The 55,355-nt window shown below is 71.7% G+C and carries 43 protein-coding genes and 3 pseudogenes; 19 read left to right on the forward strand and 27 right to left on the reverse strand.

Going from position 1 to position 55,355, the window contains the following annotated elements:
- Positions 1 to 55: 55 nt before the first annotated feature.
- The 3 genes and pseudogenes from BFF77_RS36170 to BFF77_RS04730 form a co-directional block, all read left to right on the forward strand.
- Positions 56 to 256: pseudogene (locus tag BFF77_RS36170) on the forward strand (hypothetical protein); the annotation flags it as partial.
- 2 nt (positions 257 to 258) lie between these two features.
- Positions 259 to 926: pseudogene (locus BFF77_RS04725) on the forward strand (DUF1996 domain-containing protein); the annotation flags it as partial.
- Entirely contained in the window at positions 926 to 1,618 is a 693-nt protein-coding gene (locus BFF77_RS04730) for a DUF305 domain-containing protein (RefSeq protein ID WP_066944090.1), read from the forward strand. The pseudogene BFF77_RS04725 and the gene BFF77_RS04730, both read left to right, overlap by 1 nt.
- A gap of 132 nt (positions 1,619 to 1,750) precedes the next feature.
- Here BFF77_RS04730 and BFF77_RS04735 read toward each other — a convergent pair whose 3' ends face one another.
- On the reverse strand, positions 1,751 to 2,752 hold the full coding sequence (locus BFF77_RS04735) for an alpha/beta fold hydrolase (protein WP_245703235.1): 1,002 nt from the start codon (positions 2,750 to 2,752) through the stop codon (positions 1,751 to 1,753).
- Between the two features lie 222 nt (positions 2,753 to 2,974).
- On the opposite strand from BFF77_RS04735, the gene BFF77_RS04740 reads away from it, so the two are divergent.
- A complete protein-coding gene (locus tag BFF77_RS04740; protein ID WP_066944091.1) occupies positions 2,975 to 3,943 on the forward strand; it encodes an SDR family NAD(P)-dependent oxidoreductase in 969 nt (322 codons plus the stop codon).
- 145 nt (positions 3,944 to 4,088) lie between these two features.
- Here the strand turns inward: BFF77_RS04740 and BFF77_RS04745 are convergent, their stop codons facing one another.
- Positions 4,089 to 5,117, reverse strand: coding sequence for a LacI family DNA-binding transcriptional regulator (locus tag BFF77_RS04745; RefSeq protein WP_066944092.1), 1,029 nt, complete (start codon positions 5,115 to 5,117; stop codon positions 4,089 to 4,091).
- A 220-nt stretch (positions 5,118 to 5,337) separates the two neighbouring features.
- Between BFF77_RS04745 and BFF77_RS04750 the strand changes: the two genes are divergently transcribed.
- The gene (locus BFF77_RS04750) at positions 5,338 to 6,786 is read left to right on the forward strand and encodes a GH1 family beta-glucosidase (RefSeq protein ID WP_066944093.1); all 1,449 of its coding nucleotides are present in this window, start codon (positions 5,338 to 5,340) and stop codon (positions 6,784 to 6,786) included.
- 123 nt (positions 6,787 to 6,909) lie between these two features.
- Here the strand turns inward: BFF77_RS04750 and hypE are convergent, their stop codons facing one another.
- From hypE to BFF77_RS04780, 6 genes are all read right to left on the reverse strand, one after another.
- Positions 6,910 to 7,995 (reverse strand): hydrogenase expression/formation protein HypE, encoded by a 1,086-nt coding sequence (gene hypE / locus BFF77_RS04755; RefSeq protein WP_066944155.1) that lies wholly within the window; start codon positions 7,993 to 7,995, stop codon positions 6,910 to 6,912.
- A 25-nt stretch (positions 7,996 to 8,020) separates the two neighbouring features.
- Positions 8,021 to 9,163: a hydrogenase formation protein HypD gene (hypD, locus tag BFF77_RS04760; protein ID WP_066944095.1), complete on the reverse strand. Its 1,143-nt coding sequence runs from the start codon at positions 9,161 to 9,163 to the stop codon at positions 8,021 to 8,023.
- The gene (locus BFF77_RS04765) at positions 9,160 to 9,504 is read right to left on the reverse strand and encodes a HypC/HybG/HupF family hydrogenase formation chaperone (RefSeq protein WP_066944097.1); all 345 of its coding nucleotides are present in this window, start codon (positions 9,502 to 9,504) and stop codon (positions 9,160 to 9,162) included. Before BFF77_RS04765 ends, hypD begins: the two co-directional genes overlap by 4 nt.
- 81 nt (positions 9,505 to 9,585) lie before the next feature.
- Positions 9,586 to 11,964, reverse strand: a complete 2,379-nt coding sequence (gene hypF, locus BFF77_RS04770) for a carbamoyltransferase HypF (protein WP_066944099.1) — start codon at positions 11,962 to 11,964, stop codon at positions 9,586 to 9,588.
- Entirely contained in the window at positions 11,961 to 12,839 is an 879-nt protein-coding gene (hypB, locus tag BFF77_RS04775; RefSeq protein ID WP_066944101.1) for a hydrogenase nickel incorporation protein HypB, read from the reverse strand. Before hypB ends, hypF begins: the two co-directional genes overlap by 4 nt.
- A complete protein-coding gene (locus tag BFF77_RS04780; protein ID WP_066944103.1) occupies positions 12,823 to 13,245 on the reverse strand; it encodes a hydrogenase maturation nickel metallochaperone HypA/HybF in 423 nt (140 codons plus the stop codon). Before BFF77_RS04780 ends, hypB begins: the two co-directional genes overlap by 17 nt.
- A 197-nt stretch (positions 13,246 to 13,442) precedes the next feature.
- Between BFF77_RS04780 and BFF77_RS04785 the strand changes: the two genes are divergently transcribed.
- Positions 13,443 to 13,880, forward strand: a complete 438-nt coding sequence (locus BFF77_RS04785; RefSeq protein WP_066944105.1) for a helix-turn-helix transcriptional regulator — start codon at positions 13,443 to 13,445, stop codon at positions 13,878 to 13,880.
- Between the two features lie 91 nt (positions 13,881 to 13,971).
- Here BFF77_RS04785 and BFF77_RS38045 read toward each other — a convergent pair whose 3' ends face one another.
- The 8 genes and pseudogenes from BFF77_RS38045 to BFF77_RS04820 form a co-directional block, all read right to left on the reverse strand.
- On the reverse strand, positions 13,972 to 14,130 hold the full coding sequence (locus BFF77_RS38045) for a DUF6893 family small protein (RefSeq protein ID WP_425424339.1): 159 nt from the start codon (positions 14,128 to 14,130) through the stop codon (positions 13,972 to 13,974).
- A 160-nt stretch (positions 14,131 to 14,290) separates the two neighbouring features.
- A pseudogene (locus BFF77_RS38050) lies at positions 14,291 to 14,827 on the reverse strand (hydrogenase maturation protease); the annotation flags it as partial.
- 1 nt (position 14,828) lies between these two features.
- A complete protein-coding gene (locus BFF77_RS04795; protein WP_066944109.1) occupies positions 14,829 to 16,283 on the reverse strand; it encodes a hypothetical protein in 1,455 nt (484 codons plus the stop codon).
- Positions 16,280 to 16,957 (reverse strand): DUF6084 family protein, encoded by a 678-nt coding sequence (locus tag BFF77_RS04800; RefSeq protein ID WP_066944111.1) that lies wholly within the window; start codon positions 16,955 to 16,957, stop codon positions 16,280 to 16,282. The genes BFF77_RS04795 and BFF77_RS04800 overlap by 4 nt, the downstream gene beginning before the upstream one ends.
- Positions 16,954 to 17,718 (reverse strand): DUF5947 family protein, encoded by a 765-nt coding sequence (locus BFF77_RS04805; protein WP_245703236.1) that lies wholly within the window; start codon positions 17,716 to 17,718, stop codon positions 16,954 to 16,956. The genes BFF77_RS04800 and BFF77_RS04805 overlap by 4 nt, the downstream gene beginning before the upstream one ends.
- Positions 17,715 to 18,680 (reverse strand): NifU family protein, encoded by a 966-nt coding sequence (locus BFF77_RS04810; protein WP_066944113.1) that lies wholly within the window; start codon positions 18,678 to 18,680, stop codon positions 17,715 to 17,717. The genes BFF77_RS04805 and BFF77_RS04810 overlap by 4 nt, the downstream gene beginning before the upstream one ends.
- A 125-nt stretch (positions 18,681 to 18,805) precedes the next feature.
- Entirely contained in the window at positions 18,806 to 20,590 is a 1,785-nt protein-coding gene (locus BFF77_RS04815) for a nickel-dependent hydrogenase large subunit (RefSeq protein ID WP_066944115.1), read from the reverse strand.
- A gap of 73 nt (positions 20,591 to 20,663) precedes the next feature.
- Entirely contained in the window at positions 20,664 to 21,752 is a 1,089-nt protein-coding gene (locus BFF77_RS04820) for an NADH-quinone oxidoreductase subunit B family protein (RefSeq protein ID WP_066944117.1), read from the reverse strand.
- A gap of 224 nt (positions 21,753 to 21,976) precedes the next feature.
- Here BFF77_RS04820 and BFF77_RS04825 point away from each other — a divergent pair, with 224 nt between their 5' ends.
- Entirely contained in the window at positions 21,977 to 23,524 is a 1,548-nt protein-coding gene (locus BFF77_RS04825) for a substrate-binding domain-containing protein (RefSeq protein WP_066944120.1), read from the forward strand.
- Here BFF77_RS04825 and BFF77_RS04830 read toward each other — a convergent pair.
- Positions 23,518 to 23,823: a hypothetical protein gene (locus BFF77_RS04830; RefSeq protein ID WP_066944159.1), complete on the reverse strand. Its 306-nt coding sequence runs from the start codon at positions 23,821 to 23,823 to the stop codon at positions 23,518 to 23,520. The genes BFF77_RS04825 and BFF77_RS04830 overlap by 7 nt on opposite strands.
- A gap of 14 nt (positions 23,824 to 23,837) precedes the next feature.
- Entirely contained in the window at positions 23,838 to 24,983 is a 1,146-nt protein-coding gene (locus tag BFF77_RS04835) for an inorganic phosphate transporter (RefSeq protein ID WP_066944122.1), read from the reverse strand.
- Positions 24,984 to 25,457: 474 nt separating this feature from the next.
- On the opposite strand from BFF77_RS04835, the gene BFF77_RS04840 reads away from it, so the two are divergent.
- The 4 genes from BFF77_RS04840 (at position 25,458) to BFF77_RS04855 (ending at position 34,061) form a co-directional block, all read left to right on the forward strand.
- Complete coding sequence (locus BFF77_RS04840) at positions 25,458 to 28,328, forward strand: carbohydrate-binding protein (RefSeq protein WP_079124837.1); 2,871 nt, start codon at positions 25,458 to 25,460, stop codon at positions 28,326 to 28,328.
- Positions 28,329 to 28,348: 20 nt separating this feature from the next.
- Positions 28,349 to 31,066 carry a ThuA domain-containing protein gene (locus tag BFF77_RS04845; protein WP_066944124.1) on the forward strand — a complete coding sequence of 906 codons (2,718 nt, stop codon included), beginning with the start codon at positions 28,349 to 28,351 and terminating at the stop codon, positions 31,064 to 31,066.
- A 245-nt stretch (positions 31,067 to 31,311) separates the two neighbouring features.
- Positions 31,312 to 32,739 (forward strand): polyprenol phosphomannose-dependent alpha 1,6 mannosyltransferase MptB, encoded by a 1,428-nt coding sequence (gene mptB, locus BFF77_RS04850; RefSeq protein WP_066944126.1) that lies wholly within the window; start codon positions 31,312 to 31,314, stop codon positions 32,737 to 32,739.
- Complete coding sequence (locus tag BFF77_RS04855) at positions 32,736 to 34,061, forward strand: glycosyltransferase 87 family protein (protein WP_066944128.1); 1,326 nt, start codon at positions 32,736 to 32,738, stop codon at positions 34,059 to 34,061. The genes mptB and BFF77_RS04855 overlap by 4 nt, the downstream gene beginning before the upstream one ends.
- Before the next feature lie 43 nt (positions 34,062 to 34,104).
- Here the strand turns inward: BFF77_RS04855 and BFF77_RS04860 are convergent, their stop codons facing one another.
- Together BFF77_RS04860 and BFF77_RS04865 are read right to left on the reverse strand one after the other, a co-directional pair.
- The gene (locus tag BFF77_RS04860) at positions 34,105 to 35,454 is read right to left on the reverse strand and encodes a CAP domain-containing protein (protein ID WP_066944130.1); all 1,350 of its coding nucleotides are present in this window, start codon (positions 35,452 to 35,454) and stop codon (positions 34,105 to 34,107) included.
- A gap of 172 nt (positions 35,455 to 35,626) precedes the next feature.
- Positions 35,627 to 36,631, reverse strand: a complete 1,005-nt coding sequence (locus BFF77_RS04865; RefSeq protein WP_079124838.1) for a ferric reductase-like transmembrane domain-containing protein — start codon at positions 36,629 to 36,631, stop codon at positions 35,627 to 35,629.
- A 189-nt stretch (positions 36,632 to 36,820) separates the two neighbouring features.
- Between BFF77_RS04865 and BFF77_RS04870 the strand changes: the two genes are divergently transcribed.
- Both BFF77_RS04870 and BFF77_RS04875 read left to right on the forward strand, forming a co-directional pair.
- On the forward strand, positions 36,821 to 37,492 hold the full coding sequence (locus BFF77_RS04870; RefSeq protein WP_066944132.1) for a hypothetical protein: 672 nt from the start codon (positions 36,821 to 36,823) through the stop codon (positions 37,490 to 37,492).
- Positions 37,493 to 37,721: 229 nt separating this feature from the next.
- Positions 37,722 to 38,321: a sigma-70 family RNA polymerase sigma factor gene (locus BFF77_RS04875; RefSeq protein WP_066944134.1), complete on the forward strand. Its 600-nt coding sequence runs from the start codon at positions 37,722 to 37,724 to the stop codon at positions 38,319 to 38,321.
- A 51-nt stretch (positions 38,322 to 38,372) separates the two neighbouring features.
- On the opposite strand, the gene BFF77_RS04880 is transcribed toward BFF77_RS04875, so the two are convergent.
- The 4 genes from BFF77_RS04880 to BFF77_RS04895 are packed head-to-tail and all read right to left on the reverse strand — an operon-like array spanning position 38,373 to position 42,709.
- Complete coding sequence (locus BFF77_RS04880; protein ID WP_107422077.1) at positions 38,373 to 39,575, reverse strand: MFS transporter; 1,203 nt, start codon at positions 39,573 to 39,575, stop codon at positions 38,373 to 38,375.
- A gap of 46 nt (positions 39,576 to 39,621) precedes the next feature.
- Positions 39,622 to 40,881 (reverse strand): ATP-grasp domain-containing protein, encoded by a 1,260-nt coding sequence (locus BFF77_RS04885; protein WP_066944135.1) that lies wholly within the window; start codon positions 40,879 to 40,881, stop codon positions 39,622 to 39,624.
- Positions 40,878 to 41,972, reverse strand: a complete 1,095-nt coding sequence (locus BFF77_RS04890; RefSeq protein ID WP_079124839.1) for a pyridoxal-phosphate dependent enzyme — start codon at positions 41,970 to 41,972, stop codon at positions 40,878 to 40,880. Before BFF77_RS04890 ends, BFF77_RS04885 begins: the two co-directional genes overlap by 4 nt.
- A complete protein-coding gene (locus BFF77_RS04895; protein WP_066944137.1) occupies positions 41,969 to 42,709 on the reverse strand; it encodes a class I SAM-dependent methyltransferase in 741 nt (246 codons plus the stop codon). The genes BFF77_RS04890 and BFF77_RS04895 overlap by 4 nt, the downstream gene beginning before the upstream one ends.
- 148 nt (positions 42,710 to 42,857) lie before the next feature.
- On the opposite strand from BFF77_RS04895, the gene BFF77_RS04900 reads away from it, so the two are divergent.
- A complete protein-coding gene (locus BFF77_RS04900) occupies positions 42,858 to 43,181 on the forward strand; it encodes a DUF6191 domain-containing protein (protein ID WP_066944139.1) in 324 nt (107 codons plus the stop codon).
- 49 nt (positions 43,182 to 43,230) lie between these two features.
- On the opposite strand, the gene BFF77_RS04905 is transcribed toward BFF77_RS04900, so the two are convergent.
- The 3 genes from BFF77_RS04905 to BFF77_RS04915 all read right to left on the reverse strand — a co-directional run bounded on the left by BFF77_RS04905 (position 43,231) and on the right by BFF77_RS04915 (position 45,598).
- A complete protein-coding gene (locus tag BFF77_RS04905; RefSeq protein ID WP_066944141.1) occupies positions 43,231 to 43,926 on the reverse strand; it encodes an NADPH-dependent F420 reductase in 696 nt (231 codons plus the stop codon).
- Between the two features lie 118 nt (positions 43,927 to 44,044).
- Positions 44,045 to 44,500, reverse strand: a complete 456-nt coding sequence (locus BFF77_RS04910) for a lamin tail domain-containing protein (protein WP_066944143.1) — start codon at positions 44,498 to 44,500, stop codon at positions 44,045 to 44,047.
- Positions 44,501 to 44,800: 300 nt separating this feature from the next.
- Complete coding sequence (locus tag BFF77_RS04915) at positions 44,801 to 45,598, reverse strand: HpcH/HpaI aldolase family protein (protein ID WP_066944145.1); 798 nt, start codon at positions 45,596 to 45,598, stop codon at positions 44,801 to 44,803.
- Positions 45,599 to 46,374: 776 nt separating this feature from the next.
- Here BFF77_RS04915 and BFF77_RS04920 point away from each other — a divergent pair.
- The 5 genes from BFF77_RS04920 to BFF77_RS04940 all read left to right on the forward strand — a co-directional run.
- Entirely contained in the window at positions 46,375 to 48,186 is a 1,812-nt protein-coding gene (locus BFF77_RS04920) for an AfsR/SARP family transcriptional regulator (RefSeq protein WP_066944147.1), read from the forward strand.
- A gap of 68 nt (positions 48,187 to 48,254) precedes the next feature.
- Complete coding sequence (locus BFF77_RS04925) at positions 48,255 to 50,516, forward strand: TOMM precursor leader peptide-binding protein (protein ID WP_066944149.1); 2,262 nt, start codon at positions 48,255 to 48,257, stop codon at positions 50,514 to 50,516.
- A complete protein-coding gene (locus BFF77_RS04930) occupies positions 50,506 to 52,494 on the forward strand; it encodes a TOMM precursor leader peptide-binding protein (RefSeq protein ID WP_245703245.1) in 1,989 nt (662 codons plus the stop codon). The genes BFF77_RS04925 and BFF77_RS04930 overlap by 11 nt, the downstream gene beginning before the upstream one ends.
- Positions 52,495 to 52,530: 36 nt before the next feature.
- Positions 52,531 to 54,237, forward strand: coding sequence for a nitroreductase family protein (locus tag BFF77_RS04935; protein WP_066944151.1), 1,707 nt, complete (start codon positions 52,531 to 52,533; stop codon positions 54,235 to 54,237).
- Between the two features lie 149 nt (positions 54,238 to 54,386).
- Positions 54,387 to 55,355, forward strand: a 969-nt coding sequence (locus BFF77_RS04940; protein WP_211280156.1) for a lantibiotic dehydratase, incomplete at its 3' end; no start/stop codon positions are given.

Consider the following 55,355-nt stretch of genomic DNA (forward strand, 5'->3'; position numbering starts at 1 on the left):
GGCCCCCGGTCGGCGTGAACGAGATGCGGAATCCTCGACTCCGTTTGGAGTATCCATGAGAACACCGCGGTCCGAGAACGGCCGCCGCGTCAGCAGGGGACGCGTGCGGGCGCTTCTCGCCGGTCTGGTGGCGGTGTGTGCCGTCGCCGCTCAGCTCGTCTTCGGTTCCACCGGGGCGGTCGCCCAGGTGGAGAGCGCTTCCACCCGGCAAGCCGCTCCGGCCAAGGCCGCCGCGGCGCCCGAGGTCGTGCGTGTGNNACATGCACAGCTTCTTCGGCAGCCACGCGACCAACGCGTACACCAACCTCGGAGATCTGAAGGGCGCCGGCACGACCTGTGACCCGGTCGTCGACCTCTCCGCGTACTGGGTGCCGACCCTCTATGTGAACAACCAGCCCGTCGAACCGACCGGCACCACGTTCTACTACCTCGGTGAGGGCGTGTCGGACGACATCATCGCCCGTACCCAGCCCATACCCGAGGGCCTGAAGATCGTGGCGGGCAACGCCAAGGCGACAGGACCGAACGACGGCGACACCCGTGCGCGCTGGTCGTGCCTGCACGCCGGTCATGTCCCCCCGTCGAAGGACTTCGTCAACTGTCCGGCCGGCACCATGCTGGAGTCGTACCTCGACTTCCCGCAGTGCTGGAACGGCAGGGACCTCGACTCGGCGGACCACAAGAGCCACATGTCCTACCCGGTCAACAACGCGTGCCCGGCGAGCCACCCGGTCCCGGTGCCCAAGCTGCGCCAGGTCCTGCGGTACCCGGTGAACGGGAACCCCGCGGGATTCCGGCTCGCCTCGGGACCCGGATACACGATGCACGGTGACTTCTTCAACGCCTGGCCGGCGGGCGAGATGGAGCGGCGCGTCCGTAACTGCATCAACCCGATCATCAAATGCGGCGCCAACGGGAATCCGTGATGCCGTGGGGCGGCGGCCGGCCGCGCAAGGGCGGGCCGCCGCCCCGTCCGGTTCGCAGGACGCTGTCGGGCGCGTTCCCGGCCGCGTTGCTGGTACTGGCCCTGCTCGGCACCGCGGGCTGCGGCGCCGACGGCGGCGGTGGCGGAAACGGCGGTGACGGCGCCGGGCGCGGCAGCAGTGCCGGTGCCGGGCCCGCGGCGGGGAGCGGTACGCCGCCCCTCTCCACTGCCACCACCGAACCCGGCGGCTACAACGCCACCGACCGTGGCTGGGCCCAGCTCATGGCACCCATGAACGAACGGACCCTGCTCCTGCTCGATCTGGTCGCGGAGCGCGCGGCCGACCCCGCTCTGGCGGATCTCGCGCGGCGTACGGAAGTGACGCACCGGGACGAGCTGACCCGGCTGCGCGGGCTTCTGCGGACGACGGGAGCGGCGGGAACCAATCCGCACGAGGGTCACGACATGAAGGGAATGGTCACCGACGACGAACTGCGGAGTGTGGCCGAGAGCCGGGGCAAATCCTTCGACGCCCTTGCAATGACCTACCTCCGCGAGCATCTGGAACAGGGCGTCCTGGTCTCACGCGGTGAGGAGGATTCGGGCGCCGCGCCCGCCGCGACAGATCTCGCCAGGGAAGTGGGAGAGCGCCGCGCCGGGCAGCTGAAGGCGCTGCGTCTGCTGGGCGGCTGACACCGTCCGGAACCCGGTGTCCGCACCGGCCCCCGCACCGGCTCCGAGTCCGTCCCGCGGACCGCTGCTCCGGTGGCAGGGGGCCCGGCCACCGTGGTGGGACCGGGGCCGAGGTGGGACCGGGGTCCGTGGTCAGGCCGAGGCGGCGACGGCCGTTCCCAGCGTCTCGGGCCTGCTGCAGTAGGGCAGATCGTCCAGCGGACGGTCGGTGCAGAAGCGGGCCACGAGATCCGCGAAGTCCGCGATCCGCTCCACCGGCGCGAGATGGTCGGTCTCGTCGATGGTCATGAACCGGGCCCGCGGAAGCTGCGCGGCCACCTCGCGGCCCATCGTGGGCGTGCAGAGGGTGTCGTGCTCGCCGGTGACCACCAGGCTCGGCACCGCGGGCACCGGTTCGGGCCGGTACCACTCGTGCCGCATCAGCCGGGTGTTGTGCTCCGCGGACTTCCGGAGCTGCTCGGGATCCTGTCCGGCGATCTGCTGGTACACGAGCCGGGAGACGGCGGCGTGCTTGCGGACCCGGCCCGTGCCGGGCGGTGACATGAAGCGGTCGGCCAGCTCGCGGGCGATGGACTCCGTCTCGCCCCGGTCGATCATGACGGACCAGCGCTCCATCGCCGCCGCGTAGTCCGCCGGGATCCGGGTGGTCATACCGACCAGCAGAAGCCGCGCGAGCATCCCCGGGTAGTGCTGGGCGAAGCGCAGCCCGACGGCGCCGCCGTAACACGCCGCGACCAGGTTGACGCGCGGTACGGCGAGTTCGTCGAGCAGCTGCCGGACGGCGGCGGCGAGGAAGTCCACGCCGTACGACGCGGGCAGGAAGTCCGCGGTGCCGTACCCCGGCAGATCCACCGTGATGACCTGCCCCAACCGGCTGAGCCACTTCTCGTGCCGTACCCAGGAGTTGCGGTCCTGCGACGAGCCGCCCAGCACCAGCAGGGGTTCGGTCAGCTCCCGGCCGTGGCGCACGACCCGGCAGGTGTAGCGGAACCCGTTGAACATGAGGTCCCGTTCCTCCACCTGCCCTGCCGCCGTCCCTTCCGCGCCCGTTCCCTCGTCGGCCTCCTGCCCCGGGATCAGCGGGCGAGCACCGGGCGATTCCTGGTCCTGGGCGAGGACGGCGTCGATGGACATGGATGACTCCAGAGCTCCGGAAGGGACAACAACGTCCCTGCCTAGCAGTTGATCCGTCCGGACCCCGTATCGCTCACCTGATCGTGGGCGTTTCGCGCGCCATGGTCCGCCGATGGATTCGAACCTCGTTCACCAGTCGCCCCACGGACGGACACGGACCGCGGTGGCGGCCCCCTCGGCGCATTTGACTTCGAGCGTGCTCCAATCCGTAGCCTTCGGAGCATGACCACGCCTCAGCACAAGATCGGATCAGGGTTCGGAGCCCGGAGCACCGCGGCGGACGTCCTGCGCGGCATCGACCTCACCGGAAAGCTCGCCGTCGTCACCGGCGGTTACTCGGGCCTGGGCCTGGAGACCACCCGCGCGCTCGTCGGAGCCGGTGCCCAGGTCGTCGTGCCCGCACGGCGGCGGGCGACCGCCGAGGAGGCGCTCGCCGGCATACAGGGCGTCGAGATCGACGAACTCGACCTAGCCGATCTCGGCAGTGTCCGCGCGTTCGCCGAGCGCTTCCTCGCCTCGGACCGCACCATCGACATCGTCATCAACAACGCCGCCGTCATGGCCTGCCCGGAGACCCGGGTCGGCCCCGGCTGGGAGGCGCAGTTCGCGACCAACCACCTCGGCCACTTCGCACTCGTCAATCGGCTCTGGCCGGCGATCGAGCCAGGCGGGGCGCGGGTGATCTCCGTGTCCTCGTCAGGACACCGCAACTCGCCCATCCGCTGGGACGACATGTGGTTCGAGACCGGTTACGACAAGTGGAAGGCCTACGGCCAGGCGAAGACGGCCAACGCGCTGTTCGCCGTCCACCTCGACGCGCTCGGCCGCGACACCGGGGTACGGGCGTTCTCGCTCCACCCGGGCGGCATCCTCACGCCGCTCCAGCGCCATCTGCCCAAGGAGGAGATGGTCGCGGCGGGCTGGATCGACGAGGACGGCAACGCCGTGCATCCCTCCTTCAAGTCACCCGAGCAGGGTGCGGCCACACAGGTGTGGGCGGCGACATCGCCCCGGCTGGCGGACGCGGGCGGAGTCTTCTGCGAGGACTGCGACATCGCGGAGCCGGCGTCGGCCGACCCGTCGGTGCCCGGCGGTGTACGCGAGTGGGCGACCGACCCCGAGCAGGCGGCGCGGCTGTGGCGGCTGTCGGCCGAGCTGACCGGCGTCGACGCGTTCGCGCCCACCGCCTGACCGCCGGGTCTCCGCGCTTCCGCCGCACCGGTCCCCACCGGCCGGCGCGGCGGGCGGCCCGGCCACCGACGGAGCCGGTGGCCGGGCCACCGGGTCCGTGTCCGGCGCGCCGCCCGGCCGCCCGGCCGTCGGCACCCGACGCCGCTCAGGTGGTCCGGCGCTCGACGAGAGTCGTGGGCAGCGTGAGCTGCCGGCGCGGTCCCGCGGGATCGTTGATCTCGTCGAGCAGCAGCCGGGTGATGGCGCGCCCCATCTCCTCGGTCGGCTGGCTGACGCTGGTCAGCGGCGGCACCGTGTGGCGGGCGACGATCGAGTCGTCGAACCCGATGACCGCCACCTCCTCCGGGACCCGCAGCCCCCGCTCGCGCAGTTCGGTCAGCGCGCCCGCGGCCATGACGTCGGACGCGGCGAACACGGCGTCGATGTCCGGGCGCCGGTCGAGCAGCTCCCGCATGGCGGCGCGACCGCCCTCCTCGGTGAAGTCGGCCGGCGCGATCAGCGACCCGTCCGGCTCGACACCCCGCTCGGCATGGGCGTCGCGCCAGCCCTTCAGACGGCTGTGGCCGACATCCATGTCGAGCGGTCCCGCGATGGTGGCGACGGTGGTCCGTCCCCGTCCGAGGAGGTGCCGCACGGCCAGCGCCGCCCCGCCCACATTGTCGGAGTGGACATGGCTCAGCGGCTCGTCCGGCGAGCGCCGGCCCACCAGGACCGTCGGTATCCGCGTCTTCTCCAGGAACGCGGGCAGCGGATCGTCGCGATGGACCGACACCAGCAGCACCCCGTCGACCCGGCGCGCCTCCACGAACCGGATCAGCCGGTCCAGCTCGCGCTGATCGCGTACCAGGATCAGCAGCAACTGCATCTCGGTGTCGGCGAGTTCGGTACTCACCCCGCGGATGACGGCGGAGAAGTACGGCTCGGTGGCCAGCCGGCTCTCCGACTCGGGGATCACCAGCGCGATGCTGTCGGTCCTGCTGGTGACCAGACTGCGGGCGGCGGGGTTCGGCACGTAGTTGAGTTCCGCGATGGCCGCCTCGACGGCGGTACGGGCCTTCGCGCTGACGCCCGGGAGGCCGTTGACGACCCGGGAGACCGTACCCCTGCCGACCCCCGCGAGCCGGGCGACGGCTTCCAGGGTCGGCCTGCGGGCCGCCCGTTCGGCGCTGCTCATCAACGTCTCCTGACTGTGCTTTCCTGGTGCCGCACCACGGCGCCCACCAGCAAATTGTGCGGGGTCGCCGGAGAACCGGCGGCCCGGGGGCGGCGCCGGGCCCGTTCGGGCACCGGAACCGTATGCGGCTCTTGACAGAGCCGGGTGTCAGCGGAGAGTCTTCCACAATCCATGGGAGCGCTCCCAAGGGCGTTCGAACCCACTCTGCGGAAGGACCTCCGTGGCCACCTCAGCACCCACTCCCGGGCGCGCCCTGGACCCCGCGACACCTCTGGGCTTCCCGCCCGGGTTTCTGTGGGGCACCGCGACCGCCGCGTACCAGATCGAGGGCGCCGCCCAGGAGGACGGCCGTACGCCGTCCATCTGGGACACCTACTCCCGCACTCCGGGCCGGGTGCGCAACGGCGACACCGGTGATGTCGCCACCGATCACTACCACCGCTGGCCCGAGGACGTCGAGATCATGTCCGGCCTCGGTGTCGGCGCGTACCGCTTCTCGGTCTCCTGGCCGCGGGTCCAGCCCACCGGCAGCGGACCCGCGTCCGAGAAGGGTCTCGACTTCTACCGGCGGCTGACCGACGGACTGCTGGAGAAGGGCATCGAGCCGGTCGTCACCCTCTACCACTGGGATCTGCCCCAGCATCTCGAGGACGCCGGCGGCTGGCCCGAGCGCGACACCGCCCTCCGGTTCGCCGAGTACGCGGGGATCGTCGCCGACGCCCTGGGCGACCGGGTACGGACCTGGACCACCCTGAACGAGCCGTGGTGCAGCGCCTTCCTCGGCTACGGCTCCGGTGTCCACGCCCCGGGCCGTACCGACGCCGCCGACGCCCTGCGGGCGGCGCACCATCTCAATCTCGGCCACGGGCTCGCGGTCCTGGCGCTGCGCGAGCGGCTGCCGGCCGGCGCCCAGGTGTCCGTCACCCTCAACCTGCACCAGGTACGGCCGCTGACCGGCAGCGGGCCGGACAGGGACGCGGTCCGCCGGATCGACGGTGTCGCCAACCGCGTCTTCACCGGCCCCATGCTGACCGGGGCCTATCCGGCCGATGTCCTGGCGGACACCGCGGGGATCACCGACTGGTCGTACGTCCGGGACGGCGACACCGCGCTGATCCACCAGCCGCTCGACTTCCTCGGCGTCAACTACTACTCACCGACCCTGGTCTCCCACCACACAGGACCCGCCGCACATGGGTCCGACGGACATGGTGCGAGCGACCACAGCCCCTGGCCCGGCGCCGATCAGGTGGCCTTCCACCAGACACCCGGTGACCGCACCGCCATGGGCTGGACGATCGATCCGAGCGGCCTGTACGAACTGCTGATGCGGGTACGGCGGGACCATCCGGAGCTGCCCGTCATGATCACCGAGAACGGAGCGGCCTTCGACGACTACGCGGCTCCCGACGGCGAGGTCCGTGATCCGGAGCGGATCGCCTATCTCCGGGACCATCTCGCGGCCGTCCACCGGGCCATCGCCTCGGGCGCCGACATCCGGGGCTACTTCCTCTGGTCGCTGCTCGACAACTTCGAATGGTCGTACGGCTACGGCAAACGCTTCGGCACGGTCCATGTCGACTACCCGACCCAGCGCCGCACCCTCAAGTCCAGCGCGCACTGGTACGCCGGGGTGACCCGTACGAACACGGTGCCACCGCCGCGGTAGCCGCTGCCCGGGGGCGGCGGCCCCGGGCTCGACCCGGGGCCGCCTGCCTCGCCCTGGGGCGGCCCCGGGTTCTCGCCGCCGCCCGGCCGCGCCGCGTCAATCCGCCGACGTGTCCTTCACACCTCAGCAGATGCGCGGCAGCTGCTCGCCCAGTGGCATGTCCACCACCCGGGTCCCGCCCAGGCCGGTGGACGCCACCACCATGCCGGGATGGTCCGTCGTGCACGTACCGATCACCACCGCACCCGCGCCCCGCGGATGCGCGCGCATCGCCGCGAGCACCTTCTCGGCGTGCGCGGGCGGTACGAACGCGACGAGCTTGCCCTCGTTGGCCACATAGAGCGGATCGAGCCCCAGGAAGGCACACGCGTTCGCGACGGCGGCCGGTACCGGAAGCGCACGTTCCCTCAGTGTGATCCCCACCCCGGCCGCCGACGCGATCTCGTTCAGCGAGGTCGCCAGTCCGCCACGGGTCGGATCCCGCAGTACGTGCAGATCGGGGCAGACGTCCAGCATCGCCCGGACGAGCGAGGCCAGCGGCGCGGTGTCGCTCTCGATCTCCACGCCGAACTCCAGGCCCTCGCGGACACTCATGATGGCCACACCGTGCTCGCCGATCGCGCCGCTGACGATGACCACATCGCCCGGCGCGGCACGCCGCGGCCGGATGTCCACGCCGTCCGGGATCAGCCCGATCCCGGACGTGTTGATGAACACGCCGTCGCCGTGCCCGGCGTCCACCACCTTGGTGTCGCCGGTGACGACCGTCACCCCGGCCGCCCGGGCGGCGGCGCCCAGCGCCTCGGCCACCCTGCCCACCGTGGCGAGTTCGACGCCCTCCTCCAGAATGAAACCGCAGGACAGATGGGAGGGCAGGGCGCCCATCATGGCCAGGTCGTTGACCGTTCCGTTGACCGCGAGATCGCCGATGCTGCCGCCCGGGAAGAAGAGCGGGCGCACGACGTACGAGTCGGTGGAGAAGGCCAGCCGCGCTCCGCCCAGGGTGAGCGTCGCGGCGTCGCCCAGTTCCGCGAGGACCTCACCGCCGAAGGCCGGCGCGAAGAGATGCTCGACGAGTTCGGCGGAGAGCTGCCCGCCACCGCCGTGTCCCATCACGACCTTCCGGTGGTCACGGAGCGGAGCGGGACAGGTCCAGCCGGAGAAGTCCGGTGCGGCGGCGGACCGTACCCGGTGCCGGACGCCGTCCACCTCACGGATCCCGGCCGATGTCGGCTCAGCCAACGGAGGTCACCTCTTCCTGGGGACCGGCGGTGCCGGCCGGGTCCGGTGTCGCCAGCCTGCGGTACAGGTAGTAGGCGGCGCAGGCGCCCTCGCTGGAGACCATGGTGGCGCCGAGCGGATTGCGCGGCGTGCAGACCGTGCCGAACGCCTCGCACTGGTGCGGCTTGATCAGCCCCTGGAGGACCTCGCCGCTGCGGCAGTCCGCGGACTCCCGGGTCCGGATACCGGTCACCGAGAAGCGGTGCTCCGCGTCGTAGGCGCGGTAGGCGGGAGACAGCCGCCAGCCGCTGGCCGGGATCACGCCGATACCCCGCCAGGCCCGGTCGGTGACCTCGAAGACGTCCTCCAGCATGGCCCGTGCGGCCGGACTGCCCTCGGGCCGTACAGCCCGTGGATAGGCGTTCTCGACGGTGTGCTCACCGGCCTCCAACTGGCGTACGGCGCGCCGGATGCCCTCCAGGATGTCCAGCGGTTCGAAGCCGGTGACGACGATGGGCACCCGGTGCCGCGCGGCCAGTTCGGGATACTCGCCGGTCCCCATGACCGTACAGACATGGCCGGCGGCCAGGAACGCCTGGACCCGGCAGTCGGGCGCCTTCATGATGGCGTCGATCGCCGGAGGGACCCGGACATGGGAGACCAGCAGGCTGAAGTTCTCGATGCCGAGCTTCCTGGCCTGATGGACGGTCATCGCGTTCGGCGGGGCCGTCGTCTCGAACCCGATCCCGAAGAAGACCACTTGACGCTCCGGGTTCTCCCGGGCGGTCCTGAGCGCGTCGAGCGGCGAGTAGACCACCCGTACGTCCGCTCCCTCGCTCTTGACCTTGAACAGGTCCCGGCCGCTGCCCGGCACCCGGAGCATGTCGCCGAAGGAGCAGAAGATCACATCGGGACGGGAGGCGATCTCCAGCGCCTGGTCGATGGTCTCCAGCGGTGTCACACAGACCGGGCAGCCGGGTCCGTGGATGAGTTCGACCTCCTCCGGGAGGAGCTGGTCGATGCCGTGGCGGATGATCGAGTGGGTCTGGCCGCCGCAGACCTCCATCAGGGCCCAGGGCCGGGTGACGGTGGTCCGGATGTCGTCGAACAGCCGGGCGGCGAGATCGGGATCGCTGAACTCGTCGAGATACTTCATCGAAGGTCCTCCTGTGGGGGTTGTGGCGTACGGCGGCCGGGATCCCCCGCACCGCCGGGCCGTTCGGCTCCGGCCTCCTTCGCGGCCCGCCCCCACGCGTCCCCGAACTCCTCCTCCAGCACGCCGAGATTCTCGAACAGGCTCAGCGTCCGCTTCGCCGACTCCTCGTCGAGCCGCTGGAGCGCGAAGCCGACATGCACGATCGCGTAGTCGCCGACGTTCATCTCCGGCACGTACTCCAGACAGACGTCCTTGACCACTCCGCCGAAGTCGACGTGGGCCATCCGGGTTCCGTCGCGCTCCTCGATGTCCAGCACTCTGCCGGGCACAGCAAGGCACATTGCTTCCTCCTCACATATCGGTCGTTCCGCCGCCCGGCCCGTCCCCGCCGGCCGCCCGCCCCGGCCGGTTCCCGCGCAGACTCAGCCCGTCGTGACCCGGGCGGCGACCATCAGCTGGCCCAGTGCCAGCCCGCCGTCGTTCGGCGGCACCCCGCGGTGGCGCAGGACGGTGAAGCCGTCACGCTCCAGCCGCTTCGTGCACCCGGCGTTCAGCAGGGCGTTGCAGAACACGCCGCCGCTCAGCGCGACGGTGGTCAGGCCGGTACGGTCCCGGGCCGCGCGGCACAGATCCCGCACCAGGCCGATCACCGCGCCGTGGAAGCGCGCGGCCACCGTCGGCGCGTCCGCCCCGGCCCGTATGTCGTGTGCCGCCGCGGCCAGGACCGGAGCCGGATCGGCCACCACCTCGGCGCCGTCGGCCGGTCCGCCCGGGAGCAGCGCGAACCGGTATCCGTCGGCCGGTCCGCCGGCCGCCACCGCCGCGTTCTCCAGCTCCATCGCCGCCTGGGCCTCGTACTCCACGCGGTGGCAGAGTCCGGCGAGCGAGGCGACGGCGTCGAAGAGCCGTCCCATGCTGGACGTCGGCACACAGGCGACGCTCCGGTCGAGCAGCCGCTCCAGCAGCCGCCGTTCACCCGGAGCGCACGCGGCGACGCACGGCAGCGCCTCGGACCAGCGCAGTCCCGCCGCCCGCAGATGGGAGAGCGCCATGCGGTACGGATTGCGTACGGCGGCGTCGCCGCCCGGCAGCGGTACGTACGCCAGCCGGCCGAAGCGCCGGAAGCCGTCGTAGTCCGCGAGCAGCACCTCGCCGCCCCACACCGCGCCGTCGTCGCCGTACCCCGTGCCGTCGAAGGCCACCCCGATCACCGGTGCCGAGCCGTCCAGACCGTGCTCGGCCATCGTGGCGGCGACATGCGCGTGGTGGTGCTGTACGCGGTGGACCGGACGGCCCCGGGCGTGCCGCTCGGCCCACTGTCCCGAGCGGTAGCCCGGGTGCCGGTCCGCGACCAGGACCTCGGGTGCCACCGAGGTCAGCTCCGTCAGATGGGTGACGGCCGCTTCGAAGGCGGTGAGCGTGGCGAGGTCGTCCATGTCGCCGACATGGGCGGACAGCCAGGCGTAACCGCCCTCCGCGACACAGAACGCGTTCTTGAGATCCCCGCCGACGGCGAGTGCCGGCTCCACGGGCACGGGCAGCGCGATCGGCAGCGGCGCGTAGCCGCGCGAGCGGCGTACGGGCAGCTCCTGGCCCGCGCAGATCCGTACCACCGAGTCGTCGCACGGCACATGGACGGGCCGGTCGTGGGTGAGCCAGGCGTCCGCGAGGGCGCCGAGCCTGGTCAGCGCGTCCTTGTCGTCGGTCACGATGGGCTCGCCCGACCGGTTGCCACTGGTCATCACCAGGACGGGCGGGCCCGGCGGATCGCCCGGCAGGCCCAGCAGCAGATGGTGCAGCGGGGTGTACGGCAGCAGCACGCCGAGATCGGGGCTGCCGGGCGCCACGCCGTCCGCCACGAGGGAGCCACCGCCCTCACGGCGCCGCAGCAGGACGACGGGCCGGCGCCGCCCTGCCAGCAGCGCGCGCTCGGCGGGACCGACGCACGCGAGCCGCTCGGCCGTCTCCAGCGAACGGGCCATCACGGCGAACGGCTTGGCGCCCCGGTTCTTCCGGGCGCGCAGCAGCCGTACGGCGGTGGTGTCCGAGGCGTCACAGGCGAGGTGGTAGCCGCCGAGTCCCTTCACCGCGACGACCGCTCCCGCGGCCAGCAGCCGGCGGGCCCCGGCCAGCGCGTCCTCGCCGGACAGCCGGGGCCCGGCGGCCGACCCGGGCCCTCCCGTGATCAGCGAGAGCCGGGGGCCGCAGGCATGGCAGGCGACCGGCTGGGCGTGGAAGCGCCGGTCGGCCGGATCCTCGTACTCACGCGCGCAGTCGGCGCAGAGCGGAAAGCCGGCCATGGTGGTCCGGCTCCGGTCGTACGGAAGTCCGGTGACGACCGTGAAGCGGGGGCCGCAGTGCGTGCAGCAGATGAAGGGATGGCGGTAGCGGCGGTCGGCGGGATCGGCCAGCTCGGCGAGGCAGTCGTCGCAGGTCGCCATGTCGGGGGAGACCAGGGTGCGGCCGGGGCCGCCGGACGAGGGACGGATGGTGAACCCGCTGCCGCCGACGGCCGGTAGGGGCCTGTGCCGTACGGACTCGACGACCGCCAGCGGCGGTGCGCAGGTCGCCAGCCGCTCGCAGAACGCGGCCACGTCCTGACCCGGTCCCTCGACCTCCGTACTGACGCCCTCGGCGTTGTTGGTGACCCAGCCCGTCAGCCCGAGCTCGGTGGCGAGCGTGTACACGAACGGGCGGAAGCCGACGCCCTGCACGACTCCGCGCACGAGGACATGGCGGCGCTCGCGGGGGGCGGGGGAGGGGGTGCGAACGGTGGTGCCGGTGGTGACGGGACCGCTCATGGCGCCTCTGCCGTGCCGCGGACGGCGGACGGTGCGGGACGGCTGTGACCGGGATCGTCGCTGTGGCTGTGGCTGTGGCTGTGGCTGTGGCTGTCGCCGGGGTCGCCGGGGTCGTGGTGACGGTGGCCGTCGGCGTGCGGGCCGCGGGCGTTGCCGTCGTCGTGACGGTGGTGCGCGTGCCGCGCGTGCCGACGGGCCAGCAGCGGCCGGTGCGCGGGGACCCCGGCCGCGTGGCCGAGGACGAAGGCGAGCAACTCGTCGACCCCGGCGCCGGTGCGGGCCGAGGTCTCCAGTACCGGCACTCCCGGATTCACCTGCTGGACGTTGCGGCGGAACGCCGGCCCGTCGAACTCGACGGCCCCGGCGATGTCCGTCTTGGTGATGACCACGAGATGGGCGAGACCGAAGGCCGTCGGGTACTTGAGCGGTTTGTCCTCACCCTCGGTCACCGAGCCCAGCACGATCCGCAGGCTCTCCCCGATGTCGTACGAGGCGGGACAGACCAGATTGCCGACGTTCTCCACGAACAGCACCCGGGTCTCCCGGGGCAGCCAGCCGTCGAGATGCCCCCGGAGCATGCCCGCCTCCAGATGGCAGAGCCCGTCCGTGAGCACCTGCTTGACGGGGGCACCCGCCCGCGCCAGTCGCCTGGCGTCGTTCTCGGTGGCCAGATCGGCGGTGATCGCGGCCACGGGGGTGCCCGCCGCGACGGCCCGGGAGAGCAGCCCCTCCAGCAGGGCCGTCTTGCCGCTGCCCGGACTGGACAGCAGATTCACCTCGACGGTGCCCTGGGCGGCGAGATACTCGCGCAGCGCCAGGGCACTGGCGTCGTTCTCGGCCAGGACGGCCTGGCGCAGATCAACGACTCGGCACATGGGGGGCCTCCTCGGGCGTACCTCGATCGTCACCGCTGTCCGGGCGGCGCGCATCCGAGGAATCCGCGAGGACGACCTCGGCGATCTCCAGTTCCCGGCCCGAGAGCAGCTCGTCCAGGGGCCGCGCGCAGTCGGCGCACCAGAGCAGCGGCGGCATGCCCACCTCGCTCTCCCGGCCGCAGCCGGCGCAGCGGGCCACGCCGGGAACGGTGTCCATGTCCAGCCGGGCACCGGCGAGCACGGTGCCCTCGCTCGCCAGAGCGAACGAGAACCGCAGGGCCTCCGGCACCACGCCCGCCAGTTCACCGATCCGCAGCCGCAACGAGGTGACTGGTCCGCCGCCATTGGTACGGACGGCTTCCTCCACCTGGGCGACCACGGCCGTCGCGATGGACAGTTCATGCACGGTCCTCACCTCGTTCCCGAGGTCCGGCCGTCCGCCGCCGCGTCGGCGGACGACGGCTGGCCGGTGCTGTCGGGCGTGGTTAGCGTGGGACAGGGGTGAGCCGCACCGTTGCACGGCCACACGTGGCGGGGCCGCGTGTTCCACGGCCACATGGTGCGAGGCCATAGGTCGCACGGCCAAATCAGGAGAGCGCAGCCATGACGACGCACGACACCGAACGACGGGCGCTGATGAACCCCGTCATCCTGCTGCTGCTCGCCGAGCGGCCGGGCCACGGCTATGAGCTGACCCAGCGCCTGGGCGCCTTCGGCTGGGCCGAGGCCGAGTCCGCACATGTGTACCGGCTGCTGCGGGGCATGGAGAAAGGCGGTCAGATCTCCTCCCAGTGGCGGGCGTCCGCCTCCGGGCCCGCCCGCCGTGAGTACGAGATCACTCCGGCGGGTTCGATGAGTCTGTCGCTCTGGTTCGTCCGGCTGGGCGAACTGCACAGCACGCTCCATCTCTTCCTGGAGCGCTATGTGCAACTCGGCGGTAACGGTTCCGGTCCCGTCGTCGGCCGTGAGGCACGGCCGACGACGGCCGGACATCCGCTGTACGGGCATCCGCCGACCACCGGCGGGGCGGGTTCCGGCTGAGCGCCGGACACGGTCCCGGCTCACCGGTGCGCGCCGCCCCTCCTACTTGTACCGCCCGCCTCGCTCGTTCCGCTCGCGCCCTTCCCACCGCTCACATCCGGCGGATCCGCAGATAGCGGCGCAGGTCCGGGACGGACCGCGCCGTCTCGTACACCACCGCGGCCATGACCGCGCCGGCGCAGACCCACAGCCAGGTCGGATCCGGCCCCTTGGAGTGGTTCATCCCTTTTCTCGCCCGTATCTCGTGCATCGCGTGGATCACGTTCCTCTCCTCCTTCGCCGGATGTGCCGGTGCCGGTGCCGGTGCCGGTGCCGGTGCTGATGCCGGGGCCGGCGCCGGTTCCGTTTCCGGGGCCGGGCCTCGTGCCCGGCGGCTGTCCCACCGGACCGGGCTGCCGTAGCAGATCGAGAACCAGTTCCACCGCGGGTCCGACGGCCGCGGCCACCGGCGGGCTGAGCCCGATGCCCTCCCCGGAGGTGAGCGGCTGGCACCCGACCACCACGACGCGCCCGGGGAGCGTGCCACCGGCTCCCGCGCGCAGCTCGTGGACCAACCGCAGGACCGACGCCGGGTCCATACCGTGTCCGTCCAGCGGGGCCCTGGCCGCTCCAGGGGCCGTTCCCCCGTCGGCGGGATCGACTTCGAGCACATGGACGGTGCCCGGGGGAGCGCCGCGGTCGACGGTGTCGACGAGGATGACCTCGCGGTAGCCGTCGAGAAGCCGGTAGGCGAGATGGACGCCCCGGATGCCCGTGTCCATCAGGTCGACGTCCGGAGGCAGCCGGCGTCCGCTCAGCCGGCGCAGTGTCTCGACGCCGAAGCCGTCGTCGCCGAGGAAGATGTTGCCGATCCCGGCGACCAGGGTCCGGCCGCGCGAGGCGCACGGATCGTCCGAGCCGTCCGAGCCGCGCGAGGTGCCGGAGAGGGGGAGGGGTACGGACTCCATGTCAGCCGCCTCCTTCCGGGGCCGGTTCGGCGCAGGCGGGATCGGGATCGAGCTCGTCCGGGCGGAAGTACAGGAACCGGCCCTGCTGCCGGCGTATGTCGCTGCCGGGATCGCCGTCGACGGTGACCGCGACATGCGTCTCGCCGTCGAGGTCCTGGAGCACCGCCTCGACCGTCGCCCCACGGCCCGCCAGAAAGATGTCCTGGGCGTCGGACCTGCGCAGCCCGGGCCGTAGGACGACTCTGGCGCCCGCGCCGACCGGCCGCCCGCCGACCGTCACGGTGTCCTGTCCCGGCCGGTCGTACGCGTCGTCCCGGGCCGGGTCCCACCAGGGCAGCCCCGGACCGGTCGGAAGCTCGAGTCCCACGGAGGGCGCGGCCTTCGGGGCGCGCGTCGCCGGAGCCGGTCGCTCACCGGTGACCTCGCGCAGCCCGCGGATCGCGCCGTGCAGACGCTCCATCACCTCGGGCGGCATGCCGTCCACCAGATCGATCACCTCGGCCGCCCGCGCGTCGGTCCCGCGCGCCTCCCGCTTCTCCTGCTCGGTCAGCGCGGCCGTCCGCAGCGAGAGGATCTCGTCGATCTCGGTGGCGTCGTAGAGCGGCCCGGGGCTCTCGGCGGCGATCTCGGGATGGTCGTCCAGGATGATCGGCGAGGAGAGCAGGACATCGTCCTGCCCCGCGCCGCCGGCCAGCACCGGCCAGGTGTGTTCATTGCGGCAGCTCCGCACGGCGGGCCGGGCCCACTCCGGCGGATCCGTCATCGACAGGAACCGCCCGCCGGGCAGCCCCAGCAGCAGATGCGCCCCGATCAGGCTGTGAGGCAGGGCGGCTTCGCGATCCTCGCTCTCGCGTCCCTCCGGCACCCACTCCGACACGTTGCGTACGGTCGCGGTCAGGCGCAGCGCGCCGTACGGGCCGGGCAGCGGCTCGGTGGCCAGCCGGATCTCGCCCGCCAGCGCCCGGCTGCGCCGTACCAGCCGTCCGACGGTCCGTCCCGTGCCGTCATGGTCGCGGACCTCCTCGCGCACCACCCCGCCAGGCCGGTCGAAGCGCAGTGTCCGCCCTCCTGCGGCGAGTTGACCGAGCGGTATCCGGTGCTGGACCCGTTCCTCCTCGCCCTCGTCCCAGGGGACCAGCACCCGGTCGGCGAGATCGAGTCGCGCGACCTCGCTCCAGCCGTCGCCGCCCGGTACACGGCGCTCCACCGTGCGGCGGCGCACCTGGAGGAAGCGCAGCTCGACATCGAGACGGCCGGCCCGGCGAGGTTCGAGGAGGCACTCCGTACGCTGTTCCGCGTGCTCGCCGCGCACGTCGGCCCAGGAGGGCGGCGCCAGTACGCCGAACTGCCAGCGCAGCCGGTTCTTCCGGGCCGACGCCCGGTAGGGATACAGCACATATCCCTCGAACAGCAGGGCGTCGGCGACCCGGCGCGCCTCCTCGAAGCCCGCCGTCATGACCGGGCTCCTCGTCCGGTGCCGCCGGTGCCGCCGGCGTCCGTTGCACCGGCCGTGCGCAGCAGTTCCTCGAAGGTCCCCTCCCAGGACGGCAGGGCACGCTCCGAGCGGAACCGGCGCAGCGCGTCGAGACAGTCGTCGCGGACGCGCAGCCAGCCGGAGCCCGGGAAGTACTGCTCGATCATGTTCTGCCAGACCTTCACCGGCATACGGAACGAGGTCTCCTTGTGCCAGGCGACCGGCTCGGCCACAAAGCCGCGGTCGCCTGAGAAGACGGTGCCCGAGAACAGCAGGAGCAGCGGTACCTCGCCGTCCGCCAGCGCGCGGAAGTACTTGGCCGAGGCCACCTCCATGTCGTACGTGCAGACCACCGGCAGTTCGATCCCGGTGGCGCCCGTGAAGCCGGGCACCGTCACCGAGGCATGGGCGAACTGGAGAGGCTTGAGAGTGGTGCTCCAGCGCTCCGGCTCACCGAAGAGATCGCCCAGCATCTCCATCTCGGCCGGTGTGTACCGCCGTTGGACGGGGTCGATCCGCATCTGGCAGCGCAGGGCGACCGCGTGGATCCGTGCCGCCGGGTCGTCCGCCTCGATCCGCAGCCGGAACAGCAGCGTCGGGCCCGTGCCGTACGGTTCCGGCCGTACGTCCGTACAGGTGAACGTGAGATCGGTCATCGGCCGTCCTCCCGTCCCGAAGGTGGCCGGGCCTTCGCCCGGACCCGGGTGAAGAAGTCCGTCAGATCCGCGCGCGCCTCGGCGCCGCCGTCGAATCCCTGCCAGTGCATCCGCATCCGGCCCACCAGCTCGTAACAGGCGTCGACGGGCACCAGATGGCACTCGCCCGCGGTGATTCCGTCCGGGCCGCGCTCCCGCCGGACCAGCAGTGCCTCCGTGTCGGGCTGGAGCAGGGCCACCAGCCGGCCGGAGCCGAGGACCTCCCGCCAGGTGGCCGGGTCCAGCTCGCTCTCCGTGGCGCCCGCCGGGCTCGGATAGAACGCGGCCAGCCGGTCCAGTTCCGAGTTCCGGAAGAAGAACGCGAGCCCCACCGGGATCTGGAGCCGGTTCCAGCTCTCCTCGTCCAGGGTGAAGTCCGGGTCGGACAGATACCGGTCGGGCACCGCCCGGAAGCGTCCCGCGCCCGCGCCCGGCCGGGTGAAGAGCAGATGGCAGCCCGCGCAGGCGCACATGAGCGAGCGTTTCGTGATGTCGACGAGATGCCGGTGCTCCCCGGCCACGGGCTCGGCGCACAGCTCGCACCGCTCCTCGGCGCGCGGTGGCCGGCGGGTGAATCCGCGCAGCCCCGGCGGTACGGCGGCCGGCCGGGAGGCAGCCGCACCGGGTGACGCGGCGGGCGCGATGGGTGCGGCGGGCGTGGCGGTCGCCGGGGAGTCCTCGTCGCCGAAGGTGCCCGGGACTCGGGCAGGGCGGGCGCTCATGGCTTCGCCGTCAGCAGCGAGACCGGCAGGGCGACCCGTACGCAACCGTTCTCCTCCAGCAGGGGTACGGGCTCCAGCCGGCCCCGCGTGCCCCGTCCCGCGCCCCGGATCTCGTACTCCGCGGCGCACTCGGGACAGCGCAGCCGTTCACCGTCCACCAGCGCCGCGCCGCCCAGCCCGCCCGCGCAGACCGGACAGCGGTCGCGGTAGGCGTAGAGATTGCCGGGCAGCCGGACCAGCAGCAGCGCCGTGCCCGCCACCTCGCGCACCCCGGTCGCGCCGTCGGCCGTGGGCGGATCCGGCAGCGGATGCCACTCGGCCGGCGCGTTCCCGGTGGCGGTTCCGGCGGTGTGCGCGGCGGTGGTTCCGGTTCCGCCCGCGGGGACGGCGCCCGCTGTCGCGTCCGGCGGCCGGGACATGATCTGGAGGAGCTTCGGCTGCGGCTTCTCCCGCGCCACCCCCTCGACCTCCACGCACCCGATCTCGGGCGCGCGGCGTGCCACGGCCTCCTCGATCGTCCAGCGCACGGTCTGGGCGGAGGAGGGACAGCCGTCGCAACTCCCGCGCAGCCGCAGCCGCAAGGTCAGTCCCTCGGTACCGCCGTCCCCGTCCGGGCCGATCCCGGCGATGTCCACATCACCGGCGTGCGAGCCGAGATACGGACGCACCTCGTCCAGCGCCCGCTCCACCCGGGTGAGTGTGTCGTCCGGGTGGAGATCGTGCAGGATCAGCAGCCCGCCGACGAGTTCGTCCCCGCCGAGCAGGGCCAGCGGATCGGTGCCGTCCGGACGGTCGCCCAGCAGCTCGACGACACGCGCCAGGCCCGAACCGTAGAACTCCACGATGCTCCGCACGAGTTCGTCCGCGAGGTCGCGGCCCGAGGGACCCACCGATCTGCCCAGCTCGTCGAGGAGCGCGTCGACGCGCTCACCGGCCCGCTGCTCCTTGGCCGTTGCTGCCATGTCACGGTGCCTTTCCTCCGGTGGGGGACCGGACATCGGTCCGGTCGGTCAGGACCAGGCCCCCGGGCCAGGACCCGGACCGGGACGCGGGACGCGGGACCCGGGACCCGATACCCGGGCCGGTGTCAGCCGCCCAACCCGCTGAGCCCGGTGGGCAGATGGGTCTCCCGGACGGTCCTGCCACCGCCGACGTACATGTGCACGCCGCACGGCAGACACGGGTCGAAGCTCCGGACGGCCCGCATGATGTCGATGCCCTTGAAGCTCTCCGGCGGGTTCTCCTCGAAGATCGGTGTGTTCTGCACCGCGTCCTCGTACGGTCCCGGCGTGCCGTAGGAGTCGCGCACGCTGGCGTTCCACGGAGTGGGCGGATACGGATGGTAGTTGGCGATCTTGCCGTCCCTGATCACCATGTGGTGGGAGAGCACCCCGCGTACCGCCTCGGTGAAGCCGACACCGATGGACTCGTCCGGGACCTCGAAGGTCTCCCAGGTCTGGGTGCGGCCGGCACGGACCTCCTCCATCGCCCGCTCGGCGAAGTGCAGGGCGCAGGCCGCCGCGTACGCCTGGAAGTACGTCCGCGCGCGGTTGCGCTCCAGGGCGTTGCTCCACCGGGGGATCCGCCATTCGAAGGTCGTCTCCGGCTTGGTCATGGTGCGCGGCAGATTGATCTTGACGCTGTCGCCGGTGGCCCGGACATAGCCGAAGTCGACCAGTCCGGACAGGGCCGTGGACCACAGCCGGGCGAGCGGCCCGCCGCCGGTGTCCAGCGCGAGATGGTCCGTGCCGTCGAACCAGCGCGGGGACATCACCCAGCTGTACTTGTCCGCGAAGTCCCGCTTCTGCGGGGCCGGGAGGGTGTGCTGGTTCCACGGATGGCGCGGGTCCACGGGATTGCCCAGCGGATCGCGGTCCACGAAGGTCTCCTGGCCCGCCCAGTCGTCGTAGTACGAACTGCCGAGCAGGATCCGGATGCCGAGATTGATGTCGACCAGGTCGTTGGTGACCAGTCTGCCGTCGACGATCACGCCCGGGGTGACGAACATCCGCCGTCCCCACTCGGACATGTTCCGGTAGGTGAAGTCGCAGTGCGCGGGGTCGTTGAGCGCGCCCCAGCAGCCGAGCAGCACCCGGCGCCGGCCGACCTCCTCGTACCCCGGCAGCGCCTCGTAGAAGAAGTCGAACAGGTCGTCGTGGAGCGGGACGACCCGCTTCATGAACTCCACGTACCGCGTCAGCCGCGTCAGATAGTCCGTGAAGAGCTGGATGGTCGCCACGGTGCCGACGCCGCCGGGGTAGAGCGTGGAGGGATGCACATGGCGGCCCTCCATCAGACAGAACATCTCCCGTGTGTAGCGGCTGACATGCAGCGCCTCACGGTAGAACTCGCCCTCCAGCGGGTTGAGGGAGCGCATGATGTCGGCGATGGTGCGGTAGCCGTGGTCGCCCGCGTGGGGGGCCTCGGTGCGTTCGGCCAGTTCCAGGACACCGGGATTGGTCTCGCGGACCATCTTCTCGCAGTAGTCCACACCCACCAGATTCTCCTGGAAGATGTTGTGGTCGAACATGTACTCGGCGGCTTCGCCGAGATTCATGATCCACTCGCCGAGGTGCGGGGGCTTCACGCCGTACGCCATGTTCTGCGTGTACACCGAACAGGTCGCGTGATTGTCGCCGCAGATACCGCAGATACGGCTGGTGATGAAGTGCGCGTCACGCGGGTCCTTGCCACGCATGAAGACGCTGTAGCCGCGGAAGACCGAGGAGGTGCTGTAGCACTCGGCCACCCGCTTGCGCTGGAAGTCGATCTTCGTGTGGATCCCGAGGCTGCCCACGATCCGGGTGATCGGATCCCAGGACATCTCCATCAGGCCGCTGCCGTCCTCGGCATGCTTGGTCGTCGGCACCATGGGCTGCGCACCTTTCCGGGTGTCAGGCGTCGGATGTCAGGTGTCGGGTGTCGGGCCGGGGGGCGTCGGGCGGTCACCACGGAGGGTCGTAGCCGGTCAGGACCTTCTCGCTCTTGCGGCGCCACTTCGGTTCCTTGTCGACGGTCCTGGCCGTGACACCGCGCAGCCGGCGGATGACCTTGCCGTACGCGCCGCTGGCCGCCGCGGAGACATGACCGCCCGGGGGCTCGTCCATGAAGGGCATGAACTTGTCCGGGAATCCCGGCATCGTGCAGGCGATGCAGATGCCGCCCACGTTGGGACAGCCGCCGACCCCGTTGATCCAGCCGCGTTTGGGGACATTGCACTTGACCACGGGACCCCAGCAGCCCAGCTTCACCAGACACTGCGGCGAGTCGTACGCGGTGGCGAACTGGCCCTGCTCGTAGTAGCCGGCCCGGTCGCATCCCTCGTGGACGGTCGCGCCGAACAGCCAGGTCGGGCGGAGCTGCTCGTCCAGCGGGATCATCGGCGCGGATCCGGCGGCCTGGTAGAGCAGATAGAGCAGTGTCTCCGAGGCGTTGTCCGGGTGCACCGGACAGCCCGGAATGCAGACGATCGGGATGCCCGCCCCGGACTTCCAGTCCCAGCCCAGATAGTCGGGCACGCCCATCGCGCCGGTGGGATTGCCCTCCATGGCGTGGATACCGCCGTAGGTGGCACAGGTGCCGATCGCCACGACGGCCAGGGCCTTGGGCGCGAGCCGGTCGATCCACTCACTCGTGGTGATCGGCTGGCCGGTCTCGGGATCGTCCCCGAATCCGCACCAGTAGCCCTCGTTCTTGACCGCCTCATTCGGAATGGATCCCTCGACGACGAGAACGAACGGCTCGATCTCCCCGCGTTCGGCCTTGAAGAACCATTCGATGAAATTGTCCGCGCCCTGGACGGGCCCGCATTCGAAATCGATGAGCGGCCAGTGCACGGCCACCTTGGGCAGTCCGGGAAGTGCGCCGAGGGCGATTTCCTCGATACTCGGCTGGCTGGCCGCGGTGAGCGAGACGGAGTCTCCGTCACAGCTCAGACCCGCGTTGATCCAGAGAATATGGACGGTGGGGAGTTCTTCCCCGTTCGCTCCGAGAGGCGTCGCGCCGTCCTTGGCAACTGATGCGGCGGTATCCATCGTGCCCTCCTCATCGGTGTGAAGAGCGTCCCTCCCTGGATAACCGAATCGGACGGCCTCGGTAAGTGCGGGACGGTCCTATGAACCTCCGTGAACCTTCGGCGAACACCAGCACACCGAACGGCGAAGTGGGCGGTTCGCCCGTCAGGGCGAACGTACGGTGACCGGACAATTCTTCGTCGGTCGCATGTTCGAGCTTCGGGTTCGAAGGGGGGCGCTCCGCCATGGAATGGCTCAGCGCGGAGAATGTCATCGCCGTGGTCACGGCGGCTTTGGGCATCATCGCCTCACTGGGCGTGCTCTGGTACGAACGCCGGGTGCCACGCCGTACCCGTATCGGATACCGGGTCCAGCTCGACACTCCGGTGAGCAGCGCGGAGCGCACCGGCAGGGCCGGAATACGGCTGGGCCTCTTCCAGGACAATCCACAGCTCTCCGACGCCACCCTCGTACTGCTGCGGATCGAGAACGACGGCTCCACGAGCATCGCCGACTCCGACTACACGGGGCGCGAACTCCACGGTCTGACGGCGGAGTTCACCGACCGTACGGTCCGGGGCGTCGCGGTCACCACGACCCTTGGCGCCGACCATCTGCTGGACCACTTCTCGCCCGCGGCCGGGCTGCGCCACGCCGAGGGCGCCGTGTATCTGCCGCGCGTGCCGCTCAACCGCGGCCAGCACTTCAAACTGCTCGTCCTGCTCACCGGCGGAGCGGTCGGTGACGCGATCCGGGTCAGCGGAGGGATCAGGGACGGCGGGGTCTATCCGAACCGCAGCCCGATGCCGGACGACACCCCGCCCGTGTTCAGCAGGGCCACTCGGATGATCACCGTGCTGCTCACCGCCTGTGTGGTCGTGCTGGCCTCGATCATCGTCGTCCGGGACGACGTCCGGCCGCCGATGGGATGCGCGAAGGGCGAGCTGACGATCACCGGTTCCACGGCGTTCGAACCGGTCGCCGAGGACCTGGCGGCCAAGTACATGCGGGACTGCGTCGGCTCCACCGTCACCGTCGACGCGCGCGGCAGCCAGGAGGGCCTCCAGGAGCTGAAGGAGCGCGGCGGCGCGGCGAAGGGCGGCCCGCCCGCGCTGATCGCGCTGTCCGACGTTCCCAAGGGCGACGACCGGTTCCCCGAGCTGAGTGAGAACCCGGTCGCGGTATCCGTCTACACCCTTGTCGTCAACGATAAGGTGACGCTGCGTGATCTGAAGACCGAGCAGGTCCGTGCCCTCTACCGGGGCGACATCGGCGAGTGGCACGAGCTGCGGGGCGGCCCGAAGGGCCTGCCCGTCATCCTCGCCAGCCGGAAGTCGGGCTCCGGCACCCGTGACATCTTCCGTGACCGGGTGCTCGGCGGCGTCTACGAGCCCGCCTACTCCTCGGCCGACTGCGGCAACAAGGACGACACGTCCGCCAAGGTCTTCCGTTGTGAACTCGACAGCACCGACCGGGTCCTCGCCACCGTCGCCCGTACGGACGGCGCTATCGGGTACACCGAACTGCGCTCCGGCGCCATGCCGGAGGGGCTGCACACGCTGAGCCTGAACGGAGAGACCGCCTCCCCGGACACCATCGCCGACGGTGACTACCCGTTCCGGGAGGTCGAGTACGCGTACACCTACGGCAACCCGCCCGCCGACTCCCTCGTGGCGAGCTTTCTCAACTACCTGCTGCGCGGCAGCGGTCAGGACGTGGTCCGCACGCACGGCCATCTGCCGTGCTCGTCACCGAAGGGACAGACCATCTGCGCCGGTGACGCGGCTCAGTGAAACTGCGGGACGATCAGATAGAGGCCGTAGGCGACGGCCGCCGCGCAGGTGAGGAAACACAGCCCGGCGACGACCCGCGCGGGCGCGGAAGGCCGCCGGCGGCCTCCGCCGAGGCGCGGGCGAGCGCCGGACTCGTCACGTCGGGTGAGGATGCGCACCCCGAGCGCGAAGACGAAGACGACGCCCACGGTGGCACCGATGCTGACGAGGGTCACCTCGCCCAGACCGCTCCAGTCCAGCGCGGAGCGGTCCTGCGGGGCCAGGCGGATCTGCGGTGGAGCCGGGATCTGCGGGGCCATGCGGTCCTCCTCCATCAGATGTTCGCCTTGGCGGCCCGGGAGCGGATCGTGACGGTGTTCTCGTCGTTGACATTGCCCGAATGCACCGGATTGCGGCGGGAGACGATCACGATGAAGGCCGCCACGGCGGCGGCTGCCAGGGCGACGACGATCGTTCCGACCGTGCCGCCGTATACGACCATGGCGGCGGCGAGCGCCCCCACGGCCGCGGCCGCGGGAAGGGTGATGCACCAGCCGATGGCCATGCGTCCCGCGATTCCCCAGCGCACCTCCGCCAGCCTTCTGCCGAGCCCCGCGCCGAGGATGGCGCCGGAGCAGACCTGGGTGGTGGAGAGGGCGAAGCCGAGGTGCGCGGAGGTCAGGATCACGGTCGTGGCGGAGGACTCGGCGGTGAAGCCCTGCGGGGCGCGGATGTCGGTGAGACCGCGGCCCATGGTCCTGATGATCCGCCAGCCGCCGAGATAGGTGCCGAGGGCGATCGCCAGGCCGGCCGAGGCGATGACCCACAGCGGCGGTCCCGAGTCCGGCGCGAGCGCGCCCACGGAGATCAGGGTGAGGGTGATGACGCCCATGGTCTTCTGGGCGTCGTTGGTGCCGTGCGCGATGGAGACCAGCGAGGCGGAGACGATCTGGCCGAGCCGGAATCCGCGGTCGACGGAGGACTCCTTGCCCCGGGAGGTGACCCGGTAGACGAGATAGGTCGCCAGCAGCGCGGCGAGACCGGCGACCAGCGGGGACGCGACGGCCGGCAGGATGATCTTCTCGAGCACCACGTCGAAGTGCACACCGTGCCGTCCCGCGCCCACCCACACGGCACCGATCAGCCCGCCGAACAGGGCGTGCGAGGAACTGGACGGCAGACCCACCAGCCAGGTCAGCAGATTCCACAGGGTCGCGCCGATCAGACCGGCGAAGACCATGCCCGGGGTGACCAGGCTGTCGTTCACGATGCCGCCGGAGATCGTTCTGGCGACCTGGGTGGAGAGGAACGCGCCCACGAGATTGAGTACGCCGCTGATGAGGACCGCGACCTTGGGACGCAACGCCCCGGTGGCGATCGAGGTCGCCATGGCGTTCGCGGTGTCGTGGAATCCGTTGGTGAAGTCGAACGCCAGGGCGGTCAGGATCACCACGCCCACAAGAAAGGTGATGTGGTCCATTCGCCTCATCCAAGCGCAGCGGCCCGTACCCCGCCGACAGGCGCTGTGGGGACACCGGGCGCTTCCTCCCAAAGGATGAGTGGATCAGCCTCTTGCGCCGGTGTGCACCCATGTGACCGCCCTGCGGCCTCTGCGCGGCCTGCGGGGTGTGCGCGCCGTGTGTGACATCTGCGATGTGTGGACCGTGATGCCCCGAACCGTGCCGACGGACCGTCAGCCGCACCGGGGGAGCCGGTTCCGGGATTTTGACATTGCCTTGACAAATTAAGATCCCGTTGCCAGGCTGCAAAAACTCTAGCGAGTTTCCGCAATTACGTTGACGCCGCATCGAATCCACTTCGCCAGACCGGTATGGCTGTTGCACGGGTGACGGGACATCACCCGAGCGCAGGTTCTTCCCCCCGTGACACGGCAGCGCGATGTCGCGCGCCCGTGCCTTGCTCACCCCTCCCGCAAGGTCAGGAAGGATGCTCCATGTCAGGACCGTCACGACTGTCAGGACAGAGGCCGAGACGCCTCTGGTCACGATGGCTCACCGCGTTGGCGCTGATCGTCGGCGGTGGCGCCGTCGCGGTGCCCGCGGCCGGCGCCCCGGCGGCCGTCGCAGCGCCCGCCGTCATCCCGGCCGGTGACTACCAGCAGGTACAGCTCGCCCTCGGCGGCGCCGAGTTGGGTGAGGCGATGTCCCTCGCGGTCCTGCCGGACCGCGCGGTCGTCCACACCGCCCGCGACGGCACGGTCCGGTACACGGACGCCGCGGGCAACACCAAGACGGCCGGCAAGCTGGACGTCTACACGCACGACGAGGAAGGGCTCCAGGGCATAGCCGCCGACCCGGGCTTCGCCACGAACCGCTACCTCTACCTGTACTACTCGCCCAAGCTGACCACCCCGGGCGGCGACGCCCCGGTCACCGGAAGCGCCGCCACCTGGGAGACGTGGAAGGGTCACCTCAACCTCTCCCGGTTCACGCTGAAGACCGACGGCACTCTCGACATGACGAGCGAGAAGATCGTCCTCGAAGTGCCCAACGACCGCGGGCAGTGCTGCCACGTGGGCGGTGACATCGACTTCGACGCCGCCGGGAACCTGTATCTGACCACCGGTGACGACACCAACCCGTTCGAGTCGAGCGGCTACGCGCCGATCGACGAGCGGACGGAGCGCAACCCGCAGTTCGACGCCCAGCGCTCCTCCGGCAACACCAACGACCTGCGCGGCAAGGTCCTCAGGATCAAGCCGACGGCCGCCGGCGGCTACACCGTCCCGGCCGGAAACCTCTTCGCTCCCGGTACGGCCAACACCCGGCCCGAGATCTACGCGATGGGCTTCCGCAACCCCTTCCGGATGTCCGTCGACAAGGCCACCGGCATCGTCTACCTCGGCGACTACGGCCCCGACGCCGGAGGCACCGACGGCGGCGGGCGCGGACCGAGCGGCCAGGTCGAGTTCAACCGCATCGCCGCGCCGGGCAACTACGGCTGGCCGTACTGCACCGGTACGAACACCGCCGCCGAGACCTACGGCGAGTACACCTTCCCGAACGGTCCCTCCGGAGGGAAGTACAACTGCGCGGGCGGCCCGGCCAACAACTCCTTCCGCAACACCGGCCAGGCCACGCTGCCCGCGGCCAAGCCGGCCTGGATCAAGTACGGCGGAGACGCCGGCTCCCCGCCCGAGTTCGGCGGCGGCTCCGAGTCGCCCATGGGCGGACCGGTCTACCGCTACGACCCGAACCTGAACTCGAACGTGAAGTTCCCGCAGTCGCTCAGCGGTTACTTCTTCGCCGCCGAGTACGGCCGGAAGTGGATCAAGCCCATCGAGGTGAAGGCCGACGGCACCCCCGGTGTCATCGAGAGCTTCCCGTGGACGGGCACCCAGGTCATGGACCAGGCGTTCGGTCCGGACGGCGCGCTGTACGTGCTCGACTACGGCACCGGCGCCAACAACCAGGCGCTGTACCGGATCGAGTACATCGGCGGCAGCAACCGCAACCCGATCGCCGCCGCGGCGGCCGACAAGACCTCGGGAGCGGTTCCGCTCACGGTCCAGTTCTCCTCGGCGGGCAGTTCCGACCCCGAGGGCAAGGCCCTGACGTACTCCTGGAACTTCGGCGACGGCACCACCTCCACCGCCGCCAACCCGACCAAGACGTACACCACCGCGGGCACCTTCCGGCCGACCCTGACCGTCAGGGACCCGGAGGGCCTGACCGGCACGGCCAGCCTGGTGGTGACGGCGGGCAACACGGCGCCCACCGTCAACCTCACCGGTCCCAAGGACGGTGAACTGTTCTCCTTCGGTGACACCGTGCCCTTCTCGGTCACCGTCAGCGACCCCGAGGACGGTGCCATCGACTGCGCCAAGGTCAAGGTGACCTATCTCATCGGGCACGACGAGCACCGTCACGCGATCACCTCCAAGAACGGCTGCACCGGCACGATCGCCGTGCCCACCGACGGTGAGCACGACAGCGCCGCCAACATCTACGGGGTCTTCGACGCCGAGTACACCGACGGCGCCGGGCTGACCACGCACAGCGCCCGCATCCTCCAGCCCCGTCACCGGCAGGGCGAGCACTTCTCGGCGCAGTCCGGCGTCCAGGTGGCCGCGCACGGCAACGCCGAGGGCGGCAACACGGTCGGCTTCACCGACAACGGCGACTGGATCTCCTTCAAGCCCTACGCCCTGGGCAACGCCAACCGCATCACCGCCCGCGTCTCCTCCGGCGGCACCGGCGGCACCATCGAGGTACGGGCCGGCTCGGCTACCGGCACCCTGCTCGGTACGGTGACCGTACCGGTGACGGGCGGCTGGGAGACCTTCGCCGATGTCTCGGCCAACCTGGCCAACGCCCCGACGGCCTCCACGGAGCTCTTCCTCGTCTTCAAGGGACCGACGGGCCAGGGCAACCTGTTCGACCTCGACGCCTTCACCTTCGCCACCGGCAGCACGCCGTCCAGCCAGACCGTGGAGGGCGAGTCGTTCTCGTCGTCCCTGGGCGTCCAGGCCGCCGACCACGCCGCGGCCAGCGGTGGCAAGACGCTCGGCTACATAGAGAATGGTGACTGGGCGGGCTACGCCTCCGTCTCCACCGCCGGGGCCACGGCCTTCAGCGCCAAGGTCTCCTCGGCCGGGGCGGGCGGCACCATCCAGATCCGCTCCGGATCAGCCACCGGAGCGGTGCTCGGTTCCGTGGCCGTACCGGTGACCGGTGGCTGGGAGACCTTCACCAACGTCACCACCGCGCTGACCGGCACGGGCAGTTCGGGAGCGTTGTTCCTGACCTTCACCGGTGGCGCCGGCTCCCTGTTCGACATCGACACCCTCACCGTCACCAAGTGACGTACGGGAAAGGGACAGTGATGCTCCGACAGCTACGCCGGCTTCCGTCGGCCGCTGCCTCGGCCTTTGTCATCGCGCTCGCGCTCGTGGGAGCGTTCCTGACACCGGCCGCGACCGCGCAGGCGGCCGACCCGGCCTACAAGGTGCTCGTCTTCTCCAAGACGGCGGGCTTCCGCCACGACTCCATCCCGGCCGGTACCCAGGCCATCCGTGACCTCGGCGCGGCCAACAACTTCACCGTCACGGCCACCGAGGACAGCGCGGCCTTCACCACGGCCAATCTGGCCCAGTTCAAGACGGTGGTGTTCCTCAGCACCACCGGCGATGTCCTCAACGACACCCAGCAGTCCGCGCTCCAGTCGTACCTCGACGGCGGCGGCGGCTATGTCGGAGTGCACGCCGCGGCCGACACCGAGTACGGCTGGCCGCAGTACGAGGGGATCGTCGGCGCCTGGTTCAAGAGCCACCCGGCGATCCAGCAGGCCACGCTGAAGACCGAGGACCGGGCGCACGCGGCCACCTCGCATCTCGGCCAGACCTGGTCGCGCACCGACGAGTGGTACAACTACCGTGCCAACCCGCGTGGCAACGTCCGGGTGCTCCAGAGCCTGGACGAAGGCAGCTACAGCGGCGGCGACATGAGCGGTGACCACCCCATCACCTGGTGCCACCCGCAGGGCAACGGCCGGTCCTTCTACACCGGTCTCGGCCACACCGCCGAGTCCTACGCCGACCCGGCCTTCCGCAACCTCCTGCTCGGCGGAATCCGCTACGCGGCCGGTTTCGCCAAGGCCGACTGCCGTGCCGAGACCGGCTACACGCCGATCTACAACGGCTCGACCACCGGCTGGGCGCAGGCGGGCCCCGGCAGCTTCACCAACACCGACGCCACCCTCACCTCCACGGGCGGCATGGGCCTGTACTGGTACCAGGCGAAGCAGTACAACGCGTACTCGCTGAAGCTGGACTGGCGGATGCCCGGGGACGACAACTCCGGTGTGTTCGTGGGCTTCCCCTCCTCCACCGACCCCAACTCGGCGGTGAACCAGGGGTACGAGATCCAGATCGACGCCACCGACACGGCCGACAAGACCACCGGCTCCATCTACGGCTTCAAGTCGGCCGACATCGCCGCTCGCGACGGTGCGCTCAACCCGCCGGGGGCGTGGAACACCTACGAGATCCGGGTGGAGGGGGAGCGGCTCCAGGTCTTCCTCAACGGTGTGAAGATCAATGACTTCACCAACACCGACCCGGTACGGTCCCTCCAGCAGGGATACATCGGCATCCAGAACCACGGCACCGGCGACGACGTGTCCTTCCGCAACATCCGGATCAAGGAACTGGGGGGAACCACTCCTCCCCCCGGGTCGACGTCGACCTACGAGGGCGAGTCCTACACGTCCTCCGCGGGTGTCCAGCCCGCCGACCACGGCTCCGCCAGTGGCGGCAGGACGCTGGGCTACATCGAGAACGGTGACTGGGCCGGCTACTCCCAGGCCTCGCTCACCGGCGCCACGACCTTCAGCGCGAAGGTCTCCTCGGGCGGTACCGGCGGCACCCTCCAGGTGCGCTCCGGCTCCGCCACCGGCGCGGTGCTCGGCTCGGTGACCGTTCCCAACACCGGCGGCTGGGAGAACTTCCGTACCGTCACCACCGCGCTGAGCGGCAACGCGACCGGACCGGTCTTCCTGACCTTCACCGGCGCGGCGGGCTCCCTCTTCGACATCGACACCTTCACGCTGGAGAGGCCGGCGGCGTTACAGGCCTCGTCGGCGAATGTCCACCTCTTCTACTACCCGTGGTACGGCAGCCCCGCCAAGTACGGCAGCTACCGCCACTGGCAGCAGGGCGGCCGCACGCCGCCGCAGGACATTGGCGCCGATCTCTACCCGAAGCTCGGGGCGTACGACTCCGGTGACTACACCGGAGCCGTCGCGCAGCACATGAAGTGGGTCAAGCGCTCGGGCGCGGGAGTCATCGTCTACAGCTGGTGGGGCAAGGGAGGTTACGAGGACACCCTCGCCAAGGGTGTCCTGGACGCGGCGGCGCGCGAGGGCGTCAAGGTGGCCTGGCACATCGAGCCCTACGCGAACCGCACGGCGGCCTCCGTGGTGTCCGACATCCAGTACATCAACACCACGTACGGCAACCACCCCGCCTTCTACCGCGACGCCGAGCACAACAACCGCGCGGCCTTCTACATCTTCGAGAGCCTCAGGATCACCGACTGGACCGCTCTCGACCAGGTCACGCAGAAGAACACCGTCCTGGCGCAGACCACCGACACCAGCAAGATCGCGCACTTCTCGGGGCTCTACACCTATGACGGGATCGCGGGCGCCACGGCCCCCGGCTGGAAGCAGGCCGGAGACTACGCGCGCGCGAACGGACTGATCTGGGCCCCCTCGGTCGCCCCCGGCTACATCGACGACCGAGCGGTTCCCGGCAACACGACCCCGACCCTCGGCAGGGCCAACGGGGCCACGTACGACAAGGAGTGGAGCAACGCGCTCGACCCCGCCATCGGCGGATCGCCCACCTGGGTCTCCGTCACGTCCTTCAACGAGTGGCACGAAGGCAGCTCGATCGAACCGGCCTCGTCCGCACCGCCCGGTGGCTTCGGCTACCAGACCTTCGCGGGCGCGTACGGCAAGACCGGCGCGGACGCCGAGAACGCCTATCTCGACCGGACGAAGTACTGGGTCGACCGGTTCGCCGCGCGCCAGGTGCGCTGAGCACCGACGCGGGGAATGACACGGCGACCACGCACACGGACGGGCCCCGGGGAAACCCGGGGCCCGTTCCCGTGTCCGTATCCGTATCCGGGCGCGGGCGCGGGCGCGTGCCCGTTCCCGTGCCCGAATCCGTCCTGTATCCGGGGCCCGTTCCCGTCCGGGCTTAACACGGTGGATATGCGTAAGCCACCGGCCCGTGGTGAGGGCGTCGCCTTCCGGCCACCACCTCCTGGGAGCCTCCACAGATGCTCGCCCTGAACGCGGATGTGGACCCGAACCGATGCCGGACGCTGGGGCTCGCGGGTTCCGTCGCGCTCACCGCCGGCGGTCTGACCGCGGGCGCGCTGCCGGTACGCGAGGAGCTTCTGCCCACCTCCGGACGCGCCGCGCTGGGCGTGCTCTGCGCGTACTTCGGGCTCGTCCTGCTGATCGCCGCCTGGTGGTGGCTGGGCCGCGCCGTGCGCGGCCCCCGGCCGCCCACCCCGCGCGCGCTGCTGGTGACCCTCGGGACCTGGGCGGCGCCGCTGCTGCTCGGACCGCCACTGTTCAGCCGGGACGTGTACAGCTATCTGGCGCAGGGCGCCATGGTCGACGCGAGGATCGACGTGTACACCTACGGGCCCGCGCAGTTGGGCGGACCGCTCGCCACCGAGGTGCCGCCCGTCTGGCAGCACACGCCGGCGCCGTACGGTCCCGTGTTCCTCGCCGCCGCGGCCAAGGCGGCCGACCTGGCCCATGTCGACATGAACGCCGGGATCCTCGGGATGCGGCTGGTCGCGCTGCTCGGTGTCGGGCTGATGATCGCCTTTCTGCCGCTGCTCGCCGACCGCTGCGGTGTGGAGCGCTCCGCCGCGCTCTGGCTCGGCGCGCTCAACCCGCTGGTGCTGCTCCACCTTGTCGCGGGCGCCCACAACGACGCCCTCATGCTGGGGCTGCTCGCGGCCGGGCTGGTGGCGGCGCTGGGCGGCTGGCCCGTCAGAGCGGCCTTTCTCGTCTCGCTCGCGGCACTGGTCAAGGCGCCGGCGGCGCTCGGTCTGCTCGCGGTCGCCGCGCTCTGGTCCGGCCACTTCACCGGACGGGCCCGTACGTTCAGAGCCGCCGCGCTGACCTGTGCCATCGCCCTCGCCACCACCGTGGTCGTCACAGCCGTGACCGGTACCGGCTATGGCTGGCTCGGTGCGCTCAGCACACCCGTCTCGCCCGACAACTGGTCGCTGACCAGCGGACTCGGCCGGCTCTGCGGCGCGCTGCTGGACTCCGTGGGCAGCGGGCTCGCCGATCTGGCCGTACCGGCGTGGCGATGGCTCGGCCTTGTGGCCACCGCCGTGTCCGTGGTGGTCCTGTGGCTGCGCCGGGTGCGGCTGGGACCGGTCTACGCGCTGGCGCTGAGCCTGCTCGCGGTCTTCGCGCTGGGCCCGGCCTTCCGGCCCTGGTACGCCCTGTGGGGCCTGTTCCTGATCGCCGCGGCCGCGCCCGACGGACGGATACGGCGCTGGGCCGCGGCCGGCAGCGGTGTGCTCGCCCTCGGACTGCTGCCCAACGGCTATCCACCGGACGGTATGCAATTGACGCTCGCCGTGGGCGGAGGAGCGCTCGCGCTGCTCGCGCTCTGGTGGATGTTCGAGATGTCGGCCCCGAGCGCCGTCGCCTCTCGGCCCCGGGTGGTGTCATGAGAGGGCTCCATCCCGTCCTGGCGAGACCGGCCGGGCGGATCACCGTCGCGGTCTGCCTGGTCGTGGCCACGGCGGTCTTTCTCGCGACCGTCCCCCTGCACCGGGACTTCTTCGACGTCGCCGTCTACTACGGCACCGTCGACGACTGGATCAACGGCGACGGCCGGATCTACGACTATCTCAAGCCGGGCACCCACTACGGTTTCACCTACCCGCCCTTCGCCGCCGTCTCCATGCTGCCGATGGCACTGGTGTCCTGGCCGGTCGCCGTGGGCATCAGCATCGCGCTGAGCGTCGCCGCGTCGGCGCTGCTGCTGCACTGGCTGGTGGGCCCGATCATCCGGCGCACCTGCCGCAACCGGTGGTTCGCCTTCACCGTGGCCGGCTGTCTGTTCGCGTTGTTCGAACCGGTTCGTGACACCTTCAGCTTCGGCCAGGTGAACCTGCTGCTCGTCGCGCTGGTCTTCACCGACGCCTGGCTGCTGACCACCGGACGCGGCCGGTACGCGGGCATCGGTATCGGCCTCGCCTCCGCGATCAAGCTCACGCCCGCGCTCTTCATCCTCTACCTGCTGATCACCGGGCGCAGACGGCAGGCGGCCGTGGCGGCGGGCACCGCGTGCGCCGCGACCGCGCTCGCCGCCCTGATCGATCCCGGTGCCAGCCGGACCTTCTGGACCGACGCCCTGTGGAACACCGACCGGGTCGGCTCGCTCAGCTATGTCTCCAACCAGTCGCTGCAAGGCGTACTGGCCCGTCTCCAGCCGGATCATCCCAGCCGCGCGGTGTGGCTGGTGTGCGTCCTCGCCGTCCTCGCGCTCTGGGCGTACCGGGCCCGCGCGGCCGTCCGCGACGGGGACGACCGGGCCGGGTTCGCCCTGACCGCGCTGGCCGCCTGTCTGGTCAGCCCCGTCACCTGGGTCCACCACCTGGTCTGGGTGATCCCCGCCCTCGTCGTACTGACGGACACCGCCCTGCGGGGCGAACGCCGGGAGCGCCGGGCGCTGTTGGCGGTGTGCGCGGTGCTGTATGTGATCCTGTGCAGCAGTGTGGTCTGGCTCTGGCGCTGGAACTCGACCGGGCTCGGTGCCTTCCTCGGTGCGAACGCCTATGTGTGGATCACCCTCGGCCTGCTCTTCGTACGGCTGTCGCCCCAGAACGGGCCGCTGCCGGAGGCGGGCGCCGCGACCGGGGAGAAGACCGGGGAAGCGGCCCGGCGGAAGGCCGACGGAGCGGACGGGGACGACGGGCCGCAGGCCACGAGGGAGACCGAGGGAGAGGTCACCGGCGGGCTCACGGGCGGCGCGGGCGCCATGCGATGAGCGGACCCGGCCCGGGACCGGTCCGGCCGGCCCTATTGGGCGGTCAGATCTGGCCGAAGAGCTGGGTCCAGTAGGTTCCGGCGGGGCCGCCGCCCGCGAAGCCGGTGCCGAGGTGGGTGAAGTCCGGTTTGAGGATGTTGGCCCGGTGGCCCGGACTGTTCATCCATCCCCGGACCACCTCGCGCGGGTCGCGCTGGCCGCAGGCGATGTTCTCGCCGATGCCCCGGTGCGTCGCGCCCGCGGCGGCGGCGCGGTCCCAGGGCGCGAGTCCCTCGGGCGAGGTGTGCGAGTAGAAGGCGCGCGCCGCCATGTCGGCGCTGTACGCCTGGGCCGCCGAGGCCAGGCGCGGGTCGTCGGCCAGGGGCCGCAGGCCGGCCGCCGTCCGCTCCGCGTTGGTGAGGGCGACGACCTCGGCGGCGGTCCGTATCAGTCCGTCGGGGGTGAACGGGCGCGCCCAGAGCGCCGTCCAGTAGACCTCGCCCGAGCGGGCGTCGACGGCGTGGCCGAGCCCGGCGTCGGTCAGCGAGGGGTCGAACAGCGGCCCGCGGATCGTCTCGCCGCCGAGGCAGTACTCCACGAACGCGCGCGGCGTACGCGGTCCGGAGACGAGATGCTGGTCGATACGGAGATAGTGGTAGCCGCCCGCGACGACGCGCTGGAAGACGGACACCCCGTCGGCGCCCTCCGCGCCGAGCCGCCGCTGTGCCGCCATCGCCGCCGCGTGGACCTGGGCCGCGGCGGAGAGTCTGCCGTCCAGGGCGACGGCGGGGACACCCGCCCTGAGCCGTTCGGCCCGGACGAGCTCCGCGAACTCCCTCGCCTCGCCGGACCCGGTGAACAGGGCGCGCCCGGCCGGACCGCCGTGCGCGCGGGCGGCCGAGGGCGGCGGAGGCCCGGCGGGTGCGGTGGCCTCCTCGGTCACCTCCACGCCGAAGTCCCGGGCGATGCCGGCCAGCCCGTCCGCGTACCCCTGGCCGAGCGCCCGCAGCTTCCAGCCCGCGCCGCGCCGGTAGATCTCCGCCAGCAGCAGTACCGTCTCGTGCGTCGGGCGCGCGGGAGTGAACCGGGCGAGCACGCCCCGGCCGCCACCGCCGCGCACGGTCAGCGTCGGCACCGGCAGCCGGCCCAGCGCGACGCCCGGGTCGGCCGGGCTGATGACCACCGTGACCCGGCTCGCGCCCGCCCGAAGCCGCCGCGGATCCACACCGGCGCCGCCGTCGTACAGCCGGGCGCCCGGGGCCGACGGCTGGTTGTAGAAGACGAAGTCGCCGTCGCCGCCCACCTTCCCGCTGTCGTCGGTGATGAGTACGGACAGGTCGAAGGGGCCCGGCACATCGATCGTCAGCGCCGTGTCCGGCAGCGCCAGATTCCCGCCGGGAACCAGCTCGATCATCGGCACCGCCCGTTCCGTTCCGTCCCGTGTCCTCGTCCTCAGCGCCGCAGGCGTCGCGCGGCGCTGCCGGGAGAACGTCGCGGAGGGCGGCCACGGTTCCATGAGCCGGGTCCCGTCCCGCCGACGGGACCACCCGGCGCTCGGGCATTGTCCGGCCGGACAGGGCCAGGTCCTAGTCCTCGTTGTGGGTGGACGAGGTGTCGTGCGGCGGGACCGAGCGCCCGCCGTCGTTTCCGCTGATGATGACGGCGAGCAGGGCGACGACGGCTCCCGCCGCCGCGAGGCGTCCGCCGAGGCGCAGGCCCCAGCCCGCACGCGAGCCGGAGTGGGCACCGGGGCGCGACAGCCGCTCGGAACGGCGCGCGGGGCGCAGCAGGCGCGCGAGCAGGAGCGCGGCGATGGGCAGTTGCAGCAGCCAGACCGTCGTGCGGAACCAGCCGTCGTACCAGACGTTCGTGCCGTACAGCAGGGTGTGCCACACGCTCAGCACATAGACGACGATCACGAACCGGTGCAGAACACGCCAGGTCTTGGGGCCGATACGGTGTCTGATGTAGAAGAGCAGCCCGAGCGGGACCGCCAGATAGAGCGCGGCCTGGCCGAGGGGGATGGCGAGCTGGCCCGTGCCCGAGTCGTAGCCGCCCGGCACGAACGACTCCACGAAGGCGGTGGAGAGCCGGGAGTGCCAGCGCGCGGTGTCGTGCCGGACCAGCTCCGCGGCGAAGAGCAGCGCGTGGGCGAGGATCAGGGCGATGGTGTTCAGGCTGGTCGTACGGTGCAGCCGTTCCAGGCGCTGGGGCGACAGCGGCAGCCGGCCGGGCCGGGGCCCGGAGAGCAGCAGGCCCAGTACGACGGTGGTCCATGCCCAGAGCAGGGCCGACCAGCCGAAGGCCTGGCTGAGGAAGTACATCCAGAAGCCGCCCGCGTCGGCCATGAAGGGCATGACGGACACGGTGGACGAGGTCTTGGCCTTGATACGGGCGTAGAGCAGGGCGAAGACGGCGGCGGTCACCACCAGGGCGATCAGACCGTCCGGTATCGACGCTCTGAGATCCGATCTCAGGGTGACTCTGGTCTGTGTCCGGTCCGCGGTGTTCGTATCGCTCGTGGTGTCCGTGCCGGACGTGGTGCTCGCGCCGGCCGGCTCGGGGGCGGCGGGCGTGGGGGACGGCTTCATCTGGGCGGCTCTCTCGACGGCTTCGGCGGGTTACCGGAGCAGTCGGGTCCCGGTCGGGGAAAGTTCCCGGCGAGTTGGTGTGACATGGATCACATCATCTGGGTGTCCTCCTAAAGCGGCCGAACCATCGACGTATCCGGATCAGCAGCCCTTTTCCGAGGCTCCGTCCCGGGTGACACGATGTCAGCCATGAGAGCCGGGCCCGCACTCCGACTCACACGTGCCGCGGTGTTCGCGGCCGTGTGCGTAGCGGTGTCCGGACTCGGCCACGCGCTCCAGTCAGACACACCGCTGCCGTGGCCCGCCCTCGTCCTCGCGCTGATCGCCGCGGGCGTCGCGGGCTGGTGGCCGGCCGGGCGTGAGCGCGGCGCGCCCACCGTCGTGGGCGCGAGCGCGGCCGGGCAGGTGACGCTGCACGCGCTGTTCAGCTGGACCCATGTCCTTGTGCCGGGTGCCGGGGCCGGACGGCCCATGGACATGCCCGGGACGGGGCGTTCGGACACGGCGGCGCACGCGCACTCCGGGATGACCGAAGGGCCGACGGATCTTCTGGCCCTCGTCCTGGCCTTCGACGGTCACTCCCTGACCTCCGGCATGGCCCTGGCCCATCTGGTGGCCGGGCTGCTCTGCGGCTGGTGGCTGTGGCGCGGCGAGGCGGCGGTCGGCCAACTCGGGCGCTCACTCGCGCTGTTCGTCTGCGCTCCGCTGCGACGGGCCTGGCGGGTGCTGTCCGGCGCCATGACGCCGCCGCCGCGCACACGGACCGCGGCGCTCCACCGGCGCCACCGCCGTCCGCGCCGGCTCGTGGTGCTCCACGGCATCTCCCGCCGGGGCCCGCCCTTCGTCCCGTCCTTCGACTGACCCTTCGCCGCCGCCCGTCGCGGGCTCCGGCGCTCCGGCGGCGGTGACCGCGCCGGGCCGTCGGTGTGCCCGTACCCCGTGGCCGAGGGTCTCTCAGGCACGCGCACGTGCCTGTTCACAGGCCTGCCGGCGCACCGCCGTCCCACCGCGGCAGCCGGCCACCGATGGCGCCGCGCCCTGCCCCGCCCGGCGCGGTCCGGCGCCGCGAGGACGCGAAGGACCGAGTGCGATGTTCCCTGCCCCACCGACCCATCCACGTACCGTCAGATCCGCCCAACGCGACGGGGAGATCACCGCGTGGGCACTGGCCGCCGGAACCGGCGACCGGGAGGCGGCCGAGCGCTTCGTGCGCGCGACCTACGACGACGTACGGCGGTTCGTCGCGCATCTCAGCGCCGACGTCCCGGGCGCCGAGGATCTGGCCCAGGAGACCTATCTGCGGGCCCTGACCAGCCTGGCGAAGTTCGCGGGCCGGTCCTGCGCGCGCACCTGGCTGCTGTCGATCGCGCGGTGCGTGGTCATCGACCGCTACCGCAGCGCCGCCGCCCGGCCACGGGTCGCCGACACCACCGACTGGCAGGCGGCGGCCGAACGCGCGCAGCCGCGCCATCTGCCCGGTTTCGACGAGACCGTCGCGGTGTTCGACGCCCTGGACGCGATGGATCCGTCACGGCGGGAGGCCTTCGTCCTGACGCAGTTACTCGGGCTGTCCTACGCGGAGGCCGCCGGGGCCGCGGGCTGTCCCGTCGGTACGGTCCGCTCCCGTGTGGCGCGCGCCAGACGCGATCTCGCCTCGGTCTGGCAGCCCGCTCCGGCGGTCCGTACGTAGGCCCTGTCCGCGCGCGGTGACCGCGCGTCGCCGGCGCCGCCGGACCGGTCGTCAGGACCGGCGGCGCCTCACCCGCGTCATCAGGGCCGGCAGGAGCGGCAGGATCAGACATTGGAGCGACACCGCGAGCCAGAAGCCCGGGACCATTCCCGCGCCCTCCGCGATCCCGTAGAGCTGGCCGCCGGCCACTCCGCTGGCGAACGCGCCGATCCCGGCGGCCAGCCGCTGCCGGCCGAAGACGGTGGCGGGCTCGGCGGACGACCGGGCCAGTGCCTCCAGATCGTTCTTCAGGAAGAGAACGATCTCGCCCAGACAGATCAGCGCGGCGCCCGCGCCGATGCCCGGACGGCCACCGGCCGCGATGACCGCCGTTCCCGCCGCCATCGCGCCGAAGCCCACCCGTATCGCGGTGCGGTAGGCGAGAGCGGCGATCCACTCCGACAGCAGGGGCTGCGCGACGACGAGGAGGCACGCGTATCCCATCAGCACCGCGCCGTAGAACGACGCCGAGGTACGGGGCACCGCGTAGAGCGCCAGATAGTGCTGGAAGAACATGAAGACGTACACGCTCAGTACGGTGACCGTGAAGGGCAGCGCCTCGCGGCGCGGAGGCGGTGACCCGGCCGCCGCCGGAGGTGTGGCGGGCGACGGCGCCGCGGTCGGCCGGGGCTCCGGCGCCGGTGGCGCCGGCGGCAGCAACGCGTGTCCGGCGCCGACCGCGGCGAACAGCAGCGTCACCGTACCGAACAGCGCGCCCGGCGACGTCAGGACGAACGGCGCGGCGGCCGGCGGGCCGAGCGCGATCCCCGCGTTGAACGCCGAACCGCTGGCCGACAGCAGCCGGGGCCGCTCCGACTCCCGCGCGCCCTCCACCAGATACGCCTTGTTCGCGGGCAGGTAGAGCGCCGCGCCGCACGAGACGAGGAACAGCGCGCCGACGGCGAGCACGGGACTGCCGAGCCCCGGCAAAAACGCCGCGAACCCCGCGGTGCGCACGCCCAGCGCCACCAGCATCGTGGCCCGCAGCCCGATCCGCCGCGCCAGCGCCGCGCCCGCCACCCCACCGGAGAACTGCACCAGCGAGGCGACGGCGAGGACCGCCCCGACCGTACCGAGGCCGAGCCCGAGCCGCTGGTGCAGCAGTACCGACATGTACGGCAGTACGGCGAAGCTGCCCAGGGTGATCAGGAACGAGCAGCCCAGCAGGAACGACTGCGGGCCGGTCGGCCGCCGTCCGCCCGCGCCGCGCCGCAGGGTGGAGGTACGGGCACGGGTCAGGTCCTTTCCGCCGCCCTCGCGCTCACCGCCCACCGTCGTCCACGAGGACGGGACGCACACCCGCCGCGGCGCTCGCCGCCCGGTGCAGCGCCAGCTCCGCGGTGGCCGCCTCCGCCATGACCATTCCGGTGCAGCCGCGCTGATCGGTCACCGTGGCGATCGTGTCGCCGGGTGCCCGCACCGGGTACCAGCGCACCGCGCCGGGATAGGCTCCGAGCCCGTCGAGTCCGCGCCAGCCCGCTAGTTCACCGGCCCTGTCCGGATAGACGAGGACGAACCCACAGGCGGGACCGGTGTGTGCGAGCGGCGCGTCCATCAGCCGGGGACGGCGGCCGAGCGCGGCGTCGATCATGGCGTCGTACACATTGGTCCGCAGGGACCGGCACAGTGCCTCACCGACCAGGGCGCCGCCGATTCTCCGGTTGATCTCGACCAGTTCGGGGCCTTCGGCGGTGAGGATGAACTCCACATGGGCGAAACCGCTGTGGTGCCCGGCCGTGTGCAGCACCCGGCCCGCCCACTCCTCGATGCCGGCCGACTCGCCGGGAGGCAGCGCGACCGGGAAGGCGGCGGCCTCCTCCCGCACGGCGGGCTCCCGCGAGGTCTGCCGGCTGAGCACCCCCAGCAGCCGGGTGTCCCCGTCCCAGCTCAGTGTCTCCGCGCTGTAGAGCGGCCCCGCGAGGAAGGGCTCCGCGAACAGCGCCCCGGTGAGGGAGCGCCGGCCGGCCTCGGCGAGCGCGGCGCGCAGCGCCTCCTCGTCCCTGACCACCCAGACATCGCGGGACGAGGTGCCCGCGGAGTCCTTGAGGACGGCCGGCAGCCCGATCGTACGGAGCACCTCGGCGGCAGCCGTGTCCGCGTCCGACGGGTCCGCGCCCGACGGCACGGGTACGGCGGGCCCCTTGCTCAGCCCGGCGCCGTGCAGCAGCGCCCGTATCCGCGCCTTGTCGCGCAGCACCCGTACCGCCGCCGGATCGGGGCCCGGCAGGCCGAACTCGGCCGCCAGATCGGCGGCCGGCACGCTCCACGTGTCCGTGGTGTTGACGAGACCGGTCAGTCGGGGCAGGGCCGCCAGCGCGCGCCGTGTCGCCGCCGTGTCGAAGGTGTCGACGTCGACGACGGTGAGCGCGCCGTCCGGCAGGGTGTCCGGGAGCGTGGCCAGTTCATGCCGGTACACGGTCCGGTCGCCCGTCAGCAGTGTCAGTCCGTGTCCCGCGTCGGCCGCCGCGGCGGCCATCCTGGCCAGCCCGAAGGACAGCGACTCCAGCGCGGCGATCGTCATGACGGCTCTCCCTGCGACAGCGGTTTCGGCCGGACACCGGAGGCTGTGCTCTCCGGTCCCATGTCGGCCACGACAAGTTCCTTGTGGGAGCGGCGCTCCCACTCCATCACCGACCACGGCGGCCGGAGCCCGTCCAGGCCGAGGATGCGGTGGGGCCGCAGGGCGTGTACGTCCGGTGCCTCGGCGTGCCGGGCGAACACCCGCTCCGCGTACCGGTGTCCGGTGTCCGCGCCGATGACAAGATGCTGCCGACCGGGGTCGCGGTCCGCCTCCCAGCCCGCGACAAGATGCGCGGCTCCGGTGGACAGCCCGGCGAACACGGCGTGTTCACGGAGCAGACCGACCGCGCCCGCCATCGCATGGCGGAAGTCCACCCAGTGGAGCGTGTCGTACAGCTCGTGCCGGACGTTCTCGAAGGGGATGGAGCTTCCGATGCCCGCGATGATCGCCTCGGGGTCGCTGAACCGCTCGCTGCCGAAGGTGACACTTCCGTACGGCTGGATTCCCACCAGCCGTACCGCGCGCCCCGATCCGCGCAGCGCCTCCACCAGACCGCCCGTCGACGCGCCGGTGCCGACGGCGCCGACCACCGTCAGCGGGCTGTCGGGCAGCGCGTCGGCGACCAGCGCCGCGAACTCCCGGTACCCGGCGTAGTGCACGGCGTCGTGGTACTGCCGCATCCAGTGGAAGTCCGGTCTGCGGGCGAGGAGTTCACGGACATGGCGCACCCGGCGCTCCTGGTCGAGCCGGAGGCTCTCCGACGGGGGCATCTGGTCGACCGTCGCGCCCAGCACCTCCAACTGGGCACGCATCACCGCGTCCACGGTCGTCGACGCCACGATGTGGCAGCGCAGTCCGTAGCGGTGGCAGGCCATGGCGAGCGCCAGCGCGTAGATCCCGCTCGAACTGTCGATGAGAGTCTGCCCGGGGACGATACGGCCGCGCCGCAGCAGCGCACGGACCGCGCCGAGCGCCGCGTACACCTTCATCGTCTCGAAGCGGGCGAGCACGACATTGCCGCCGAGCCTGATCAGATCGGGCGCCTTCATCGCGTCGGTGACATGCTCGTGTATCGGTGTACGCGCCGTCATTTCCGTGTCCCCCGTACGATCAGCCGGCGCGAGCGCTGGTCGTAGCCGGAGCCGTCGAAGCCTCCGAAGCACTCGATGCCGGTGAATCCGGCAGCGACGAAGAGATCGTGCAGCTCGGCGGCGCTGTAGAGGTGGGAGGTGAGGGACGCCGTACGCGCCGTCGAGCCGCGTACCAGCGTCCAGTCGGTCCTCAGCCGGCGCCAGCTGTCGAGCACCGTGTCGCGCTGGACGACATACGAGCCGTCCGGGAGGTCGACCGCCTGCGGCCGTCCGATCCAGCCCGCCAGGACCTCCTTGCCCATCACGTCCACCAGCAGCCGGCCGCCGGGCGCGAGGGACTCGCGCGCGTTGCGCAGCACCCGCAGATTGTCGTCGGGATCGTCGAAGTAGCCGAAGGACGTGAAGACATTGAGCACGATGTCGAAGGAGCCGGGCTCGGCGTACTCCAGCATGTCCGCCCTGATCAGCCGTACATCCGCACCGGCCGTCGCGCACGCCGTCCTCGCCCGCTCCAGCATGACCGCGCTGAGGTCGACGCCGGTGACGGTATAGCCGCGCCGCGCCAGCGGCACCAGAAAGAGCCCGGGGCCGCAGCAGAGATCCAGCACCCGGGAGCCGGGCGGGAAGTCCAGCAGCGGGGAATCCGCCACGATGCCCGCGACCTCCTCGCCGCGCGCGGCCGAGAACATCGTGGGCGCGAAGTCGGACCAGAGGGAGTCGTCCTCGTACCACTTCAACCGTGCTGCCCTCTTCCTGAGCCTCGACGGCCCCTGATACCGGCCCGGTGCGGCCCCTGATCGCCGCGTCCTTGTGACGTCCTTGTCAGTAGTCGGCCGTTGTCCACAGGTGGTTCCCGGGAGATCGGGGATGCCGGAGAATGGGCGCATGGAGACGATGGTGTTCATGACGCTGCCGGGGCTGGTCATCCTGCTGACCGTCGTGGCCTTCGTCGATCAGCTTCTGCTGCGCGCGGGACGTGCCGGAATGCTGCCCTGGCGGAACGGCGCGCGACAGGGACAGGTCTCGGCGACCGGGTTCGAGCAGTTGCACGCGACCTTCTCGCCGGGCAAGCAGAGCGAGCTGGGGGAGCGGCAGTCGGCCCTGCTGCTGAGGGACGACGAGGAGGACGGTGCCCCGCCGCACCGGACCACGGTGGATCTGGACGGCGGGACAGCGGTGATACGGATACCGACGGCCGGCGGACACTGACGCGGACCGGTCCTCGGAGGGCGGTGCGCCGGTGCCCGGCGGTGGTGCCTCAGCCCTGGCGTTCGGCCGCGGCCAGGCCCGCGCGGATCGTCTCCGTGTCCGCGCTCGCCGCCGGGACGTCGAGGTTGTCGCCGTGCTTGTGCAGATCCAGACCGTACGGCAAGCCGTAGACCGGAGTGTCGCGCTCGAAGCGCCAGCTCTCCGCGAGCGGGCCCGCGTCGACGATGTCATAGCCGAGGAGATCGAGCAGCCGTGCGGCGGAGGTCTTCGCCTCCGGGTCGTCGCCCGCGATCGGCAGGGCCGTGCGGTCGGGCGCGCCCGTGGGGCGTGCCAGCGCGGCGAGATGCTTGTAGAAGATGTTGTTGAACGCCTTGACGACCTTCGACTCCGGAAGGTGCTCCTGGAGCAGACCGCTGGTGGTGGTCCGCTGTGCGTCCAGCTCCGGGAACCGCCCGTCGCGCTCGGGATAGTAGTTGTTCGTGTCGAGGACCACCTTTCCCACCAGCGGCTCCACCGGCACCTTGCGGTAGTGCTTCAGCGGGACGGTGACCACCACCCAGTCACCGGCCTCCGCGGCCTCGACGGGTGTCGCGGCCCGCGCCCGCGGGCCCAGTTCGGCCACCAGGCCGTCCAGGGTCTCGGGGCCCCGGGAGTTGCTGAGGACCACGTCGATACCCGCGGCGACGGCGAGCCGCGCCAGGGTGCCACCGATGTGTCCACTGCCGATCAGTCCAAGAGTGCTCATACCGGTGCCAGCGGGGGACACCGCGGCGGTATTCCCCGCCGCGGTGTCCCGGCCACCTTTGGAGCAGTTTCCGGCCTGAGTGGTCCCCGGATGGAGCGGTCCCAGGACTGACCGGCCGTCAGCAGTTCTTGTAGTCGGCCCGCGTGGAGTTGTACGAGCAGGTGTCGTGCACCGCTCCCGAGGACCGGGTCAGGGTGGCCTTGTCCTTGTCGTTGTTCCAGACGTAGGCGGCACGCTGCTGGAAGACCGTGGCACCGGTGTTGGTGCCCTTGCCCGTCTTGACGGTGACGGTCTTCCCGGCCTTGAGCGTGAATGTCTTGAATATGTACGCGTGCCGGGAGGCGTCGGTGAGCTTCCAGCCCTTGAGGCTCACCGGCTTGGCGGTGGTGTTCTTGATCTGGACCCACTCGCCGTTGAGGCTCGTGTTGGTCCGCTTGTCCGAGCCGGGGGAGTCGTACCAGATCTTGGTGATGTGCACGGACCCGGCGGCCTGCGCCTGTCCGGGGAACATCATCAGGGTGGCGGCTGCCGCCGCGAGAGCGGCGGCGGCGCCGGCGGTGCGGGCACGGGGCATGAAAGGATACGTCCTGTTCGGGGAAGGCGCCGCACAACAGGGCGGGCGCGAGGAACCCGACATTACGCAGCGCGTGCCCTTGAAATACTGCTTTCCGGGAAATCACATCAGAAGTACGCTCACGTCCCTGCCGGCTCCCGGTCGGTCCGCATGGGGCTCGGACGCGGATATGTGACGGTGCGTCGGTAACGGGTGCAGGCGCCCGCCGTCCGACGGCACCGGGGGTGTGTGCGGCGCGCGGGGAGCGCCCCCGGCGGACGCTCCCGGGCGGGGATCCCGTCGGCCCCGTACCCGACGGACTCACCCGGCCTCCCCGGTGCCGCGCGCGGTGGCGAGATGACGGCCCGCGGCCTGTTCCAGATGGACCAGATCGCTGGAGACGGTGGCGAAGGTGAAGCCCTCCGCCAGCCGCCCGGCGGCGCTCGCGCCGTCCGGGGTGTGGACGCCCGCCGCGACACCGGCGCCGGCCGCCGCCTCGCGGATCGTCACCAGCGCAGCCTCGAACCGCTCGGCGACCGCCGGATCTCTCGTGGTGGCCCCGCCGATGCCCAGACGCAGATCGGAAGGGCCGACATAGATACCGTCGAGGCCCTCGGTGGCACAGATCTCCGCCACATTGGCCAGACCGTCCGCGGTCTCGATCATCGCCAGCACGACCGTCTGCGCGTGCGCCTGCGCCGGGTCGGGCCCGATCCGCAGGGCCGAGCGCATCGGGCCGTACGAGCGGTGGCCGAGCGGCGGATACCGCACGGCCGCCACGGCGTCGGCCGCTTCCCGTGCCGTGCCGATCAGCGGCACGATCACACCGGCCGCTCCCGCGTCGAGCGCGCGGCCGATCGGCCCCGGGTCGTTGGCCTCGACCCGCACCAGCCCGACGGCGGTGCTCCCCTTGGTGTCGATGGCGGTGAGCGACGCGAGCACTCCGGTGTAGGCGATCAGCCCGTGCTGGGCGTCCAGGACCACGTAGTCGTAGCCCAGGCGTGCGATCCGCTCGGTGGAGACCGGCGAGTCGAGGACGGACCAGTAGCCGATGAGCCGCTCCCGGGCGCGCAGCGCAGTGGCGAAGGCGGCGGGCGTGCCGGACTGGTCTCGGGTCATGAAGGGCTCCTTCGGTGCGATGGAGGGAAGCCGCACGGCATCACGGTGTGGCCGGGGCGGCCGGTGTCATCGTGACAGCGACCGGAGACGGCGGACGGGTACTCGGCGGTTGTGCCCGGGCATCGGGCACGGGGCAGCGGGCCGCGCAGCCGCGCGGCGCAGCGCCCGGGCGTACGGCTCGGCCGGCGCGGCGGCGGTCGGCCCGGTCCCGGTGACCCGGCCGGTCGAGCGGAGTGGAGCGACCGCGCTCCACGGGACCTTTTCGTCCTCCGGCCATGGTTCCGGTCAACTTCGGGCAGAGCGGTGCGAGCGGCGCAGCCCGTCACGTGCCGGGCCATGCCGGGCCATTCACGCTCATTCAAGCGCCTTTCCGCTTATTGGTCGGCAGCCCGAGAATACGAATCACGGCAAGGGTCGACTTTCCATGAACGACTTACTAGGATGCCCAACAAGTTCTTGGCGCCCGCATTGTTGAGACCTGACATATGTCAACTCGGCAATCCATTCATCTGTTGGTAAAGCACAGTTAAAGTCTTCAGGCTGCCCTCTGTGTGACGGTCGAAGATCGACATGGTGCAAACGGGCAGGCGGTCGGGCGTGTCGCGCTGTTACGGGGGAGTTGGAAATAGTGGGGCCCGATAGAGGTCTGTACCAAAGAAGATTGCGAAAGATTTCAGTCCTGCGATGTCGGCGATGTCCCGGCGATGTGATGTGCCCAATCTCCGGCACTTTCGCGCGCCGCGGGCCCGAGTGCTGATTCGGAGGGCGGGAGTCGCGTGCGTTTCCAGCTTTTGGGCCCTTTGAGCATTGCCGATGGCCAGGACGCTGTTGTCCTCAAACCGTCCAAACCGGCCAGCCTGCTCGCGGCTCTGCTCATTCATCCCGGATCCGTTGTCTCGACCGGTTATCTGCTGCGCGCCCTGTGGGACGAGGACCAGCCGGCCACCGCCAGGGCCGCGCTCCAGAGCTGTGTCCTCCGGCTGCGCCGGCTCTTCGCCAAGTACGGGGTGACGGGCAGCGCCATCGAGGCGGTACCCGGCGGCTACCGGATGAACGCCGACGCCGACACACTCGATCTGGTGCGCTTCCGCGCGCTGGTACGGGCGGCGGACGGTCCGGGCGACGCGGAGAGCGAGCTCTACCGGCTCAAGGAGGCGCTCGTCCTGTGGCAGGGACCGCTGCTGGCCAATGTGCCCTCCCCGATGCTCCACCGCGACGAGGTGCCCGGCCTGACCGAGGAGCGGCTGCGCGCGCTCGAACGGGCCTGTGACATCGAGCTCGCGCTGGGCCGATGTCGACAGGTACTGGTCGACGTGTGGGAGGCGGCGCGCAGGCATCCCGGGCGCGAGCGTTTCTCCGAACAGCTCATCGAAGCGCTCTACCGCACCGGCCGGCAGTCGGAGGCCCTCACCGAGTACCGCTCCGTGAAGGGCCGGATGAAGGAGGAGCTGGGCATCGATCCCGGCCCGGGACTCCAGCGGCTCGAACTGGCCATACTCCGGGGTGACGACCTCGGTCCCCTGTCCGCCGACCGGGCCGTGCCGCTCCCCGGCCCCGCGGCGGTGGCCCTCACGCCGGGAACGGCGCGGCCCGCGCTCGCCGCCGCCCCCGCCCCGGCTCCCGCTCCCGTCGTACCTTCCGCGCCGCTCCCGCCGCCCGTACCGCCCGTGCCGTCCTTCACCGGCCGGGCCGCCGAGCGGGCGGCGATCAACGCGAGCCTCACCTCGGGAACGTCCGCCACCGTCGTGGTCCTCTCCGGAGCCCCCGGCATCGGCAAGACGGCGCTGGCGCTCCAGAGTGCCCACGACTGCCAGGACAGCTTCCCCGGCGGTGTGTTCGTCCTCACCATGACCCGTCCCGACGGATCGTCCCTCACCGCGGCCGAGGCGATGGCGGAACTCCCCGCGCCGGGCACCGCCGCCGGGCGGACCCTGGTCGTCCTGGACGACGTCACCACCGCCGACCAGGTGCGCCCGCTGCTCCCCGCCGCGGCCGGCGGCGCGGCGGTCGTCACCAGCAGACGCGGACTGGCCGGACTCGTGGCCACCCACGGCGGCACGGTCCACCGGCTCTCCACGCTGGATCCCGAGGAGTCCCAGGAACTGCTGGTTGCCGCGCTCGGCGCGGGCCGGGTGCACGCCGAGCCCGCCGCCGCGCGCGAACTGGCCCGCGTCTGCGGTCACTTCCCGCTCAGCCTGCGGATCGCCGCCGCCCGGCTGCTCACCCGTCCCGGGCTGCGCATCGAGGACTGTGTGGCCTGGCTGGCCGAGGATCCGCCGGCCAGGCTCTCCCTCGCGGACGACCCGAGGATGTCCGTACCGCACGTGTTCGGCCGGGCCCTGCACCGGCTGGAGCCGCGCTGGCAGCAGGCCTTCCGCCAACTCGGCGACCAGGAAGGGCTGCTGCTCCCCCCGGGAGTGCTCGGCGACTCCGCTGAGGCGGAGGAGGCGCTGGAGCGTCTCGCCGACGCCGGACTGCTCGAAGAAGGGCCTCCCGGCCCCTACCGCATCCATCAACTGCTGAAAATCTACGCGCGTCAGCAGGCGCGCGAATGGAACCGGAACCGGACGGCCACAGTGCCCCACTGACGGGCGATGCCCGCATTCGAACGATCCGGCCACCTTGACCACGCCACGTATCCAGGGGTGTCATCCACATGGGCTCAACCTATGAAGCCGTCGCCACGACCCGTCCGCGTATCCGCCGGGACGTCCTGTTCACCGAGACGGCGGACGGAGTGCTGTTCCACAACGCCGACGGCGGGTTCCAGCTCACCGCCAGGTCCGCCTACCGCTTCGCCACACTGATCGTCCCGCATCTCACCGGGGAGCACTCGGTCGCCGACATCTGCCAGGGCCTCGGCGACCAGCAGCGCGCCATGGTCGGCGAACTGGTGAGGAGCCTGTACGAACGGGACTTCGCCCGCGCGGTGCCGCCGGCCGGGACCGAGGAGGTGGACACACCGCCCGATGCGGCCCGTCGCTATGCCCCGCAGATCGCCTATGTCGATCACTACTCGGACGACGCCGAGGCCCGGTTCCGGCGCTTCACCACCGCGCGGGTGGCCGTCCTCGGTGACGATCTCGTCGCCCGCTGGTGTGTGCTCAGCCTGATCCGCAACGGCTGCGCCACCATCGGCGTACGGACCGGACTCGACGGCGAGTCCAGGGAGATCATCGAGACCGAGGCACGGGAGGCGGCGGACGACGGCTGCCCGGTGACTCTTGTCGACCTCGGCGCGGACGATCCCGGACAGCCTCTGGGCTGGCCGGACCTCGACGGGTACGACATCGTCGTGGTGACCGGCGGGGCGGAGGCGCCGCGGCGGCTGTTCCCGCTGCTGCGCGCGGGCGTTCCCGAGGGCCGTACGCTGCTGCCCGCCTGGTCCTACGGCCATCACTCGGTGGTGGGCCCGCTGATGACGGCCGGGGCGACGAGCTGCTGGGCGTGCGCCGCGCTGCGTATCGGCTCCCACGACGAGGCCGCTGCCGCCGCCGACATCTGGAGCGCTCTGGCGCTGCCCGGCACCGTACCGGTCGGCGACCCGCCGAGCCGTCCGCTGGCCGCCATGATCGGCAATCTGCTCGGCTACGAGATCTTCCGGATCACCACCGGCGCGCTGCCCGCCGAGACCGCGGGTCAACTGGTCGTGCAGGACATGAAGTCGCTCGACGTGTCCGCCGAACCGCTGCTGCCGCACCCTCGCTGCCCCTTCTGCGCCGACGCCGGCGCGGACGAAGGGGCCGGGCGAAGTGCCGTACCGGCAGAGGCCGTCGATCTCGCCACGGCCGGGAGCGGCACGCCGGCGATGCCCACGCTCGCCACGGCCCGGGAGGCCGACGCCCTGGTGGAGGAGCTGAACCGCCGCTCGGTGCTGGTCCGGCCACGGGCCGGTGTCTTCGGCCGGTTCGCCGACGAGCCGCTCACCCAGATCCCGCTCAAGGCCACCGTCGTCGAGTTCGGCACCGGCCACGCGACCGCGCGCCGGGTCGCCGCCTTCGACGTACACCATGTCGCGGGGGCCCGGCTGCGGGCGCTGGACGCGGCTGCCGAGGTCTACGCCGAGCATGTCGTCCCCACGGCGGGTGTGCTGACCGGCGAGCGGCTCACGGCGGTACGGGCGCGGACACGCGCCGTGGAGCCCGCGGAACTGACGACCGCGGGCGCGGCGGCGGCCACCGATGAGCCGGTGACCGCGTGGACGCTCGCCACCTCGCTCCTGACCGGGGACCAGCTCCTCGTGCCCGCGGCGGCCGTACGGACCTTCGGTCTCCACAACGCCGGCCGGCTGTTCGAGCCGACCCGTGCCGGAACCGGTGCGGGAGCCTCGGCGGCCGACGCCGCGGCCGGCGGACTGCTCTCCGCCCTCGCCCATGACGCCCTCACCCGTGCGCTGCGCGGCGGACCGGTGAGCCGGATACCGCTCAAGACGCTCGGTGAAGGCCCCGACGCGGACGCCGAACTCACCTTCCTCATCAGGTCCGCCGCCGTCCTCGACGTCGAACTGGAGCTGCTCGACCTGGGCGAGGGCGACCGCTCCGGAGTCCATGTCCTGCTGGCCCGGGGAGCGGGCGGCTGGGCCGTCGGGTGCCAGACCGGCTGGCGGAGCGCCGCCGTCGCCGCCGTACGCGATCTGCTCGGCACCGTTCAGCTCGGCCGTGACGACTCGGCCGCGCCGTTCGACGCCGGAGACCCGCTGCTGCGTGACCTCGACGCGACGACTCTCGACGCCGCCGACACCGATGGCCCGCCCGCCGCCGCGGACCGGGAGGCCATCACCTGGTCCGAGGTGCTCGACCGGCTGCGGGCGGCCGGACGCGACGCCCTGGTGGTGCCCACCGGCTCCGCCGACCTGGCCGTCGCCGGGATCAGGACGGCCCGGGTGCTGCTCACCACGGAGGCATCCCGTGGCGCCTAGCACCCTCGCCACGCGCCCGGCCGGACCCGCCGGTCCGGCCGATCGCGCGGGCCTGCGTCTGGCGGACCTGCTGGGACGCGCTCTGGACCGGCTCGGCGGCCCCGAGGCGGCGATCAGCGCACTCGGCACCGCGGACGCGTTCGCCCCCGATGACGCCGGGAACACCGGGACGGACTCCCCGGAGCGGGCCGTCCCCGTGCACCTCTACGGCGGGCACGCCATCGTCGGACCATCGCCGGCCGGCGCCGGCGCAGGAGATGCCTCCGGTGCGCCCTGCTCGCGCTGTCTGGCCCGCCGCTGGCAGGCCGTACGGTCGGTCGCGCTCCGCGACGCCCTGGAACTGGGCGGCGAGACCAGGGCGGCGGGGGAGTGGCCCTACGCCACCGCGTTCGCGGCGGACGCCGTCGCCGCGCTCCTCACCGCCCTGCGGGACCAACCACCGCCGTCCCAAGGGCCGTTCCCCGAGATTTGGCTCGTCGACCTGCGCACGCTCACGGTCCGGCACTATCCGCTGGTCCCGGACCCGGAGTGCCCGCGCTGCGCCGCACCTGCCACCGACACCGCCGAGGACGCCCGGATCACCCTGCGGCCCGCCCCCAAGCACCGCGCGGGCACCTTCCGGGTGCGTCCCATCGAGTCGTACGCCATCGACGTGGCCGCGTTCGCCAATCCGGTGTGCGGCGCGCTCGGTCCCTCCGTGGTCCATGACGTCTCCTCCACGTCCACCTCGGCGACCATCGGCTGTTTCTCGATGCGCTCCGGGGAGTATCTGCGTGAGACGTTCTGGGGCGGCCACGCCGACTCGTTCGGCCGCAGCAACCGCATCGGCGTGCTCGAAGGCATGGAGCGGTACGCCGGAATGCGGGCGCGCTCCCGGATCACCAGCGTCGTGGGAACGCTGGACGAGTTCGGCGCCGACGCCGTCGATCCCCGCGAAGTCGGCCTGTACGCACCGGAGTTCTACCGGGACAACCCCCGGGTCCGGCCGTTCGCGTCCGACCGTGAGATCCCCTGGGTCTGGGGCCACTCCCTGCGTGACGACAAACCGCGGCTGGTGCCCGAGGTGCTGACGTACTATCACGCGCCCGGACTGGAGAACAGGTTCGTCCAGGAGAGCTCCAACGGCTGCGCCTCCGGCGGGTGTCTGGAAGAGGCGGTCTACTTCGGTCTGATGGAGGTCGTCGAGCGCGACGCCTTCCTCCTGTCCTGGTACGGGCAGCAGCCGCTGCCCGAGATCGACCCGGCCACCAGCACCCGCGCGTCGACCCGGCACATGGTCGACCGGCTGGCCATGTACGGCTACCGGGCCCGGTTCTTCGACGCCCGGATCAGCTTCCCGGTCCCGGTGGTCGCCGCCGTCGCGGAACGCTTCGACGGCGGCCTCGGCCGGATGTGCTTCGGCGCGGGCGCCGGGCTCGATCCGGAGTCCGCGCTCGACTCGGCGCTCTGCGAGATCGCCACCGACGCGGTCAACCTCCAGGGCCGCTCCGAGCGCGACGAGCCACGACTGCGCGCCATGGCCGAGGACTTCGACCGGGTGACGGCCCTGCACGACCATCCGCTGGTCTACGGCATACCGGAGATGGGCCGCTACGCGGACTTCCTCCTGGACGGACGCGGCGCGCGGCGGGACGGCGCGCCGCGGGCCCCGCGCGCCGTCGCCGATCTGCGCTGGCCCGATCCGTCCGGCGCCCCGGCCTCCGGGGACCTCCGCGAGGATCTGCGCCGCTGTGTCGACGCCGTGACCGCGGCCGGCTTCGACGTGGTCGTCGTGGACCAGACCATGCCCGAGCAGCGGGCGCTGGGACTGCACACCGTCAGTGTGCTCGTTCCCGGACTCCTGCCGATCGACTTCGGCTGGTCCCGCCAGCGCGCCCGCACCATGCCCCGGCTGCGCACCGCCCTGCGCGAGGCGGGACTGCGCGACCGCGACCTGACGCCGGGGGACCTCAACCCGGCGCCCCACCCCTTCCCGTGAACCGACCGTTCAGCGTCCAGCAGAGAGGAGCGTCCCGTGGGCTACGCCCATGAGTACGCGGCAGCGATCATGCAGCGCGGCCGGATCCCGATGGAGCCCGCCGATTTCGTCCCCGACTGGGCCGACCGGCCCCGTAAGGCGAAGTTCTACCCCGGAGTCGGGGCGTTCCCGCTGCCGGACACGGACTTCCCGGCGGAGGCGACCGTCGCGGCCGGCTGTCTGCCCGCCCGGGGCACCGGCGCCGGGGACCTGACCACGGGCGACGCGCCGACCGATGGGCCGTCCGCCGGCCGGGCGGCCACCGACCGGCCGTTCACGCTGGACACGCTGTCCGGGATGCTGCGGGACTCCTACGGGCTCACCGGACGCCGGCTCGGTGTGCAGACCAATACGGATCTGGCGGCCCTGCCGCACTACGCCCAGGCCAACTGGTCACGCGGCACGGCCTCCGGCGGAGGTCTCTACCCGGTCAGTGTCTACTGGATCTCCGGCCCCGGCGGACCGCAGGCGCCCGGCATCCACTACTACTCGGCCCCGCACCACGCCATGCAGCGACTGGTCGCCGGAGATGTCACCGGTGAGGTACGGGCGGCGCTCGGCGGGGGAGCGGCCGGTCGGGTAGGCACCGGCCACGACCAGTTCCTCGTCCTGGGCATCAAGTACTGGCAGAACGCCTTCAAGTACAACAGCTTCTCCTTCCACGCCGTCAGCATGGACCTCGGCGCGATCCTCCAGACCTGGCGCATCTGGGCCCGCGCGCGTGGTCTGAGGGTCGAGCCGCTCCTGTGGTTCGACGAGCAGAGGCTCAGCCGACTGCTCGGCGTGGACAACCAGGAGGAGGGCGTCTTCGCCGTCGTCCCGCTGACCTGGGAGGGTGCCAGGCCCACGGCTCCCGCGCTGTCCGCACCACCGGCCGTCCGGCACACCGATTCCGAGCGCTCGCGCACGGTCCTGCGCTTCGAGACGCTCCAGCGGATCCACACCGCGACCACCGAGGCCGCCACCGAGCGCCCCGCACCGGGCGCGCTGGCCCCGGCGGTCACCGCCACGCCCGCCGGCACCGGTGTGAGCGTGGCCCTGCCCGCGCCCGGGCTGCCGCCCGTGAGCGTCCGTACCGCACTGCGCACACGCAGGAGCAGCTTCGGCCGCTTCGACGCCGGTACGCCCGTCACCACCGCGCAGCTGGCCGCGACGCTCGCCGCCTGCGCCGCCTCCTCGCTCGGCAGCGACGCCGAACGGCCCGGACCCGCCGCGGCCGGCTCGGCCGGCGCCCCCGTACAGGACCAGCCGGCCACCCCGGGGCTCGTCACGCTGTACGCCTTCGTCAACCATGTCGAGGGCGTCGAGCCCGGTGCGTACGCCTACGATCCGGCCGCCCACGAGCTGCGTCTGGTGGTGCCCGGCCCGCCGGGACCGTTCCTCCAGCGCAACTACTTCCTCTCCAACTACAACCTGGAGCAGGCGGGCGCCGTGCTCGTGCCCACCGTCCGGACCACCGCCGTGCTCGACGCCGTGGGGGACCGCGGTTACCGGCTGGTCAACGGCACGATCGGAGCCGTCGCCCAGACCTTCTACACCGCGGCCTCGGCCCTCGGACTCGGCGCGGGCGTCGCGCTCGGCTTCGACAACATCTCCTACATCGAGGAACTCGGTCTCGACCGCACGGGCGAGGACCCGCTGCTCATCATGCTGCTCGGCAACGAGCGGGCGCGGCCCGCCGACTTCCGCTACGAGATCGCCTGACCCGGGACGGGAGAACTGCCATGACACCGGGCACCGGTACCAGTATCAATACCAGCACGACCTCGAGCACCACAGCACCTGCGAGTCCGAGCACGGCCGAGGCGGCCGTGGAGGCCGCGGAGACCGACTGGCGGCCCGGCCGGCGCTTCATGCTGCGCGTCGCCGGACTTCCCGTCGAATCCGTGCACGCCCTGCGCTGCGAGGACAGCAGCCGCTGGTCCGACGACGTCCTCGCGGCGGAGGACCGGTTGCGGACCCGTGGTGCCGAACTCAGCGATCTGCTGCACGAGGTGGTACGGACCACCGATGTCGCCCCGGACGGTGAGGGCGGCGCGCAACGCCGTGAACTGCTCGCACTGCGCCGCCAGATCTTCAACAACCGGCTGCCGGCCGAGCCCGGGAGCGCCGTCGCCCTCGTCGCCGCACTCGACGCGCGCGCCGCCGAACTGACGGCGCAGTGGCTCGGGGACCGCCTGCGTCTGGAGAAGCTGCGCGCCGAGGGAGCACCGCTGCTCGCCGCCGATCTCGACAGGACCCGCGCCGCGCTGCGCGGCCTGCTCACCGAGGACCGGCTGCGCTGCGGACTCCTGCTCGCCTCCCCGACCTTGGAGGGGCAGCTCGACGCCTATGTCGCCAAGGCCGCGTCCGGCGCGCCGCACGACAAGCGGATGCGGAAGATCGAACGTTCGGTGCTGTCCTATCTGTACCGGACGGCCTGCAAGACGAGCCCGTTCAGTACCTTCACCGGTGTGGCCACCGGACTCTTCGACGAAGGCGGCAGCGACGCCGCCCTCCGCGTGGACGAGGAGTGGTCGAGCCATGTACGGCTCAATGTCGTCGTGCTGGGACGCCTGGCCGAACTGATCCTCGCCGACCCGGCCCGGCGCGGTGATCTGCCGGTACGGCTGGCCTCCGGATGGGAGCGCGACGACGACCGGATCCGGTATGTACGCCAGTGGGTCACCGCGGGCGACGACTCCGCCGCGGTCACCTTCGACGCGGTCAAGGACCGGCTGTTCTTCCTGCGCCGCAGCGGCACCCTGGACCGGCTGCTCGCCCTCTTCGACGCGGACCCGGGCGCGGACGCGGACACTGGCACTGACACAGAGGCCGGTACC

The sequence above is a fragment of the Streptomyces lushanensis genome (assembly GCF_001700515.1).
Taxonomy (GTDB): domain Bacteria; phylum Actinomycetota; class Actinomycetes; order Streptomycetales; family Streptomycetaceae; genus Streptomyces; species Streptomyces lushanensis.

Bases quoted from the DNA above. Each gene is read 5' to 3' on its own strand.
- BFF77_RS04910 (WP_066944143.1), bottom strand. From the start codon at position 44,500: ATGCCCCGTGCCCGCACCGCCGGCGCCGCCGCCGCTCTCGCGGCGGCA.
- BFF77_RS04905 (WP_066944141.1), bottom strand. From the start codon at position 43,926: ATGAGCACTCTTGGACTGATCGGCAGTGGACACATCGGTGGCACCCTG.
- mptB (WP_066944126.1), top strand. From the start codon at position 31,312: ATGCTCGCCCTGAACGCGGATGTGGACCCGAACCGATGCCGGACGCTG.
- BFF77_RS04730 (WP_066944090.1), top strand. From the start codon at position 926: ATGCCGTGGGGCGGCGGCCGGCCGCGCAAGGGCGGGCCGCCGCCCCGT.
- BFF77_RS04865 (WP_079124838.1), bottom strand. From the start codon at position 36,631: ATGAAGCCGTCCCCCACGCCCGCCGCCCCCGAGCCGGCCGGCGCGAGC.
- BFF77_RS04835 (WP_066944122.1), bottom strand. From the start codon at position 24,983: ATGGACCACATCACCTTTCTTGTGGGCGTGGTGATCCTGACCGCCCTG.
- BFF77_RS04845 (WP_066944124.1), top strand. From the start codon at position 28,349: ATGCTCCGACAGCTACGCCGGCTTCCGTCGGCCGCTGCCTCGGCCTTT.
- BFF77_RS04890 (WP_079124839.1), bottom strand. From the start codon at position 41,972: ATGACGGCGCGTACACCGATACACGAGCATGTCACCGACGCGATGAAG.
- BFF77_RS38045 (WP_425424339.1), bottom strand. From the start codon at position 14,130: ATGCACGAGATACGGGCGAGAAAAGGGATGAACCACTCCAAGGGGCCG.
- BFF77_RS04885 (WP_066944135.1), bottom strand. From the start codon at position 40,881: ATGACGATCGCCGCGCTGGAGTCGCTGTCCTTCGGGCTGGCCAGGATG.
- BFF77_RS04825 (WP_066944120.1), top strand. From the start codon at position 21,977: ATGGAATGGCTCAGCGCGGAGAATGTCATCGCCGTGGTCACGGCGGCT.
- BFF77_RS04740 (WP_066944091.1), top strand. From the start codon at position 2,975: ATGACCACGCCTCAGCACAAGATCGGATCAGGGTTCGGAGCCCGGAGC.
- BFF77_RS04820 (WP_066944117.1), bottom strand. From the start codon at position 21,752: ATGGATACCGCCGCATCAGTTGCCAAGGACGGCGCGACGCCTCTCGGA.
- hypB (WP_066944101.1), bottom strand. From the start codon at position 12,839: ATGTGCCGAGTCGTTGATCTGCGCCAGGCCGTCCTGGCCGAGAACGAC.
- BFF77_RS04745 (WP_066944092.1), bottom strand. From the start codon at position 5,117: ATGAGCAGCGCCGAACGGGCGGCCCGCAGGCCGACCCTGGAAGCCGTC.
- BFF77_RS04875 (WP_066944134.1), top strand. From the start codon at position 37,722: ATGTTCCCTGCCCCACCGACCCATCCACGTACCGTCAGATCCGCCCAA.
- BFF77_RS04795 (WP_066944109.1), bottom strand. From the start codon at position 16,283: ATGACGGCGGGCTTCGAGGAGGCGCGCCGGGTCGCCGACGCCCTGCTG.
- BFF77_RS04800 (WP_066944111.1), bottom strand. From the start codon at position 16,957: ATGACCGATCTCACGTTCACCTGTACGGACGTACGGCCGGAACCGTAC.
- BFF77_RS04785 (WP_066944105.1), top strand. From the start codon at position 13,443: ATGACGACGCACGACACCGAACGACGGGCGCTGATGAACCCCGTCATC.
- BFF77_RS04830 (WP_066944159.1), bottom strand. From the start codon at position 23,823: ATGGCCCCGCAGATCCCGGCTCCACCGCAGATCCGCCTGGCCCCGCAG.
- BFF77_RS04735 (WP_245703235.1), bottom strand. From the start codon at position 2,752: ATGTCCATCGACGCCGTCCTCGCCCAGGACCAGGAATCGCCCGGTGCT.
- BFF77_RS04810 (WP_066944113.1), bottom strand. From the start codon at position 18,680: ATGGCAGCAACGGCCAAGGAGCAGCGGGCCGGTGAGCGCGTCGACGCG.
- BFF77_RS04805 (WP_245703236.1), bottom strand. From the start codon at position 17,718: ATGAGCGCCCGCCCTGCCCGAGTCCCGGGCACCTTCGGCGACGAGGAC.
- BFF77_RS04870 (WP_066944132.1), top strand. From the start codon at position 36,821: ATGAGAGCCGGGCCCGCACTCCGACTCACACGTGCCGCGGTGTTCGCG.
- BFF77_RS04765 (WP_066944097.1), bottom strand. From the start codon at position 9,504: ATGTGCCTTGCTGTGCCCGGCAGAGTGCTGGACATCGAGGAGCGCGAC.
- BFF77_RS04840 (WP_079124837.1), top strand. From the start codon at position 25,458: ATGTCAGGACCGTCACGACTGTCAGGACAGAGGCCGAGACGCCTCTGG.
- hypF (WP_066944099.1), bottom strand. From the start codon at position 11,964: ATGAGCGGTCCCGTCACCACCGGCACCACCGTTCGCACCCCCTCCCCC.
- BFF77_RS04925 (WP_066944149.1), top strand. From the start codon at position 48,255: ATGGGCTCAACCTATGAAGCCGTCGCCACGACCCGTCCGCGTATCCGC.
- BFF77_RS04900 (WP_066944139.1), top strand. From the start codon at position 42,858: ATGGAGACGATGGTGTTCATGACGCTGCCGGGGCTGGTCATCCTGCTG.
- BFF77_RS04860 (WP_066944130.1), bottom strand. From the start codon at position 35,454: ATGATCGAGCTGGTTCCCGGCGGGAATCTGGCGCTGCCGGACACGGCG.
- hypD (WP_066944095.1), bottom strand. From the start codon at position 9,163: ATGAAGTATCTCGACGAGTTCAGCGATCCCGATCTCGCCGCCCGGCTG.
- BFF77_RS04815 (WP_066944115.1), bottom strand. From the start codon at position 20,590: ATGGTGCCGACGACCAAGCATGCCGAGGACGGCAGCGGCCTGATGGAG.
- BFF77_RS04855 (WP_066944128.1), top strand. From the start codon at position 32,736: ATGAGAGGGCTCCATCCCGTCCTGGCGAGACCGGCCGGGCGGATCACC.
- BFF77_RS04915 (WP_066944145.1), bottom strand. From the start codon at position 45,598: ATGACCCGAGACCAGTCCGGCACGCCCGCCGCCTTCGCCACTGCGCTG.